The organism is Streptomyces sp. NPDC046215 (assembly GCF_040646215.1).
Lineage (GTDB): Bacteria > Actinomycetota > Actinomycetes > Streptomycetales > Streptomycetaceae > Streptomyces > Streptomyces stramineus.
Genome location: NZ_JBEYZW010000059.1, coordinates 1 through 46,160 on the forward strand (window position 1 = coordinate 1; position 46,160 = coordinate 46,160).

The 46,160-nt window shown below is 71.0% G+C and carries 41 protein-coding genes; 27 read left to right on the plus strand and 14 right to left on the minus strand.

Annotation, left to right across the window (positions count from 1 at the left end; all coding sequences use genetic code 11):
* Positions 1 to 409: 409 nt before the first annotated feature.
* Positions 410 to 676, minus strand: a complete 267-nt coding sequence (gene rpsT / locus ABZ951_RS23380) for a 30S ribosomal protein S20 (protein ID WP_344088922.1) — start codon at positions 674 to 676, stop codon at positions 410 to 412.
* Between the two features lie 232 nt (positions 677 to 908).
* Between rpsT and lepA the strand changes: the two genes are divergently transcribed.
* The 3 genes from lepA (at position 909) to hemW (ending at position 6,185) form a co-directional block, all read left to right on the plus strand.
* Entirely contained in the window at positions 909 to 2,774 is a 1,866-nt protein-coding gene (lepA, locus tag ABZ951_RS23385; RefSeq protein WP_344088919.1) for a translation elongation factor 4, read from the plus strand.
* A 241-nt stretch (positions 2,775 to 3,015) separates the two neighbouring features.
* A complete protein-coding gene (locus ABZ951_RS23390) occupies positions 3,016 to 4,905 on the plus strand; it encodes a long-chain fatty acid--CoA ligase (RefSeq protein ID WP_344088916.1) in 1,890 nt (629 codons plus the stop codon).
* A gap of 47 nt (positions 4,906 to 4,952) precedes the next feature.
* Positions 4,953 to 6,185 carry a radical SAM family heme chaperone HemW gene (gene hemW, locus ABZ951_RS23395; RefSeq protein ID WP_344088914.1) on the plus strand — a complete coding sequence of 411 codons (1,233 nt, stop codon included), beginning with the start codon at positions 4,953 to 4,955 and terminating at the stop codon, positions 6,183 to 6,185.
* A 137-nt stretch (positions 6,186 to 6,322) separates the two neighbouring features.
* On the opposite strand, the gene ABZ951_RS23400 is transcribed toward hemW, so the two are convergent.
* Both ABZ951_RS23400 and ABZ951_RS23405 read right to left on the minus strand, forming a co-directional pair.
* A complete protein-coding gene (locus tag ABZ951_RS23400; protein WP_344088912.1) occupies positions 6,323 to 7,150 on the minus strand; it encodes a DUF3097 domain-containing protein in 828 nt (275 codons plus the stop codon).
* Between the two features lie 168 nt (positions 7,151 to 7,318).
* Positions 7,319 to 8,050, minus strand: a complete 732-nt coding sequence (locus ABZ951_RS23405; RefSeq protein ID WP_344088910.1) for an MBL fold metallo-hydrolase — start codon at positions 8,048 to 8,050, stop codon at positions 7,319 to 7,321.
* A gap of 184 nt (positions 8,051 to 8,234) precedes the next feature.
* Between ABZ951_RS23405 and hrcA the strand changes: the two genes are divergently transcribed.
* From hrcA to ABZ951_RS23445, 8 genes are all read left to right on the plus strand, one after another.
* Positions 8,235 to 9,251: a heat-inducible transcriptional repressor HrcA gene (gene hrcA, locus ABZ951_RS23410; RefSeq protein WP_344088907.1), complete on the plus strand. Its 1,017-nt coding sequence runs from the start codon at positions 8,235 to 8,237 to the stop codon at positions 9,249 to 9,251.
* Positions 9,252 to 10,391 (plus strand): molecular chaperone DnaJ, encoded by a 1,140-nt coding sequence (gene dnaJ, locus ABZ951_RS23415; protein WP_344088905.1) that lies wholly within the window; start codon positions 9,252 to 9,254, stop codon positions 10,389 to 10,391.
* Positions 10,392 to 10,556: 165 nt separating this feature from the next.
* Positions 10,557 to 11,738 carry a nitronate monooxygenase gene (locus ABZ951_RS23420; RefSeq protein WP_344088903.1) on the plus strand — a complete coding sequence of 394 codons (1,182 nt, stop codon included), beginning with the start codon at positions 10,557 to 10,559 and terminating at the stop codon, positions 11,736 to 11,738.
* On the plus strand, positions 11,735 to 12,487 hold the full coding sequence (locus ABZ951_RS23425) for a 16S rRNA (uracil(1498)-N(3))-methyltransferase (protein WP_344088901.1): 753 nt from the start codon (positions 11,735 to 11,737) through the stop codon (positions 12,485 to 12,487). The genes ABZ951_RS23420 and ABZ951_RS23425 overlap by 4 nt, the downstream gene beginning before the upstream one ends.
* Before the next feature lie 61 nt (positions 12,488 to 12,548).
* Positions 12,549 to 13,307: a LuxR C-terminal-related transcriptional regulator gene (locus ABZ951_RS23430; RefSeq protein ID WP_344088898.1), complete on the plus strand. Its 759-nt coding sequence runs from the start codon at positions 12,549 to 12,551 to the stop codon at positions 13,305 to 13,307.
* 288 nt (positions 13,308 to 13,595) lie between these two features.
* On the plus strand, positions 13,596 to 13,958 hold the full coding sequence (locus tag ABZ951_RS23435) for a hypothetical protein (protein ID WP_344088895.1): 363 nt from the start codon (positions 13,596 to 13,598) through the stop codon (positions 13,956 to 13,958).
* Positions 13,955 to 18,271: a DUF6531 domain-containing protein gene (locus ABZ951_RS23440; protein ID WP_344088892.1), complete on the plus strand. Its 4,317-nt coding sequence runs from the start codon at positions 13,955 to 13,957 to the stop codon at positions 18,269 to 18,271. Before ABZ951_RS23435 ends, ABZ951_RS23440 begins: the two co-directional genes overlap by 4 nt.
* 4 nt (positions 18,272 to 18,275) lie before the next feature.
* Positions 18,276 to 18,620 carry a hypothetical protein gene (locus ABZ951_RS23445; protein ID WP_344088889.1) on the plus strand — a complete coding sequence of 115 codons (345 nt, stop codon included), beginning with the start codon at positions 18,276 to 18,278 and terminating at the stop codon, positions 18,618 to 18,620.
* A gap of 8 nt (positions 18,621 to 18,628) precedes the next feature.
* On the opposite strand, the gene ABZ951_RS23450 is transcribed toward ABZ951_RS23445, so the two are convergent.
* From ABZ951_RS23450 to ABZ951_RS23460, 3 genes are read right to left on the minus strand one after another with little or no spacing between them, the layout of a single operon-like run.
* Positions 18,629 to 18,844: a DUF397 domain-containing protein gene (locus tag ABZ951_RS23450; protein WP_361280608.1), complete on the minus strand. Its 216-nt coding sequence runs from the start codon at positions 18,842 to 18,844 to the stop codon at positions 18,629 to 18,631.
* Positions 18,841 to 19,098 (minus strand): DUF397 domain-containing protein, encoded by a 258-nt coding sequence (locus ABZ951_RS23455; RefSeq protein WP_344088883.1) that lies wholly within the window; start codon positions 19,096 to 19,098, stop codon positions 18,841 to 18,843. The genes ABZ951_RS23450 and ABZ951_RS23455 overlap by 4 nt, the downstream gene beginning before the upstream one ends.
* A complete protein-coding gene (locus ABZ951_RS23460; RefSeq protein ID WP_344088880.1) occupies positions 19,049 to 19,903 on the minus strand; it encodes a helix-turn-helix transcriptional regulator in 855 nt (284 codons plus the stop codon). The genes ABZ951_RS23455 and ABZ951_RS23460 overlap by 50 nt, the downstream gene beginning before the upstream one ends.
* Positions 19,904 to 20,063: 160 nt before the next feature.
* Between ABZ951_RS23460 and ABZ951_RS23465 the strand changes: the two genes are divergently transcribed.
* The gene (locus ABZ951_RS23465) at positions 20,064 to 20,669 is read left to right on the plus strand and encodes an ATP-binding protein (protein WP_344088877.1); all 606 of its coding nucleotides are present in this window, start codon (positions 20,064 to 20,066) and stop codon (positions 20,667 to 20,669) included.
* 84 nt (positions 20,670 to 20,753) lie between these two features.
* The gene (locus ABZ951_RS23470) at positions 20,754 to 21,263 is read left to right on the plus strand and encodes an N-acetyltransferase (protein WP_344088874.1); all 510 of its coding nucleotides are present in this window, start codon (positions 20,754 to 20,756) and stop codon (positions 21,261 to 21,263) included.
* Between the two features lie 19 nt (positions 21,264 to 21,282).
* Here ABZ951_RS23470 and ABZ951_RS23475 read toward each other — a convergent pair whose 3' ends face one another.
* From ABZ951_RS23475 to ABZ951_RS23495, 5 genes are all read right to left on the minus strand, one after another.
* On the minus strand, positions 21,283 to 21,558 hold the full coding sequence (locus tag ABZ951_RS23475; RefSeq protein WP_344088871.1) for a hypothetical protein: 276 nt from the start codon (positions 21,556 to 21,558) through the stop codon (positions 21,283 to 21,285).
* A gap of 43 nt (positions 21,559 to 21,601) precedes the next feature.
* Positions 21,602 to 24,025 (minus strand): galactose oxidase early set domain-containing protein, encoded by a 2,424-nt coding sequence (locus ABZ951_RS23480; RefSeq protein WP_344088868.1) that lies wholly within the window; start codon positions 24,023 to 24,025, stop codon positions 21,602 to 21,604.
* Between the two features lie 78 nt (positions 24,026 to 24,103).
* Positions 24,104 to 25,297 carry a glycosyltransferase gene (locus ABZ951_RS23485; RefSeq protein WP_344088865.1) on the minus strand — a complete coding sequence of 398 codons (1,194 nt, stop codon included), beginning with the start codon at positions 25,295 to 25,297 and terminating at the stop codon, positions 24,104 to 24,106.
* Complete coding sequence (locus ABZ951_RS23490; protein ID WP_344088955.1) at positions 25,294 to 26,868, minus strand: glycosyltransferase family 39 protein; 1,575 nt, start codon at positions 26,866 to 26,868, stop codon at positions 25,294 to 25,296. Before ABZ951_RS23490 ends, ABZ951_RS23485 begins: the two co-directional genes overlap by 4 nt.
* Positions 26,869 to 26,924: 56 nt before the next feature.
* Complete coding sequence (locus tag ABZ951_RS23495; RefSeq protein ID WP_344088862.1) at positions 26,925 to 28,181, minus strand: glycosyltransferase; 1,257 nt, start codon at positions 28,179 to 28,181, stop codon at positions 26,925 to 26,927.
* A 338-nt stretch (positions 28,182 to 28,519) separates the two neighbouring features.
* On the opposite strand from ABZ951_RS23495, the gene ABZ951_RS23500 reads away from it, so the two are divergent.
* The 5 genes from ABZ951_RS23500 to ABZ951_RS23520 all read left to right on the plus strand — a co-directional run bounded on the left by ABZ951_RS23500 (position 28,520) and on the right by ABZ951_RS23520 (position 33,077).
* Entirely contained in the window at positions 28,520 to 29,116 is a 597-nt protein-coding gene (locus tag ABZ951_RS23500) for a hypothetical protein (RefSeq protein ID WP_344088859.1), read from the plus strand.
* A 35-nt stretch (positions 29,117 to 29,151) separates the two neighbouring features.
* Positions 29,152 to 30,642 (plus strand): AAA family ATPase, encoded by a 1,491-nt coding sequence (locus ABZ951_RS23505; protein WP_344088856.1) that lies wholly within the window; start codon positions 29,152 to 29,154, stop codon positions 30,640 to 30,642.
* Positions 30,639 to 31,712, plus strand: a complete 1,074-nt coding sequence (locus tag ABZ951_RS23510; protein ID WP_344088853.1) for a tetratricopeptide repeat protein — start codon at positions 30,639 to 30,641, stop codon at positions 31,710 to 31,712. Before ABZ951_RS23505 ends, ABZ951_RS23510 begins: the two co-directional genes overlap by 4 nt.
* Positions 31,713 to 31,781: 69 nt before the next feature.
* Positions 31,782 to 32,141: a histidine triad nucleotide-binding protein gene (locus ABZ951_RS23515; RefSeq protein WP_344088850.1), complete on the plus strand. Its 360-nt coding sequence runs from the start codon at positions 31,782 to 31,784 to the stop codon at positions 32,139 to 32,141.
* Between the two features lie 27 nt (positions 32,142 to 32,168).
* Complete coding sequence (locus ABZ951_RS23520; protein WP_344088846.1) at positions 32,169 to 33,077, plus strand: ribonuclease Z; 909 nt, start codon at positions 32,169 to 32,171, stop codon at positions 33,075 to 33,077.
* Between the two features lie 346 nt (positions 33,078 to 33,423).
* Here the strand turns inward: ABZ951_RS23520 and ABZ951_RS23525 are convergent, their stop codons facing one another.
* Positions 33,424 to 34,749, minus strand: a complete 1,326-nt coding sequence (locus tag ABZ951_RS23525; RefSeq protein WP_344088843.1) for a 6-phospho-beta-glucosidase — start codon at positions 34,747 to 34,749, stop codon at positions 33,424 to 33,426.
* 262 nt (positions 34,750 to 35,011) lie between these two features.
* On the opposite strand from ABZ951_RS23525, the gene ABZ951_RS23530 reads away from it, so the two are divergent.
* The 7 genes from ABZ951_RS23530 (at position 35,012) to era (ending at position 41,433) form a co-directional block, all read left to right on the plus strand.
* Positions 35,012 to 36,061 carry a PfkB family carbohydrate kinase gene (locus ABZ951_RS23530; RefSeq protein ID WP_344088952.1) on the plus strand — a complete coding sequence of 350 codons (1,050 nt, stop codon included), beginning with the start codon at positions 35,012 to 35,014 and terminating at the stop codon, positions 36,059 to 36,061.
* A gap of 102 nt (positions 36,062 to 36,163) precedes the next feature.
* Positions 36,164 to 37,165, plus strand: a complete 1,002-nt coding sequence (locus tag ABZ951_RS23535; protein ID WP_344088840.1) for a PhoH family protein — start codon at positions 36,164 to 36,166, stop codon at positions 37,163 to 37,165.
* Positions 37,166 to 37,178: 13 nt separating this feature from the next.
* Positions 37,179 to 37,676: an rRNA maturation RNase YbeY gene (ybeY, locus tag ABZ951_RS23540; RefSeq protein ID WP_344088837.1), complete on the plus strand. Its 498-nt coding sequence runs from the start codon at positions 37,179 to 37,181 to the stop codon at positions 37,674 to 37,676.
* A complete protein-coding gene (locus tag ABZ951_RS23545) occupies positions 37,673 to 38,986 on the plus strand; it encodes a hemolysin family protein (RefSeq protein WP_344088834.1) in 1,314 nt (437 codons plus the stop codon). The genes ybeY and ABZ951_RS23545 overlap by 4 nt, the downstream gene beginning before the upstream one ends.
* Before the next feature lie 240 nt (positions 38,987 to 39,226).
* Positions 39,227 to 40,048 carry a helix-turn-helix transcriptional regulator gene (locus tag ABZ951_RS23550; protein ID WP_344088949.1) on the plus strand — a complete coding sequence of 274 codons (822 nt, stop codon included), beginning with the start codon at positions 39,227 to 39,229 and terminating at the stop codon, positions 40,046 to 40,048.
* Positions 40,049 to 40,097: 49 nt separating this feature from the next.
* The gene (locus ABZ951_RS23555; RefSeq protein WP_344088831.1) at positions 40,098 to 40,445 is read left to right on the plus strand and encodes a cytidine deaminase; all 348 of its coding nucleotides are present in this window, start codon (positions 40,098 to 40,100) and stop codon (positions 40,443 to 40,445) included.
* 46 nt (positions 40,446 to 40,491) lie between these two features.
* The gene (gene era, locus ABZ951_RS23560; protein ID WP_215080830.1) at positions 40,492 to 41,433 is read left to right on the plus strand and encodes a GTPase Era; all 942 of its coding nucleotides are present in this window, start codon (positions 40,492 to 40,494) and stop codon (positions 41,431 to 41,433) included.
* Positions 41,434 to 41,601: 168 nt separating this feature from the next.
* On the opposite strand, the gene ABZ951_RS23565 is transcribed toward era, so the two are convergent.
* Positions 41,602 to 41,874 (minus strand): protealysin inhibitor emfourin, encoded by a 273-nt coding sequence (locus ABZ951_RS23565; protein WP_344088824.1) that lies wholly within the window; start codon positions 41,872 to 41,874, stop codon positions 41,602 to 41,604.
* A 29-nt stretch (positions 41,875 to 41,903) separates the two neighbouring features.
* Positions 41,904 to 42,980 carry a M4 family metallopeptidase gene (locus ABZ951_RS23570; protein WP_344088821.1) on the minus strand — a complete coding sequence of 359 codons (1,077 nt, stop codon included), beginning with the start codon at positions 42,978 to 42,980 and terminating at the stop codon, positions 41,904 to 41,906.
* Positions 42,981 to 43,289: 309 nt separating this feature from the next.
* Here ABZ951_RS23570 and leuA point away from each other — a divergent pair, with 309 nt between their 5' ends.
* Both leuA and ABZ951_RS23580 read left to right on the plus strand, forming a co-directional pair.
* On the plus strand, positions 43,290 to 45,053 hold the full coding sequence (leuA, locus tag ABZ951_RS23575) for a 2-isopropylmalate synthase (RefSeq protein WP_344088818.1): 1,764 nt from the start codon (positions 43,290 to 43,292) through the stop codon (positions 45,051 to 45,053).
* 185 nt (positions 45,054 to 45,238) lie between these two features.
* On the plus strand, positions 45,239 to 45,973 hold the full coding sequence (locus ABZ951_RS23580) for a TerB family tellurite resistance protein (RefSeq protein WP_344088946.1): 735 nt from the start codon (positions 45,239 to 45,241) through the stop codon (positions 45,971 to 45,973).
* Positions 45,974 to 46,160 lie beyond the last annotated feature (187 nt).

Consider the following 46,160-nt stretch of genomic DNA (forward strand, 5'->3'; position numbering starts at 1 on the left):
GCCCGCTGGGTGAAGTCGGCCGGCTTCTCGGCCGCGTAGGAGGCCATCTCGTCGAAGCCGATGCCCACCGGCAGGTAGGAGAGCGGGTCGTGGGCAGCCACTACCAGCCCGTCCGGGGGCACCTCCTGGGGGCACCCCCAGCGGTAGCTGGGGGAGATTGAGGACACCGCCGCGCAGCGGTGGTGCACCCACAAGCCCGGCCGGAAGGCCAAAGGCCCCGCGCCGCCCTTGGGGAAAGGGCAGGCGCGGGGCCTTCGGTGTGACGCTCGGTTGCACCGCACCCCGTGGCGAACGGCCGCGTGCGGTGCGTCTCGCAGTCTTCACAACTTCGAGAGTGCCGGGACGGCGCGGTAGAGAGGGTCCGCGGAGTCCGTACCGACGGGTTGGGGCACTAGGCCCCGGAAAGGCTTCAGCCCTTGAGGGCGGCAGCCTGCTTGGCCAGCGCCGACTTCTTGTTGGCGGCGGCGTTCTTGTGCAGGACACCCTTGCTGGCGGCCTTGTCGAGCTTCTTGCCGGCCGCGGCGACGGCGGCGGTGGCCTTCTCGACGTCACCGGCGAGGAGCGCCTCGCGGGCCGCGCGGACAGCGGTCTTGACCGAGGACTTGACGGCCTTGTTGCGCAGGCGCGCCTTCTCGTTGGTCTTGTTCCGCTTGATCTGGGACTTGATGTTCGCCACGAAAGAGCCTTTTCAGGTTCGTCGGATTTCTGAGTGCGTCCGCACCCCGGAGGGAATCTTCCGAGAGGGAGGACCCGAGAGGGCACGAGACACAGTTGTCCAGGCTACCAGGAGGCACTCCGGCCTCCCAAACCGGACCGATGCCGCCACTCATGGGACGATGGGGTGACGTATCACCCGCGACTCCCGACGAGACCGCGTTCAAACGCCGAAGTCACCGAATGGACCTTGCGTGCCCGCGACCCCTACCCATGTGCCGGAGCCGAGCCGTACCGACCCGGCTCTCATCCGTAACTTCTGCATCATCGCGCACATCGACCATGGCAAGTCGACGCTCGCCGACCGGATGCTCCAGCTGACCGGTGTGGTCGACTCGCGGCAGATGCGTGCGCAGTACCTCGACCGGATGGACATCGAGCGTGAGCGCGGCATCACGATCAAGTCCCAGGCGGTCCGGCTGCCCTGGGCGCCCACCGAGGACAAGGGCAACACCCACATCCTCAACATGATCGACACCCCGGGCCACGTCGACTTCACCTACGAGGTCTCGCGTTCCCTCGCCGCGTGCGAGGGCTGCATCCTCCTGGTGGACGCCGCCCAGGGCATCGAGGCCCAGACCCTCGCCAACCTCTACCTGGCGATGGAGAACGACCTCACGATCATCCCGGTCCTCAACAAGATCGACCTGCCGGCCGCGCAGCCGGAGAAGTTCGCCGCCGAGCTGGCGCACCTGATCGGCTGCGACCCCTCCGAGGTCCTCAAGGTCTCCGCGAAGACCGGCGTCGGCGTGGACGCGCTGCTGGATAAGGTCGTCGCCGAGGTCCCGCCGCCCGTCGGCGTCAAGGACGCCCCCGCCCGCGCGATGATCTTCGACTCGGTCTATGACTCCTACCGCGGCGTGGTCACCTACGTCAGGGTCGTGGACGGCGAGCTGAAGAAGCGCGAGCGCATCAAGATGATGTCGACCGGCGCCACCCACGAGCTGCTGGAGATCGGTGTCTCCGCGCCGGAGATGACGCCCTCCGACGGCCTGGGCGTCGGCGAGGTGGGCTACATCATCACCGGCGTGAAGGACGTCCGTCAGTCCAAGGTCGGTGACACGATCACCTCCTTCGCCAACGGCGCCACCGAGGCCCTGGGCGGCTACAAGGACCCCAAGCCGATGGTGTTCTCGGGCCTGTACCCGCTGGACGGCTCGGACTACCCCGAGCTCCGCGAGGCCCTCGACAAGCTCCAGCTCAACGACGCCGCGCTCGTCTACGAGCCGGAGACCTCGGCCGCCCTCGGCTTCGGCTTCCGTGTCGGCTTCCTCGGCCTGCTCCACCTGGACGTGATCCGCGAGCGGCTGGAGCGGGAGTTCGGCCTGGACCTCATCGCGACCGCGCCCAACGTGGTCTACCGGGTCAACATGGAGGACGGCACCGAGCACATCGTCACCAACCCGAGCGAGTTCCCCGAGGGGAAGATCGCCGAGGTGCACGAGCCGGTGGTGAAGTCCACGATCCTGGCGCCCAACGAGTTCGTCGGCGCGATCATGGAGCTCTGCCAGTCCCGCCGCGGCTCGCTGCTGGGCATGGACTACCTCTCCGAGGACCGGGTCGAGCTGCGCTACACCCTGCCGCTCGCCGAGATCGTCTTCGACTTCTTCGACCAGCTGAAGTCCAAGACCCGCGGCTACGCCTCCCTCGACTACGAGCCCACCGGCGAGCAGCAGGCCAGCCTGGTCAAGGTCGACATCCTGCTGCACGGCGACAAGGTGGACGCGTTCTCCGCGATCACGCACAAGGACAAGGCGTACGCGTACGGCGTGCGGCTCGTCGCCAAGCTGCGCGAGCTCATCCCGCGGCAGAACTTCGAGGTGCCGATCCAGGCCGCCATCGGCTCGCGGGTCATCGCCCGTGAGACGGTCCGCGCGATCCGCAAGGACGTCCTCGCCAAGTGCTACGGCGGCGACATCTCCCGTAAGCGCAAGCTGCTGGAGAAGCAGAAGGAAGGCAAGAAGCGGATGAAGATGGTCGGCAGCGTGGAGGTCCCGCAGGAGGCCTTCATCGCGGTGCTGTCCTCGGACTCCGACGGCGGCGAGAAGGGTAAGAAGTAGTCGCGGCGCTCCGCACCGTCACGGCCCGGATGCCCGTCCCCCACGAGGGGGCGGGCATCCGTCGTCCGGCGGGAAGCCACAGCTCGGACGGGATACGTGTGCAGGGCAAGCAGTGTGCCGGTCACAGCTTCGACAAGGCGGTCGCAGACCCTTACGTCCTGGCCCCGTGCGCTCTAGTCTGATCAATGCTTGAAGGTTACTCGTGAGTCACCAGCAAAAGAATCGGGCCCCGGAGGACGCCGTGACCGAGACACAGGCTTTGATCGAGAACCGGCCGCCCTCCGTGGCGACGATCCTCCTCGAACGCGTGGCGGAGACACCCGACGCCGAGGCGTACCGCTACCCGGTGCCCGACCCCTCCGGGCAGGGGCCCGACAGCTGGGCCTCGCTCACCTGGCGCCAGGCGGGCGAGCGCATACTCGCCGTCGCCGCCGGTCTCGTCGACCTGGGCGTGCGCCCCGAGGAGCGGGTCTCCCTCGCCTCCTCCACCCGGGTGGAGTGGATCTTCTCGGACTACGGAGTCCTGTGTTCCGGGGCCGCGACCACCACGATCTACCCCAGCACCAACGCGGAGGAGACGGCCTTCATCCTCGCCGACTCCGAGAGCCGGGTGCTGATCGCCGAGGACGCGGCCCAGCTCGCCAAGGCCCGTGAGCACCGCGCCGAGCTGCCCGGGCTCGCCCACGTCGTCGTCATCGAGGCCGCGGACGCCGTGCCCGCCGAGGGCGACCCGGAGGGCTGGGTGCTCTCCCTGGCGGAGCTGGAGCGGCGCGGCGCCGCGCGCCTGGCGGCCGAGCCCGAGCTCGTCCTGGACCGGATCAAGGCCCTGCGCGCCGACCAGCTCGCCAGCCTGATCTACACCTCAGGCACCACCGGGCGGCCCAAGGGCGTACGGCTGCCCCACGACGCCTGGTCCTACATGGCGCGCGCCATCCAGGCCACCGGCCTGGTGGTCACGAGCGACGTGCAGTACCTGTGGCTGCCGCTCGCCCACGTTTTCGGCAAGGTGCTGACCGTCAGCCAGATCAGCACGGGCCACGTCTCCGCCGTGGACGGCCGGGTCGACAAGATCGTCGAAAACCTCCGGGTCGTCCGGCCCACCTACATGTGCTCCGTGCCCCGCATCTTCGAGAAGGTCTACAACGGCGTCGCGGCCAAGGCCCGCGAGGGCGGCGCCGCCAAGTACAAGATCTTCCACTGGGCCGCCGACGTCGCCCGGGAGTACGCAAAGGTCTCGCAGGACAACTTCCAGCGCACCGGCAGCCGGACCGTCCCCTTCGGGCTGGCCACCAAGCACAAGGTCGCCGACGCGCTCGTCTACGCCAAGATCCGCGAGGCGTTCGGCGGGCGGCTGCGCGCCTGTGTCTCCGGCGCCTCCGCCCTCTCCCCGGAGATCGGCTACTTCTTCTCCGGCGCCGGCATCCACATCCTGGAGGGCTACGGCCTCACCGAGACCAGCGCCGCCAGCTTCGTCAACCCCGGCGAGGCCTACCGCACCGGCACGGTCGGCAAGCCGCTGCCCGGCACCGAGGTCCGGATCGCCGACGACGGCGAGGTCCTGCTGCGCGGCCCCGCCGTCATGGCCGGCTACCACGGGCTGCCCGAGAAGACCGCCGAGGTCCTGGAGTCCGACGGCTGGTTCCACACCGGTGACATCGGCGAGCTGTCGCCCGACGGCTACCTGCGCATCACCGACCGCAAGAAGGACCTGATCAAGACCTCGGGCGGCAAGTACGTGGCCCCCGCCGAGATCGAGGGCCAGTTCAAGGCCGTCTGCCCGTTCGTCTCCAACGTCCTGGTGCACGGCGCGGACCGGAACTTCTGCACCGCCCTCATCGCGCTCGACGAGCCGACGCTCATGGTCTGGGCCGGGGAGCACGGCATGGGCGGCAAGCCGTACGCCGAGGTGGTCGCCGCCAAGGAGACCGTCGAGCTCATCGACGGCTATGTGCAGCGGGTCAACGAGGGCCTCCAGCGCTGGCAGACGATCAAGAAGTTCCGGCTGCTGCCCCGCGACCTGGACGTCGAGCACGGCGAGCTCACCCCGAGCCTGAAGCTCAAGCGGCCGGTCGTCGAGCGCGAGTACAAGGACCTGATCGAGGAGATGTACTCGGGCTCCCGGGAGCGCTGAGGCGGCCGTCGGCCGGGAACCCCCGGCCGATGCCGGACAATGGACCCATGCCTTCCGTACTGCCTGACGGCGAACCCGTGCCCGAGGACGGGGCCCTGCCCCCGCACGCCCTGACGGGCGCCGGGCAGCGGCCGCTCGGGTTCTACCTGCACGTGCCGTACTGCGCGACACGCTGCGGATACTGCGACTTCAACACCTACACCGCGACCGAGCTGCGCGGTTCCGGCGGGGCCCTGGCCTCCCGGGACAACTACGCGCAGACGCTCGTGGAGGAGATCCGCCTCGCGCGCAAGGTGCTGGGGGAGGACCCGCGACCCGTGGAGACCGTCTTCGTCGGCGGCGGCACCCCCACGCTGCTGCCCGCCGCCGACCTCGTGCGGATGCTGGGCGCCATCCGGGACGAGTTCGGCTTCGCCGAGGGCGCGGAGATCACCACCGAGGCCAACCCGGAGTCCGTGGACCCCCGCTACCTCGCCGAGCTGCGCGAGGGCGGCTTCAACCGCGTCTCCTTCGGGATGCAGAGCGCCCGGCAGCACGTCCTGAAGATCCTCGACCGCACCCACACCCCCGGCCGCCCCGAGGCATGCGTCGCGGAGGCGCGGGCCGCCGGCTTCGAGCACGTCAACCTGGACCTGATCTACGGCACCCCGGGCGAGTCGGACGACGACTGGCGGGCCTCCCTGGACGCCGCGATCGGCGCGGGCCCCGACCACGTCTCGGCGTACGCGCTGATCGTCGAGGAGGGCACCCAGCTCGCCCGCCGCATCCGGCGCGGTGAGGTGCCCATGACCGACGACGACGTCCACGCCGACCGCTACCTCATCGCGGAGGACATGCTCACGGCCGCGGGCTTCCACTGGTACGAGGTCTCCAACTGGGCCACCGGTGAAGCGGGCCGCTGCCGACACAACGAGCTCTACTGGCGCGGCGCCGACTGGTGGGGCGCGGGACCGGGGGCGCACTCGCACGTGGGGGGCGTGCGGTGGTGGAACGTCAAGCACCCGGGCGCGTACGCGCAGGCGCTCGGCGAGGGCCGCTCCCCGGGCGCGGGGCGCGAGATCCTGCCGGAGGAGGACCAGCGGGTCGAGCGGATCCTGCTGGAGCTGCGGCTGCTGGACGGGTGCCCGCTGTCCTTGCTGAAGCCGGCGGGGGCGAAGGCCGCCGAGCGGGCGCTGTCCGACGGCCTGCTCCAGGCGGGCCCGTACGAGGAGGGCCGCGCGGTGCTGACGCTGCGGGGGCGACTGCTGGCGGACGCGGTGGTGCGGGATCTGGTGGACTGATTACCTGTTCGGGTGAACTGACGCGCAATGGCTGTGTACCCGCTGCATCAGCAAGTTCGGTGAGCCCGTGCCCCTCGACATGCTGGGCGTGGCCCTGGACACGTCCGCATTCCAGACCCAGCCCGGCGCCCCCCCCGCTAGCCCGTCGGCCCCGTCACAAAATCGATCAGTTCCTCCACCCGCCCCAAAAGCTCCGGCTCAAGATCCTTGTAAGACCGCACCGACCCCAGGATCCGCTGCCAAGCGGCCCCCGTGTTCTCCGGCCAGCCCAGCGCCCGGCAGACGCCCGTCTTCCAGTCCTGGCCGCGCGGGACGCGCGGCCACGCCGCGATGCCCACCGACGACGGCTTCACCGCCTCCCACACGTCGATGTACGGGTGGCCCACCACCAGCACGTCCTCGCCCGTCACCGCCGCCGCGATCCGGGACTCCTTCGAGCCCGGTACGAGGTGGTCCACCAGGACGCCCAGCCGCGCGTCCGGCCCCGGGGCGAAGGAGCGCACGACGGCCGGCAGGTCGTCGACGCCCTCCAGGTACTCCACGACGACGCCCTCGACGCGCAGGTCGTCACCCCAGACCCGCTCCACGAGCTCCGCGTCATGGCGCCCTTCCACATAGATGCGCCCGGCGCGCGCCACCCGCGCCCGCGCCCCGGGGAGCGCGATGGAGCCCGAGGCGGTCCGCCGCGGCGCACCGGGGGCCTGGGCGCTCGGCCGGACGAGCGTGACCACCCGCCCCTCCAGCAGGAAGCCCCGCGGCTCCATCGGGAACACGCGGTGCTTGCCGAAGCGGTCCTCCAAGGTGACCGTGGGCCCCTGTGCCGTCTTCTCGCACCTGATCACCGCCCCGCAGAAGCCCGTGGTGACCTCCTCGACGACGAGGTCGGGTTCGGCCGCGACCTCGGGGGCCGGGGTGCTCTTCTTCCAGGGCGGGGTGAGATCAGGTCCGTAGTTTCTGCTGCGCATGTCGGCCATTCTGTGAGGGCAGCGTGTGTGTCGCGGCTGGGGGGCCGGGGGTCATCCCCCGGGGAGGCACAGCCAGGGCGGGGTGAGATCAGGTCCGAACTCTCTGCTGCGCATGCGGGACATTGTGGATCACGTCGGGGCCTCCGAGGAGAGCATCACGGCACCGGCTCACGACACGCCGGAGCGCGCCGCCAGCTCCGCGCGCTGCGCCCGGACGAAGGCGGCGTCGACCGCCGCGCCGTGCCCCGGCACGTACACCGCGTCCTCCCCGCCGAGCTCCAGCAACCGGTCCAGCGCCGCCGGCCACTGCCGGGGCACGGCGTCCGGGCCCGCCTGGGGCTCACCCGACTCCTCGACCAGGTCGCCGCAGAAGACCACCTCGGGCGCCCCGCCGGAGCCGGCGACGAGGACGGCCAGGTCGTGGGCGGTGTGGCCCGGGCCGACGTTGGCCAGCAGCGCCTGCCGGCCGCCGCCGAGGTCGAGGGTGAGCTCGCCGGAGACCGGGTGGTGGGGCCGGACGAGCAGCTCGGCCGCGTTGGCGGCGGCCTCCGGGTCGAGGCCGTGGCGCACCGCGTCCCGGCACAGCGCCTCGCCCTCGCGCAGCAGCAGTTCGCCGAGGCCCACGGCCCCGTACACCTGCACGCCGGAGAAGACGGCCGTCCCGAAGACGTGGTCGAAGTGCGGGTGGGTGAGAGCGATATGCGTCACGTCCCGGCCGAAGAGCTCCCGCACCTCGCGCCGGACCTCCGCGCCCTCCCGCAGGCTCGATCCGGTGTCCACGAGCAGGAGCTCCGTCCCCCCGGCGATCACCCCGATCGTCGCGTCCCACACCGGCATTCTGCGGCGCGCGACCCCTGGCGCGAGCCGTTCCCAACGTGCTGCCGCCTCATGGCTGTCCATACCCGGACGCTAGCCGGAGCGCGGTACGGTTGCCCGCCCGGCCGCCGTGCGGAGGGCACGGCGGGGGGACGGCTCTTGCCCTGTCCGTGGTGCCCGGCCGTACACTGGCTGGAGGGATCTGGCACTCGTGACCATGGAGTGCCAGGGCCCGGGAACCGTAAGACGGCTGGACTGGAGGTGCGCGGTGCTGAGCGAACGCAGGCTCGAAGTGTTGCGCGCCATCGTCCAGGACTACGTGGGCACCGAGGAGCCGGTCGGCTCCAAGGCCCTCACCGAACGGCACCGGCTGGGCGTCTCCCCGGCCACCGTGCGCAACGACATGGCCGCGCTGGAGGACGAGGGCTTCATCGCCCAGCCCCACACGAGCGCCGGCCGCATCCCGACCGACAAGGGCTACCGCCTCTTCGTCGACAAGCTGGCGGGCGTCAAGCCCCTGTCGACGCCGGAGCGGCGCGCCATCCACAACTTCCTCGACGGCGCCGTCGACCTCGACGACGTCGTGGGCCGCACGGTCCGGCTGCTCGCGCAGCTGACCCGGCAGGTCGCGGTGGTGCAGTACCCGTCGCTGACCCGTTCGACCGTGCGCCACGTGGAGCTGCTCTCGCTCGCTCCCGCCCGCGTCATGCTCGTACTGATCACGGACACCGGACGGGTCGAGCAGCGCATGGTCGACTGCCCGGCGCCGATCGGGGAGACCTCGCTCGCGGATCTGCGGGCGCGGCTCAACAGCCGGGTCGTCGGGCGCCGCTTCGCGGATGTGCCGCAGCTGGTGCAGGACCTCGCCGAGTCCTTCGAGCAGGAGGACCGCGGAACCGTCACGACGGTCCTCGCGACCCTGCTGGAGACCCTGGTCGAGGAGACGGAGGAGCGGCTGATGATCGGCGGCACCGCCAATCTCACCCGCTTCGGGCACGACTTCCCCCTGATGATCCGGCCGGTGCTGGAGGCGTTGGAGGAGCAGGTCGTGCTGCTCAAGCTGCTCGGCGAAGCCAAGGATTCGGGCATGACGGTGCGAATCGGCCATGAGAATGCTCACGAGGGCCTGAACTCCACATCGGTCGTCGCCGTCGGCTACGGTTCGGGCGACGAGGCAGTCGCCAAACTCGGCGTGGTCGGACCGACCCGCATGGACTACCCCGGAACGATGGGAGCGGTACGCGCAGTGGCACGTTACGTCGGACAGATCCTGGCGGAGTCGTAAGTGGCCACGGACTACTACGCGGTCCTGGGCGTACGGCGTGACGCCTCGCAGGACGAGATCAAGAAGGCATTCCGCCGTCTCGCCCGCGAGCTGCACCCGGATGTGAACCCGGACCCGAAGACGCAGGAGCGGTTCAAGGAGATCAACGCCGCTTACGAGGTGCTCTCGGACCCGCAGAAGAAGCAGGTCTACGACCTCGGTGGCGACCCGCTCTCCGCGTCCGGCGGCGGTGGCGGCGGCGCGGGCGGCTTCGGTGCCGGCTTCGGCAATTTCTCCGACATCATGGACGCGTTCTTCGGCCAGTCCTCGCAGCGCGGCCCGCGCTCGCGGACGCGCCGCGGCCAGGACGCCATGATCCGTCTCGAAGTGACCCTGGACGAGGCCGCCTTCGGCACGACCAAGGAGATCCAGGTCGACACCGCCGTCGTCTGCACCACGTGCAGCGGCGAGGGCGCGGCCCCCGGCACCTCCGCGCAGACCTGTGACATGTGCCGCGGCCGCGGTGAGGTCTCCCAGGTCACCCGCTCCTTCCTCGGCCAGGTCATGACCTCCCGGCCGTGCCCGCAGTGCCAGGGCTTCGGCACCGTGGTGCCGACCCCGTGCCCGGAGTGCGCCGGCGACGGCCGCGTCCGCTCGCGCCGCACCCTGACGGTCAAGATCCCGGCCGGTGTCGACAACGGCACCCGCATCCAGCTGGCGGGCGAGGGCGAGGTCGGCCCCGGCGGCGGCCCCGCCGGCGATCTGTACGTGGAGATCCACGAGACCCCGCACTCGACGTTCCAGCGCCGGGGCGACGACCTGCACTGCACGGTCACCATCCCGATGACGGCCGCGGCCCTGGGCACGAAGGTGCCGCTGGAGACCCTGGACGGCATCGAGGAGATCGACATCAGGCCGGGCACCCAGTCCGGGCAGTCGATCCCGCTGCACCAGCGCGGCGTGACGCACCTGCGGGGCGGCGGCCGCGGCGATCTGGTCGTCCACGTCGAGGTGATCACCCCGAACAAGCTCGACCCGCAGCAGGAGGACCTCCTGCGCCAGCTCGCGAAGCTGCGCGGCGAGGAGCGACCGATGGGCGAGTTCAAGCCGGGTCAGCAGGGGCTGTTCTCGCGACTGAAGGACGCGTTCAACGGACGGTAGGCGCCTGACTCCTCCGGAGTGACCGCATGTCGGCGCAACGGCCGCTGATGCCAGACGTGATGAAGCCCGGCCGGGGCACACCCCGGCCGGGCTTCCGCATGTCGGGGCCCGTGCGGCCTTCGCGTTCGATTCGGCCGCGTGCCCGGGGCGTGACACGATGTGGTCATGGCTTTTGAATCCAGGGGGGCCTCCGCGCTGACCGGCCTGTCCCGGTATCCGATCGTGCAGGCCCCCATGGCCGGCGGCGGCTCCGGGCCGGCGCTGGCCGCGGCGGTCTGCGAGGCGGGTGGCCTGGGGTTTCTCGCCGCCGGGTACAAGACGCCGGCCGCGATGTACGAGGAGATCAAGCAGCTCCGCGCCCGTACGGCCAAGCCCTTCGGCGTGAACCTCTTCATGCCGCAGCCCCCCGCCGCCGACCCGGCCGCCGTCGCGGTCTACGCCGAGCAGCTCGCCGGTGAGGCCACCTGGTACGACACGCCGCTCGGCGACCCGCACCAGGCGTGCGACGACGCCTACGACGCCAAGCTGGCGATCCTCCTCGACGACCCGGTCCCCCTGGTCTCCTTCACGTTCGGCTGCCCGTCCCCGAAGGCGCTGGAGTCGCTCGCCCGGGCCGGCACGGTGACGGTCGTGACCGTCACCTCGGTCGCCGAGGCGGAGGCCGCCCGGGACGCGGGCGCGGACGCGCTGTGCGTCCAGGGCGTCGAGGCCGGCGGCCACCAGGGCACCCACCGCGACGACCCGCACGCGGACGGCGCGGGCGTGGGCCTGCTGTCCCTGCTGACCCAGGTCCGTGCGGCCGTGGACCTGCCGGTGATCGCCTCGGGCGGTCTGATGCGCGGTGCGCAGATAGCGGCCGTGCTCGCCGCCGGCGCCGGCGCCGCGCAGCTCGGCACCGCGTTCCTCGTCTGCCCGGAGTCCGGCGCCCACCCGCTGCACAAGCAGGCGCTGACCGATCCGCTGTACGGGGGTACGGAGTTGACCCGCGCCTTCTCCGGCCGCCCGGCCCGCGGCCTGGTGAACCGTTTCATCCGAGAGCACGGCCCGTACGCCCCCGCCGCGTACCCCCAGGTCCATCACCTGACGGCCGGTCTGCGCAAGGCGGCCGCGGCGGCGGGCGACCCGCAGGCCATGAGCCTGTGGGCGGGGCAGGGGCACCGCCTGGCGCGCGAGCTTCCGGCGGGCCGGCTCGTCGAGCTGCTGGCCGCCGAACTCGACGCCGCGCGCAGGACATTGACGCAGGACGGCGCGGAGCGGGACGGCGCCGCGCCGCAGGGCGAGCCGCTGACCGGCGAGGCGCCGGGCGACGGGTCGCGAGGAGTTGAGTTGCGAGGGAGCGAGTCATGACAGCGCCGGTCTTCCTGGTCGAGGAGGGGGCCCTCACGGGTGTCTTCCCCGGTACCGTCTTCCCGCTCTCCGGCCCCGAGGGGCGGCACGCGGTCTCGGTCCGCCGGCTCACCGTCGGCGAGGACATCGTCCTGACGGACGGCGAGGGCACCGGCGCGTCCGGCACCGTCGCCGCCGTCGAGGGCAAGGACCGCCTCGACGTCGCCGTCACCTCCGTCCGCTCCGAGCCGCTGCCGGAGCCCCACATCACCGTGGTCCAGGCCCTGCCCAAGGGCGACCGCGGGGAGCTGGCCGTGGAGACGATGACCGAGACGGGCGTCGACGCGATCGTCCCGTGGTCGGCGGCGCGCTGCATCACCCAGTGGAAGGGCGAGCGCGGCGCGAAGTCGCTGAGCAAGTGGCGCGCGACGGCCCGCGAGGCCGGCAAGCAGTCCCGGCGGCTGAGATTCCCGCAGGTGGCCGACCTGATGACGACCAAGCAGGTCGCCACGCTGCTGGCCGACGCCGCGTTCGCGGCCGTCCTCCACGAGGAGGGCTCCAGCGCGCCGCTCGCCACGGCGGAGCTGCCCGCGACGGGCACCATCGTGCTCATCGTCGGCCCCGAGGGCGGCGTCTCGCCCCAGGAGCTCACCGCGTTCGCCGAGGCGGGCGCGCGGCCGTACCGGCTGGGCCCGAGCGTCCTGCGCACGTCCACGGCGGGCACGGCGGCGACGGCGCTGCTGCTGGGACGGACGGGCCGCTGGTCCTGAGGTATCCGGCCGGGGGGCGGGGCGTCGGCTCAAGGTAGGCCGTTTTGGGGATGCATTGCTCATGTCGCAGCTTCACACCCGGGATTACGAGCGCATGCTCGACCTCGTCGTCGCGGTACTCGAGAACAACGACCCGGAGTCGCTGGGTCATCTGATCGCGGCGCACCTGCTCGACGCGTTCGGCTGCAGCACCGTGATCTTCGCGAGGATGCAGGTGCCGAGGCGGCTGGGGCAGGCGGAGGGCTGGGCGCCGGAGTCGCTGGACGGGGTGGACGCCCTGGTCCGGCGCCGGGTGGGCCAGCAGCACCCGCTGGTCGGCTACCTCGCCGACGGGCACCGCAGCCCGGTGTCCATGAACCAGCTCTGCGACCTCTGGCGCCACCTGGAGTGCTCCAGCGAGGCGCGCCGGGACTACGGCACCAACCAGCAACTGGGCCTGCCCCTGCCGTCCGACGGCGGTGCGCTGCGCGCGGTGTCCCTGGGCCGGAAGGGGTCGGACTTCAGTGCGCGCGAGCTCGCGTTCGCCACGCGGATACAGCCGCTGCTCATCAGCGCGGACAGCCATGTGCGCGAGCTGCGGCGGCTGCGGGCGCTGTCCACCGGCCTGGTGCTCCCCACCGAGGGGCACGGCCTGACGCCGCGTGAGCAGACGGTCCTGGGGCTGCTCGCGGAGGGGCTGACGGCCGATGTGATCGGCCGCCGCCTCACGATCTCGCCCCATACGGTCAACCGCCACCTGGAGAAGATCTACCGCAAACTGGGCACCAACAACCGGGTCTCGACGGTGTCGCTGGCCCGGCAGGCGGGCCTGGTGCCATGAGTAGGGAGTTCTTCCTATGGCGGCGCGTGGACGGCCGTCGGATGCTGTGACCAGCACAAAGCGCCGACGCCGACCACGGGGGAGTGGGCGTCGGCGCGCTCGTTCCCCAGCGGCGGGCCCCGGGTCCCGCCCGCGGCGGGTGCAAGGCCGGACCGCCCGCGGCGTGTCCAAGGCCACAGGCCCTGCGCCCGACTTTGTTCGCGACTCGCCTGGCTGCGACCGATCGGTGATCGACAATCCACTATTTTTGACGGTGGATAGTCGGGACCTCGGTGGGGGAGGCGAGCCGTGGGCGACGGCCGTGACAGTGGCAAAGTGTTGGACATCAAGACGGCGGACCTGAAGGCGTCCGCGCCGGTCTTCCACACGCAGAGCGTCAAACTGAGCGAAGCGCTCACCAAGCTCATCACTACCCTGGACGGCCTGGGCAAGCCGTGGGGCGAGGACGACTCCGTCAAAAAGTTCGCCACCGAGTACCCCAAGCGGCAGAAGGAGATCGAGCAGGCGACCGGCACCCTCGTGCTGGGCCTGGTCAGCATCCACGAGGCGATGCTCGACATGGCGGACGGCCACGTCGACAACGACGCCCTGATCGCGGGCATGTTCAACAAGAAGGCCCCCCAGGGAGCCGACGGCAAGGGCGCCAAGTGAGCATCGAGGACGAGGCCAAGAACATCCTCGAAAAGCTCGGCCTCAAATGGCCGGACGGCGACCCGGGGAAGCTGCGGAAGGCCGCCACCGCCTGGAACACCTTCGCCGACAGCGTGGAGAAGATCCGCACGCCGGTGAACAACACGGCGACCTCCCTCATCCACAACAACAAGGGTGAGGCGATCGACGCCTTCGAAATCTTCTGGGCCCGCTACGCCGCCAAGGGGGAGAAGGGCTGGCTCTACGACATCCCGAAGGCCGCCCGCGAGATGGCCGATGCGCTGGAAAAGCTCGCCGCCGCCATCGACGACGCGACCGACAAGCTGTGGACCCAGATCAGCATCCAGGCCGCTGTCATCGTGGCCGGTGTCGGCCTGGCCTGGCTCACCGCCGGCCTCTCGACGGCCGCGTCCGCCAGCGCGGCGGCGGCGATCATCGAGCTGGGCGCCGCGGTGGGCGTCAGCATCTCCACCGTCGTGGCCGAAGTCGTCGCCGCGACCGTCATCTCGGCGGCGTTCGGCGGCGTGGAGTCCGTCACCGTCAACCTGGCCGTCGCCCAGACCCTCAAGATCAGCACCGGCCTTCAGGACGGCGTGAGCCTGGACGACATCAACCACGCCGCCAAGGAAGGCATGATCGTCGGCGGTGCGTTCGGGGGCTTCGGCGGCCTGGCGAAGAACAGCGTCAGACTCGGCGGGCAGATGTCACCCCTGATGCGGGGCGCCCGCCCCAACCTCCTCGAACAAGGCGCCGCCGGCCGGCCCACCGCGAACATCAAGGGCTGCCGCGACCCGATCGACGTCGCCACCGGCGCCATGATGCTGCCCCAGACCGACGTCACCCTGCCGGGCGCCCTGCCGCTCGTCCTCGAACGGACACACCTGTCGTCGTACCGGGCGGGCGGCTGGTTCGGCCCGACGTGGGCCTCCACGCTCGACGAGCGCGTCCAGCTCGACGCCGAGGGCGTGGTGTTCGTCGCCGCCGACGGCATGCGCCTCGTCTACCCCGTCCCGAAGCCGGGGGAGCCGGTCCTGCCCGTCAAGGGCCCCCGCATGCCCATGGAGTGGGACGGCAGGCCCGACGGCGTCTTCACGGTCACCGACCCGTTCGCCGGCGTCGTCCGCACCTTCAGCCGCCCGGCCCCCACGGACGCTCCCGGCGCCGTCCAGCTGCCCCTGGACAGCGTCCACGACCGCAACGGCGCGCGCATCGACATCGAGCGCGCGGCGAACGGCACGCCCACCGCCGTCCGGCACTCCGGCGGCTACTACGTCGCCGTCGACACGGACGGCCCGCGGATCACCGGCCTGCGCCTGCTGGACGAGGCCCCGTCGCCGTACGAGCCGATGCAGGCACTCGGCCGGGGCACCGTCCTGGTCCGCTACGGCTACGACGAGGCGGGCAACCTCACGGAGGTCGTCAACTCCACCGGCAAGCCGCTGCGGTTCACCTACGACGCCGAGGGCCGGATCACCTCTTGGACCGACCGCAACGGCACGTCGTACGGCTACGTCTACGACGAGCGGGGCCGCGTCGTCCGCACGGAAGGCAGCGACGGCTTCCTCTCCGGCAGCCTGGTCTACGACGACGACACCCGCAGCATGACCGTCACCGACTCCCTGGGCGCGCGGGCCACGTACCGGCACAACGCCGACTGCCAGGTGATCGAGGAGACGGACGCGCTGGGGCACACCACCCTCACGGAGTGGGACGAGCGGGGCGAATCCCCCGTGGCCGTCACGGACCCGCTGGGCCGCACCACCCGCTACACCTACGACGAGACGGGCAACCTCACCGGCGTCACCCTGCCGGACGGCATGGCGGGGACGGCGGTCCACGACGCCCTCTGCCGCCCGACCGAGGTCACCGAGCCCGGCGGCGCGGTCTGGCGGCACACGTACGACGAGCGTGGCAACGTCCTCGCCACGGTCGACCCGGCCGGGGCCGTGACCCGCTACGGCTACGACGAGTCGGGCCACGTCGCATCCGTCACCGACGCCCTCGGGCACACCACCCGCGTCACCTGTGACGCCGCGGGCCTGCCGGTCGCCGTCACCGATCCCCTCGGTCACACGACGACCGTCCGCCGTGACACCTTCGGCCGCGTCGTCGAGACGACCGACCCGCTGGGCCGCACGACACGCATGACCTGGACCGTCGAGGGCAAGCCGAGCCGGCGGGAGGACGCGGACGGTCGGCGCGAGACCTGGACGTGGGACGGCGAAGGCAACCTCCTCACCTACACGGACGCCGCGGGGAACGTCACCCGCCACACCTCGACCCACTTCGACGTTCCCGCCACCCGCACCGAGGCGGACGGCACGGAGTACGCCTTCGCGTACGACACGGAACTGCGGCTGACCGGCGTCACGAACCCGCAGGGCCTGACCTGGTCCTACGTGTACGACGAGGCCGGCCGCCTGACGGCCGAGACGGACTTCAACGGCCGGACGCTCACGTACACGCACGACGCGGCGGGCGGGCTCACCTCCCGGACCAACGGCGCCGGAGAAACGATCCGCTTCACGCGGGACGCGCTGGGGCGGGTGATCGAGCAGGACGCCGGTACGGGCGGGACGTCCTCCTTCGCCTACGACGCGGCGGGCAGTCTGCTCCGGGCGGCCGGCCCGGACGCCGAGATCGAGTGGGAACGGGACGTCTTCGGCCGCCCGCTGTCGGAGACGGTCAACGGCCGGGCGACCACCTACGCCTATGACGCGCTGGGCCGCCGGACCGAGCGGGTCACCCCGTCGGGCCTGCGCTCGGAGTGGACGTACGACGCGGCCGGGCACCCCACGGAACTGCGCTCCGAAGCCGGGTCGCTGACCTTCGCCCACGACGCGGCGGGCCGGGAGACCGCGCGCGGCCTCGGCGGCGGGGCGACGCTCACCCAGAGCTGGGACGCGTCCGACCGGCTGACGACCCAGGTGGTCACGGGCGCGGAACGACTCCTCCAGCACCGCTCGTACGCGTACCGCGAGGACGGCTACCTCACGGAAATTCGCGAACTGACGTCCGGCACACGCCGTTTCGACCTGGACCGCTCCGGTCGCGTGACCGGGGTGCGGGCGCACGGCTGGACGGAGCGGTACGCGTACGACGCGACGGGCAACCTCACCCATGCGTCGGCGCCGGCGCACGAGTCGCCCGGCGACCGCGAGTTCGACGGCACGCTGATCCGCCGGGCGGGCCGCGTGACATACGAACACGACGCGCAGGGCCGCCTGATCCGCAAGTCCCACAAGCTGCTGAGCGGCGGGTCACGGACGTGGCTGTTCGAATGGGACGCCGAGGACCGCCTGACGGGCGCGGTGACGCCGGAGGGGGAGAGCTGGGCGTACGCGTATGACCCGCTGGGCCGCCGAATATCGAAGCGGCGGCTGACGGACGAGGGCGGGGTGGCCGAGGAGGTCACCTTCGCGTGGGACGGCACGAGGCTGTCGGAACAGACGACGGTGGACGGCGCGGTCACGACGTGGGACTACGCGCCGGGCACGCACCGGCCGGTGACGCAGACGGACCACCGGCAGCTGGTGCGCGCCGCGGGCGAATCGCTGATCGAGCAATTCACCGGCGACCAGGCCGATGCGGATCACAGCACGCGCTTCCATGCGATCGTGACGGACCTGGTCGGTACTCCGACGGAGTTGGTGACGCCGGACGGCGAACTGGCGTGGCAGCGCCGCACGACGCTCTGGGGGACGAGGCTTCCGGCGCCGCGGGACGCGGGGGTGGATTGCCTTCTTCGGTTCCCGGGGCAGTACCACGACGCGGAAACGGGGCTGAATTACAACTACTTCCGGTATTACGACGCGGAGACGGCGCGGTACATCACGGCGGATCCGCTGGGTCTTCAGCCTGCCCCCAACCACCACGCGTATGTGGCGAACTCGCACACGCTCGGTGACCCGCTGGGATTGGCCCCGTGCCCGGTAACGGAACTGTCACCCACCACGGTGCGTTTTAGTCAGAACTCTGTAACCGAAGCTGAGGAAATCATCGGGAGTATGCGCGCAAAGGGCTGGAAGGGAGATCCGATTGACGTCGTTCGTATGCCGGATGGTCGGCTGACATCGATTGACAATACGCGTGTGCTCGCAGCCCGTTCCACTGACACACCCATTCAAGCGCGAGTGCGGAACTTCGATGACCCTCTACCAGCGGATGTAATTGAGAGTGGGCGGTTCAACACGAAGAAGGCGACTCCTGTCACCTGGGGTGAAGCCGTCACGGCTAGAATCGGTAAGCAGAGCGCAGGCTATCGCAACACCTACCCAATGGGCTCGGACATCACGGGCTGGCGAGGAGACTAAGCAGATGGATCTTCTTCCTGTTGAAGAGCTCCCCGGAGGATTTACTTACCCGGAGGAGTTCCTCCGGGCTGTGGAGTCCGGTTTGGTCGGACTCGATCCCTGGTGGCTTTTGGAAGGCACGAACCTTCGTGCACGGGTGACGGGGCTCCGAGAGCGGTTTCCGGAGCGTCGTCTCATGCCATTCGCGCGACGCGAGGACAACGATGACGTCGCATGTTGGGATCTTGAAGCCGACGTAGTGCGCGTTATTCACGACTTCTCCTCGCCTGGGCGGGAGAATCGGCGTGAGTTCGCCACGTTCTACGACTGGTTGCGGGCAGCCCTGGAAGATTTCATCGAGTTTGAGTGACTTCGCCTTCAGTGGTCGAGGTCTCCTCCTTTTATTCGGGCTAGGAGGCGGTGGAGTCTGGTGACTGTCGTGATGACTGTCGCGTAGGGTGTGGCGCTCTCGCGAAGATGGATCTCTCGGGCCGGAGCAGAAGCCAGATGGATACATGTGGACCCTGCCTCGCAGTATGACGACTTCTGCCAGTGCAGTTCAGTCATAACTCTCTGCCTTCGGGTCGAATTCATGTTGCTATGTTGAGAGTGTCGGCCTTGATGTGGGATATGAGGGGGCGCAGTCTGGCGGGCACCGTGCTGAGTACTGCTTTTGGGGCGTCGCTCTCATGGAGAAGGATTGTGCCGGTAGGGGTTGCGGTCAAGTAGACGCAAGCGGATGCCTCCTCGCTGTACGTGGACTTCTGCCAGCTCAGCTCGGTCACGTTCGTTCTCCCCTCAGAGGATCTGCGCGATGTGGTGTATGAGGTCGCGGGACGCGGCCTCATCGCTGGCGACCGTCTCCATGCGGTCCAACATCAAGCGGTACTTCTCCAACTGCGCCGGTGCGTCGACCAGGGCGCCGCCGTGAGCGACATCAAGCGTCGCGGCGTCGAGTTGGGGAACCGGGCCGTGGAAGTAATCCACCCCATGTCCCGTCGTCGGGAAGGATGTACCTCCGAACGGGATCACCCGAATGGTGATGTTGTGCCGCTCACTCATGCCGATCAGGTGGTTGAGCTGAGCCTTGGCAGTCGCGGGTCCGCCGAACTGCATGCGCAGAACAGCCTCGTGAATGATGGCCGTATAGTGCGGCGGATCATCCCGATAGAGGACCGCCTGCCGCTTGATCCGGTGAGAGACCCGATGTTCGATCTCATGAGCCAGCAGCGGTGGCACTGCCTCACGGAAGATCGCCCGAGCTTGGTCCGTGGTCTGTAGCAAGCCGGGTACGTTGATGACTTGGGCGACCCGCAATCTGGTGGCGTGATGCTCCAGTTCGGCGAGATCGGTCAACCCTGCGGGGAGGAACTCCCGGTACTCCTCCCACCACCCGCGCCTTCGCTCGCCTGTCATCCCCGCCAGGGCCTCGATCAACGCCGGTTCCGAACAGTCGTAGGCCAGGGCCAGCGCCCGCACCCTCTCCGCGCTGACCCCGTACCGGCCGGCCTCGATGTTGCTGATGCGCGACTGAGTGATGCCGAGCCGCATACCGGCCTCCGTGGCGGACAGGTCGGCGCGCTCTCTGAGTCTTCGTAGCTCAGTGCCAAGTCGCCGTCGCCGGACGGTCGGTAGAGGTGTGCTCGGCGGCATTGCGCTCCTCTTTTTTCGCACATGCGTGTGCTGCTGTCACTCGTTCAGGTCTCATGGGCTACGGCTCACGGATTACATGGAATGTAGTCCGTGAAGAAAGCTACGGTGTGGCGCACGCCACTCCGAATGGCTCAACTTCGCCCCCTGTCAGGAGACTTCCATGGCCACCGTAGCCAACCCACAGCCCTGGACGTACACCCTCGAACTGCCGCGCGACCCCCGTGCCGCCGGTGTCGCCCGCGTCGCCGTCCGGACCGTGCTCGGCGCGCACGGCATGGCCGAATTCGTCGACACCGCCGAACTGTTGGCCTTCGAGCTCGTCACCAACGCCTACGTGCACACCGACGGCCCCTCCTCCGTGCGGCTGCGTGGCGCGGAGGGGCAGCCGCTGCGGGTCAGCGTCTGGGACACCAGCCCCGAGATCCCCCCGTTCTTCGGCAATCACGCCGTCGGCGGCGGGCGCGGGCTGACGCTCGTGCAGCGGTGTGCCGCCGCCTGGGGCAGCTACGCCTTCGAGCCGGACAGTCTCGGCTCCACCCGCGGCAAGATGCTCTGGTTCGAACTGGCCCCACCCGAGCGCCCGGCGTTCGTCTCCCCCTTGGGGTGCGCTCAGTGCGCCGAGCTGGAGACCGCTCGGCGGCGGGCCGCCCTCGGTGACGACCGAGAAGCGGCCGTCGACGCCACCATCGCCGTGCGGCAGCACTTCCGCAGCGCCCACCTGCTCCCCGTCCGTCCGAAGTCGGAAGCGGTACGTTTGCGACGCTGAAGCTCGCCACGACCCCCGCCCCGCGTCCCCAACCCACCCCAAAACCCAGCAGCCCCCCGCCCGGCCCCCGTGTTAGCGTCCCGCGTGAGCCAGATCCACAACACCCGCCCCGAGACCCGCGCCGACCTCCCCGCCGTCCGCGCCATCCACCTCGCCGCGTTCGACACCCCCCTCGAAGCCGACCTCGTCGACGCTCTGCGCACCGACCCCGCCTGGATCGACGGCCTGTCCGTCGTCGCCGAAACCCCGGACGGCACGCTCGCCGGGCACGCGCTGCTCACCCGCTGCCACATCGGTGACACCCCGGCCTTGTGCCTGGCCCCCGTCGCCGTGCTCCCCGACCACCAGCGGAGCGGGCTCGGTTCCGCCGCCGTCCGTGCGGTTCTCGAAGCCGCCCGCGGTATGGGCGAGCGCTTCGTCGTCGTCCTCGGGCACCCGGACTACTACCCGCGGTTCGGTTTCCGCCGGGCCTCCGCCGCAGGGATCGGGCTCACCATCGACGTTCCGGACGAGGCCCTGATGGCCCTCGCTCTCGACGACGGTCACCCGCTGCCGAGCGGCACTGTCCACTACGCCGCACCCTTCGGCATCTGACCCGAGGTCCGGGCCGTCGTCAGGCGCGGGTCAGCAGGATGTACCCCCCGAGGGTCATGAGCAGCGCGAACGGGATCATCACCGCCCCCAGGGTCCGGGCGTACCACGCGGTGCCCATGTAGGGCGACGGGGGCGGGCCGAGGCGGCCGGTCGCCTGGTGGATGAGTTCGACCCGCTTGCGGGTGCGCTCCACCTTGCGGGTCACCGTGCCCCGCACGTTGAACGCCAGGACGAGGCCGAAGACCACGCCGGCTATGCCGAACAGGAGGAAGAGGAGAGGGAGGAAGATCGACATCGTGCGAGCTTAATCCGCCCTCTCCGTCCTCAAACGCGCACGCTCACCCGCAAGCGCGCCCGTTCCTGTCCGGGTCGAGCCTCAGCGGGTCCTCCTTGCCGTTGACCTTCAGGTTCTTGTAGCCGTGGGACTTCAGCCACTGGCAGCGGGCCTGCGGCGTCGCGGCGACCTTCTTCGGGAACTTCGTCGGGACGCACACGTTCGCCGCCCCGTAGTGCCGGTCGCAGCCCGAGATCTGCGCGTCGACCTGTGCCGACGCCCGCTTGGGCTGGGACTTCTTCGCCGTCTGCGCCATGTCGCCCGCGAAGTGGTGCACCATCGGTGCCGCCATGGCCTCCGGGCCGCCGAGGTGGACCCAGGAGGCGACCGAGGGGACGCCGGCCGCGTCGACCGCGTACAGCATGTACCAGCCGGGCGGCGCCAGGTTGGGGTTGCTGGTGACGTTGAGGTCGATGGTCTTACCGTCGGAGCCGACGGTCAACGGCAGGTCGACGAAGCGCTGGTTGGGGTCGGAGGAGTGGGTGACGGCCGCCGGACGGATCAGCTCGGCCTTCACGATCGGCCGGTCCACCGTGATCCGCTGGGTGCTGGCGTACTGCCACTTGTCCGACGCGACCGACGTGATCTGCGGGCGCGCGCCCTTGTACAGGTACGGCGGGGTGTAGATCGAGACATGGTCGTCGAACGTGCCGTTGCCGGGGTTGTCACCGACCGCCATCACCCGGCCGTCGGGCAGCAGGAACGCCGAGGAGTGGTACGTCCGCGGGATCGGGTCCGTGGCCAGGCCCGGCTGGAACGTGTCCGTCGCCGGGTTGAAGAAGCTGGCCTCGTACACCGGATCGGCCCGGTCGTGCAGCCCGCCGCCGGTCTCCAGGACCTTGCCGTCGGGCATCAGCACCGCGGAGACGTACATCTTGCCCTGCGCGCCCGTCTGCGGCTTGGGGCCCTGGCCCTGGTCGACGGTGCCCTGCGGGAGGAGCGGGCCCGGCGTGTACCGCGGGTCGGGCTTCTTGAGGTCGATGATGTCCGTGCGGCGGTTGGCCTCGGGGTTGGTGTTGACGTTGCCGCCGCCCATGGTCAGGACCCGCTGGTCCTGGGCGGGGGGCAGCAGGACGCTCGCGGACTGGTCGCGGTTGTCCTTGTCCTGGAGGCCCGGGACGTCCTTGATGGTGTTGGCGCCGTAGTCGTAGACGGACGCGCCCGTGCCGGGGGTGCCGTTGCCGAAGACGTGGCTGCCGGAGTAGAAGAGCCGGCCGTCCTGCATCAGCACCATCGACGGGTACAGGCCCCAGTACGACCAGGTCTGGTTGACCTCGTTCAGCGGCAGCCACTTCTGCTGCGCCTGGCTGAACTTCTCGGCCGTGACGCTGCCGGTCGAGTCCTCGCGCAGGCCGCCGAAGGTGATGACGTCGCCGTTGCCGAGGATCGTGGCGGAGGGGTACCAGTGGCCGTCGTTCATGTCGTTGGTCTTGATGTACGACTCACTGGCCGGGTCGAAGAGGTAGCTGTCCTTCAGGCCCTTGTAGCCGTGGCTGCCGTCCGCGGCGGGGTAGTCCTTGTTGCCGCTCATGATGAGGACCCGGCCGTCGGAGAGCTGGACGTGGCCGCCGCAGAACATGTCCACCGGTGTCGGGATGGTCTTCATCTTGCCGGTCTTCGGGTCGTAGACCGCCGAGGTGAACGTCCCCGCCTTGAACATCGCCGGGTCGTTGCCCGAGCCGGCGACGAGCAGCACCTTGCCGTTGTGGAGTACGACCGAGTGCATGCTGCGGACCGGGTTCTTGAACGGCATCACCGCCCAGCTGCCCTTGGTGCAGGCGGCACCGGCGGTGCACACGTCGCCGGGGGCCGGCTGGGTGGCGTCCTCCATCGCGTAGTCGTCGGTGGTCACCGTGCCCGTGCCGTAGACCGAGACGCCCCACGTGATCTGGTCGGTGCCCGGGGGCACGACGGGGGTGCGGACCTCGGTGCGGGTGTACGCCCCGGCGACCGGGAGCGTCTTGAGGTCGGTCCAGTACTGCCAGCCGTCCTTCACGTCATGGCGGAAGACGGTGATGGACGCGTCCGGGGTGGTGCTCTTGTACCAGAGCGACAGGTCGTACTGGTGGGACGGTGTCACATTGGGGGCGCAGGAGGTGTCCTCGACCATTAACGCCTTGCGGTCCCCGTCGACCCGCCGGGTGATCGACACGGCCATCGCCTTGGCACCGCCGTGGGCGTCCGGTGTGGAGGTGACGGTGAAGTCGTTGTCGCCCCAGCCGGACTTCTGCCAGCACGTCGGCAAGCCGTCGGGCCGCACGGACTCCAGGCCCGGGTTGACGAGGAGATTGGAGCCGGCCTCGGCGGGCCCCGGTGCGGAGAGCAGCAGGCCGAAGGAGGCGGAGGAGGCGAGGAGCAGCGCGGCGGCGGCGCGGGTGCGTCTGGCGCGTTTCTTGAGGGCGGTGCGTCGGGGGGCGGTCAGTGGCATGGACTGGTCCCTTCTCCGCGGCGGGGCGTGGCCGGCCCCGGGGCTCGCCCGGGGCCGGTGCCGTGGTCGCGGCTGGTGCTAGCGGTGCTTGCGGCTCTTGCGGGGCAGGTAGACCAGGGCCTCCGTGGCGGCGAAGCGCAGGACGAAGGTGGTGAGCAGGGCGAGCGCCGTGGCGGGGAGCACGCCGAAGTGGAGGGCGCCGACGAGGACGGCGATCAGCGGGATGCGCAGCAGCAGATCGGCGTTGGCCAGCAGCGCGAAGCGGGCCACGCGGTCCGCCCAGTGGCGGTGTCGCCGGTCGCGGAAGAGCAGCACCTCGATGAGGAGGAAGTTCCACACGACGCCGAACTGGTTGGCGACGATCTCCGCCGGCAGGTAATGCAGGCCGGTACCCGTCAGCAGGTGCAGCCCCAGGAGGTTCGGCAGGAAGCCGGTGAGCCCGATGAGGCCGAAGAGGAGCATGCGGGCGACGGGGGCCGCCGTGCGCAGTGCGGTGAGGTGGCCCAGGAAGCGGAAGCCCTCGCGGGCCGTGGACTTGGACGCGCCCGCGAAGCGGTCCTGGAAGGCGAAGGGCAGCTCGGTGACGGTGGCGGGGCGGCAGCGCACCGCGAGTTCGAGCAGGATCTTGTAGCCGAGCGGCCGCAGCCCCTCCTCGGCCAGCGCGGCCGCGACCGTCTCGCGCCGGATGGCGAAGAAGCCGCTCATCGGGTCGCTGATGCCCCGCAGCAGCCGGGGGAACGTCCCCTTGGCCAGCCAGGTCGCCGAGCGGGACACGGCGACGCGGTAGCCGCCCGCCAGCCCGGCCCGGCTGCCGCCGGGGCGGTAGCGGCTGGCGACGACCAGCTCGGCGCCCTCGCGGATGCCCGCGTCCACCAGGTCGGGCACGAGGTCGGGCGGGTGCTGGAGATCGGCGTCCATGACGACGAACCAGCCGCGGCCCATCGGGTCCACGACCCGCATCCCCTCCACGACCGCCCCGCCGAGCCCGCCGACGGGCTCGTCGCGGTGGATGACGGTCACGGGGAACGGGCACGAGCGCGCCGCCCGCCGGATGACGTCCGCGGTGTCGTCCGTGCTGTCGTCGACGAAGACGACCTCGCACGGGAACCGGGAGGGCAGCGCCTCGGTGAGCCGGCGCAGCAGCTCGCCGACGTTCCCGGCCTCGTTGAAGGTGGGGACGACGACGGTGACCGTCCGCGTCCCGGCTCCGGAGCCGGACGGGCGCAGCGGCGCGGTGTCCAGCTCCTCGGCTCCGGTGCCGAAGCGTGTCATCGGGCGGCTCCCACGATCCGGCGGATCTCGATGCGGTCCTCGCCGCGGCCGAAGGCGGCGACGGGCTCGGAGTTCTCCAGGGCGGCCTTGACCACCGGCAGGTTGACGGCGTCGCGCCGGACGGTCGGCGAGGCGACCACGTAGTCCAGGTCCCGCCAGCCGTTCGGCAGGGTTTCGGCGACGGCCGGGTCGAGATCGGCCTTGTAGAACCAGATGGCGCCGGTGCCGGGTGCGTAGCCGGCGTGCACGAGGTCCAGCCAGATCGCGTCGTCGGCGAGCACGCGCGTGCGCGAGGGGTCGCCGGCCTTGTCCCGCATCCAGGCGGTGGCGCCCCGGTAGGGGGCGTTGACGTCGCTGGTCAGAGCGGTGCGGGTACCGTCGTACCAGCGCGGCCCGGCGTAGGCCACGGCCGCGGCGGCCAGCAGGACCACCGCGGTCCAGCGGGCCGGGTACCAGCGCCGGCGGAAGCCGGGGCGGGTGCGCAGCAGCGCCCCCGCGACGGACGCGGCGGCCCCGGCGAGGGCCAGGGAGACGAACGGCAGCGCCTGGATGACGTACATGGCCGGCAGGTAGCCCGAGGGGCGCATCGCGACCAGGGCGAGGATCAGCACGGCGAGTGCGGGCCCGGCCAGGGCCCGGCCCGTGAGCGACCGGCGGGCGCACACCAGCAGCACGAGGGCGGCGGCGAGCCCGCCGACCGGCAGGACCGTGTCGTAGTACAGCCAGGAGTCCAGCACCTCGTGGGCCGCGGAGCCGCTGTCCAGGATGAAGCCGGAGCCCGCCCGGCTCATCTGGTACGTGACGCCGTCGTAGAGCGAGACGTGACCGGGGCCGGGGAGCAGCTCGTGGTTGAGCAGCGCGAACAGCGGATACGACAGCCCGATCAGCACGCACGCCGTGATCGCGCCCGTGACGGCGAACTTGCGGGTGTCGCGGTGGCTGTGGCGCCACATCGTCACCAGCAGCGCCGGCAGGACGACCAGCATGGTCTCCTTCGACAGCACGGCGACGGCGGCGGCCACCCCCGCGCCGAAGTGGTGCCACAGGTGCCGGCGCGGGGAGGCGGCCAGGCAGAAGGCCAGCAGCATCCACATCACGGCGATGTTGTCGAGGAAGATCTCCCGCTGGAGGACGACCGAGAGCGGGGACAGCCCGAACAGGGCCATGCCCAGCCCCGCCGCCCAGTGCTGCAGCCCCAGCCGCCGCCCCAGCGCGTACACCAGCACCGAGCTCACCGCGGTCACCACCAGCATCGCGCAGCGCATCGGGGCGACGGTGAGGGTCTCGGGCGCGACGAGCGAGGGAAGCCAGGTCAGGGCTGCGATCTGCACCCAGCCCACGGGCGGGTGGTCGTACCAGTACGTGTAGTGGGCCAGGCCCTTGCCCTGCTGGACGGCCCACGCCTGGGCAAGATAAGTGCCCTCGTCGTCACTGAGGTTGGGGTAGCCGGTGGTGTTCCAGCCCTGGACGAGCAGGATCGCGACCAGCAGCAGCCCGCACAGCAGCAGATCGGGCCGGGACCGGCGCAGCCGCAGCACCGGCCTGAGCGTCACCGGTGTCGTCCGGGGCAGGGCGGCCGTGCGGGCCTGGGCGTCGGGAAGGGAGGGGACCAGTGGTGTCAGCGGGCTCACGAGGCGACGTCCTCTCGGGTGAGGTGCGCGCCGACGTGCTGCGTCAGCTCCCACTCGTTGCGGCCCCGGTGCTCCCGCCACACCGCGCGGATCGCGGCCCCGGCCAGCATGAGCTGGTAGAAGGGCCCGCCGGCGATGAGCTTGAGGTAGTGCGCCAGCCGCACCCGGAAGCCGTACTGCTTGCCGAAGTCGTGCAGCCCGACGATCTCGAAGACGAAGGTGAGGAAGGCGGCGACGGCCGGCAGGAACGTCACCACGGCGACGTAGACGGGCACGTGGAGCAGCAGCGTCACCAGGATGTTCACCGGGATGATCAACCCGGTGAACGCCTGGAAGAACGGGGTCATCAGGGTGTAGCGGGCGAGCATCCGCTGCCCGAAGCTTGGCAGTTGCTTCCAGTCCTTCTTGCGGTAGACCTGGAGGAATCCCTGGTTCCAGCGGGTGCGCTGCTTGAGCAGGCTCATCAGGGAGCCCGGGGTCTCCTCGCGGGTGACCATCTCCGAGTCGTACGCGACGACGACGCGCTTGCCCTTGCTGGACAGCCGTACGCCCAGGTCGCAGTCCTCGGCGAGGCACTCGGGGTCCCAGCCGCCGGCCTCGCGCAGCACGTCGGTGCGGACGAAGACGGTGTTGCCGCCGAGCGGGATGAAGCCCTTGAGCGCGTGCAGGTGGAGGCGGCTGCGGAACCAGAAGAAGTACTCCAGGCAGTTGCGCAGGCTGTACCAGCTGGAGTGGAAGTTGATCAGCTGGACACCACCCTGCACCACGTCGGCGCCCGTCGAGCGGAACGCGTGGTCGACGTGGGTGAGGAGCGCCGGGTGCACCTGGTCCTCGGCGTCGAAGACGCCCACCACGTCGCCCAGGCAGTGCGGGAGGGCGGTGTTGAGGGCCTTGGGCTTGTTCTTCGCCAGGTGGGTGTCGACGACGACCCGCACCCGGTTGGGCGCGGCGGCCGCGGCCCGCTCGGCGACCTCGGCGGTCTCGGGGTCGTCGTGGCCGACGATGACGAGGATTTCGAACCGGCCGTGGGTGGACTCCAGCAGCCGGTTGACCGTATGTTCGAGGACGGCTTGTTCGTGTCTGGCCGGGACGAGCAGGGAGAAGGACAGCTCGCCGCTGCCGGTGGGCGGCTCGAAGCGGGTCGCTGCGAGCGTCTCGGGCGTACGCCAGGCGTGCATCTGCCACCAGAGCGTGAAGGCCGCCATCCAGAACAGCGTCAGTGACACAGCACAGACGAATACGGACGTGAGCAAAGAAGTCCCCCCTATGAGCTGCCGCCGGGGTGCGCCGCGGCACCGCTGAGTCAGCCGTCAGCGGTGCGACTGCCAAGACCCCCCGGCGCCCGCTGCTGCGCGGCATGCCCCCGCACGCGACTCCCCAGTGCGCGTGCGTGCTCCCCTTCGCAGGAGAGCGTACGGGGGAGAAGTGAAACCTTGATGCGTAAATGATAAAACCCGTGTTTCCGAACTCACGGGCGATAGCGAGTAGTTGACATTTTAACGGCCTTCGCGCGGCGCGAAGCTCTCAACTCCGCTTCAACCAACCGGAGTTGGGCTTCCGTCGGAGCCGTGATGGTGGGAAGCTGTCCTCTATGGGGGCATTGAGGCACCTACGGGACCGGCGGGTGCTGTCCGTGGCCGCGGTGGTGGCTCTCCTGGGCCCGGCCGCGCTCGCGCTCAGCGGCTGCGAACCGGCGTCGGCCGACGGGCTCGACGCGGTGACCGCCGCCGTCACCACCGACAAGCGGGCCACCGGACTGCTGAAGGACAAGGGCTACCCCGTGCAGTGGATGACGTGCACGGGCCGGGTGGAGGACCCGGGCGCCAACGACAAGGGCTCGCCGCACCCTGTCTCGGCCATCGGCGTCGAGTGCGAGGGTCGGACGGGCGGCGGACAGAAGATCATCGTCTACGGCCGGGTCACTGGGATGCACGGTGAGACGTGCGTGCGGGGCAGGCTCACCGCCAAGGTCGACGGGAAGACCGCCTTCTCCGTCGCCGTGCTCGGCGAGTGCTCCGGCAGCGGCGTCACCACGGGCGGCTCCGGGGGCAAGCCGGATGACAGCAACGACGGCAAACACGACGGCAAGAACGGTGACAAAAGCGGTGACAAGCACGATGGCAAGGGCCATGAGCCCGGGCCGGACTGCACCGACAAGCACCCGCACGACCAGCACCGGGGGAAGTAGAAGGGCACCCGGCGGGCCCGCTTAGGCTGGGCCCCATGCCCGACGAGTCCTCTCTCTCCCCGCTCTCCCCGCTCATCAAGAGCCTGCGCACGGCGGTGGACGCCGCCCCCGACGACGTGCCCCTGCGCCTGCACCTCGCCCAGCTCATGCTCGACGCGGGACGGGCCCAGGAGGCCATCGCCCAGGTCGCCGCCGCCCTGCAGCGCGAACCGGGCAACACCGAGGCGCAGGCCCTGATAGCCCGCGCCGTCGCGCCCCCCGTCGCGCCGGCGGCGCCCGTCGCGCCTGCCCCGGTGCACGCCCCCATGCCCGCCGCGCCGCCCGAAGCCGCCGTCGAAGCGGAAGCGGAAGCGGAGGCCGAAGCGGAAGCCGGAGCGGAGGCCGAAGCCGCCGTCGAGACCGCAGTCACCGTCGAGACCACAGCCGCTGTCGAAGCCGTAGACGCCGCAGAAGCCGCCGCTCCGGGGTCCGGGGCGGCGTACGACTGGCGCAGTGCCGAGAGCGAGCTGTCCGAAGTCGTCCCGCCCCGCTTCGTCCAGACACCCCCCGAGCAGCAGGCGCCGCATCAGCCGCAGGAGACCCGGCAGACGCCGGTCCGGCACCTCCCGCTCGCCGCCGACGGGCAGGACACGGGCGACGACGGCTCCCTCTGGGAGGTCGAGACCGGCACCCTCACCCTCGCCGACGTCGGCGGCATGCACGAGGTCAAGGAGCGCCTGGAGGCCGCCTTCCTCGCCCCCATGCGCAACCCCGAACTGCGCAGGCTCTACGGCAAGAGCCTGCGCGGCGGCCTGCTGATGTACGGGCCGCCCGGCTGCGGCAAGACCTACATCGCCCGCGCCGTGGCCGGTGAGCTCGGCGCCCGCTTCATGTCCGTCAGCATCAGCGACGTCCTCGACATGTGGATCGGCAACTCCGAGCGAAACCTGCGCCAGCTCTTCGAGACCGCCCGCCGCAACGCCCCCTGCGTCCTCTTCCTCGACGAGATCGACGCCCTCGGCGCCAAGCGCAGCCAGGTCCGCCACAGCGGCATGCGCAACACCGTCAACCAGCTCCTGACCGAGCTGGACGGCGTCCACGCCGGGAACGACGGCGTCTTCGTCCTCGCGGCCACCAACCACCCCTGGGACGTCGACACCGCGCTGCGCCGTCCCGGCCGTCTCGACCGGATGCTGCTCGTCCTGCCGCCCGACCAGAGCGCGCGCGAGGGCATCATCCACCACCACCTCAAGGAGCGGCCCGTCGCCGGCATCGACCTCGGCAAGCTGGCCAAGCGCACCGACGGATACTCCGGCGCGGACCTCCAGCACCTGTGCGAGTCCGCGGCCGAGCGGGCGCTGATGGACTCCGTCCGCTCCGGCCAGGCCCGGATGATCAACATGGCCGACCTGCTCGGCGCGCTCGACCAGGTGCGGCCCTCCACCGGCCCGTGGTTCGCCTCGGCCCGCAACGTCGCCCAGTTCGCCAACGAAGGGGGCGCCTACGACGAGCTGCTGGCGTACCTGAAGCGGCGGAAGATGCTGTGAGCACCACCAGTCCCACTCTGGCCCGGGCCCTCGCGCTGATGGAGGTGGGCCGCTACGAGCAGGCGCGGGAACAGCTGGGCCGCCACCTCGCCGAGGAGCCCGACGACTCCTACGCCTGGGAGCGCCTGGCCGGCTGCTGCAACGACCTGGGGGACTTCATGGGCGCCCGGGAGGCGGCCCGGGAGGCCCTGCGCGCCGACCCCGACAACGCCGACGCCCACCTCCAGCGCAGCGAGGCGCTGCGGTCCGGGGGCCTGCCCTACGACGCCGCCGACGCCGCCCGCGAGGCCGTGCGGCTGCGCCCCGAGAACGCGCGCTGCCGGTTCATGCTGTCGATGGCGATACGCAGCTACCCGGGCGGGGGAAGCCTCCAGGAGGCGTACGACGTCGCACTGGAAGCGGTCCGGCTCGACCCGGATTACGTCGGCGGGCACTTCGCCCTCTACCTCGTGGCCCGCGACACCGACCGCGAGGACATCGCGGAACAGGCCCTGTTGCAGGCCCTGCGCATCGACCCCGGCAACGTCTACGCGCGCGGGGAGCTGGCCAAGCTCAAGGAGCGGACGAAGGGGGCGAAGCTGCCGGAGCTGGCCAAGGAGTACAGCGAGACCCTCAGCCTGCGGCCCGACAACGACGACATCGCGCGCCGGCTGTACTCGGTCGTCTACCGGCTGATCCAGCGCACCCGCTGGTTCGCCCTGCTCTGCCTGCTCATCGCCGCCCTCTTCGCCCGGGTCTTCCCCACGGGCGACGATCCGACCGCGCTGCCCGTCCCCCTGGGCACCCGGCTGTACGCGATCTCCCTGATGGGCCTCGTGTGGGTGGTGGGCGCCTGGCGCATCTACCGCAAGCTGCCGCAGGGCGCCCGGACGGGCATGCGGGCCGTGCTCCGGCGGATCGGCTGGTCGCGGCTCGCCGTCGCGCAGGCGCTCTGGGGAACGTCCCTCGCGGTCCTCGTCACCGCCCCGCCGTGGACCGAACGGGGCTGGCTGCAGGCGCTGGTGCTCGTGGGCGCCGTGCCCCTGGTGCTGACCATGTGGGTCCAGCGCGCGTTCATCAGCGCGGACTGACCGCCGCCGCGCCGAAGCGTGCGGGTAGCATCCGGACGGTACGAGCCGACGACCCGTAAGGAGCCACCGGTGGCGGGAGAACCGCAGGCCGACTGCCTGTTCTGCAAGATCGTCGCGGGGGAGGTGCCGGCGACCGTCGTACGGGAGACCCCGACGACCGTCGCCTTCCGTGACATCAACCCCCAGGCGCCCACCCACGTCCTGGTGATCCCCAAGGTGCACTACCCCGACGCCGCCTCCCTGGCCGCCGCTGAGCCCGCCGTCGCGGCGGACGTGCTGCGCGAGGCGGGCGAGGTCGCCGCGCAGGAGAGCGTCGACGGCTCGGGCTACCGGATAGTGCTGAACACCGGCGCGGGCGCCGGGCAGACCGTCTTCCACGCCCACGCCCACGTCCTGGGCGGCCGCGGCCTCAACTGGCCTCCCGGCTAGCACCGGCCGGAAAACGGAGCGCTCCCCTTGTCCGTACGCGAACTCGTCGTCCTCGGCACGGCCAGCCAGGTCCCCACGCGGCACCGCAACCACAACGGCTACGTCCTGCTCTGGGACGGCGAGGGCCTGCTCTTCGACCCCGGCGAGGGCACCCAGCGGCAGATGCTGCGCGCCGGGGTGGCGGCCCACGACCTGAACCGGCTGTGCGTCACGCACTTCCACGGCGACCACTCCCTGGGGCTCGCCGGGGTCGTCCAGCGCATCAACCTGGACCGGGTGCCGCACCCGGTGGCCGCCCACTACCCGGCGAGCGGGCAGCGCTTCTTTGACCGGCTGCGGTACGCCACCGCCTACCGCGAGACGGTGAAGCTGAGCGAGGAGCCGGTCTCCGGCCGGGGCGGGGTGCTCGCGAGGACCCCCTCGTACACGCTGGAGGCCCGCAAGCTCTCGCACCCCGTCGAGTCCTACGGCTACCGCCTGACCGAGCCCGACGGGCGGCGGATGCTGCCCGGCCTGCTGGCCGAGCACGGCATCACCGGCCCGGACGTGGGGCGCCTGGTGCGCGAGGGCCGGGCGGGTGACGTCACGCTCGACGAGGTGAGCGAGGTGCGGCGCGGGCAGCGGTTCGCGTTCGTCATGGACACCCGGCTGTGCGACGGGGTGTACGCCCTGGCCGAGGGGTGCGACATGCTCGTCATCGAGTCCACTTTCCTCGAAGCGGACGAAAAGCTGGCCGTCGAACACGGGCACCTGACGGCCGCCCAGGCGGCCCGGGTGGCGAGGGACGCGGGTGTGCGGCACCTGGTGCTGACGCACTTCTCGCAGCGCTACGACGACCCGGCGCTCTTCGCCGAGCAGGCCCGGGCGGCGGGATTCGAGGGCGAACTGACCGTGGCCCGTGACCTGATGCGCGTCCCACTGCCGAAGCGGCGCTGACGCGCCGCCCGTCGCGCACCGGCGAGGTCCTGTGCGGCTCGGCCGCCCCCGTAGGGGCGCGGGGAACTGCGCGCCTGGCCGTCGAGTACCCGCTGGTGACGTTCAGGCCGTCAGGTCCTGCGGTCCGTGTCGCGGTGCGCTGGCGGGAGGGGTGCGCCCGTAGGGGCGCGGGGAACTGCGCGCCCGGCCACCGCGCACCCGCTGGTGACGTTCAGGCCGTCAGGGTGGTCCCGCGGTCCGTGTCGCGGGCGTGCCGACAGGACGGCAGCGCCCGAAGGGGCGCGGGGAACTGCGCGCCCAGCTACCGCGCGTCCGCAGGTGACGCGCCCGACGTCCAGCGGGTCGCTCAAACCCGCTGCGCCCGCTCCAGGATGCGGGCCGCCACCGCCGGTGAGTCCACCAGAGGGTGCAGCGCCAAGGCCCGCAGCGCGGCCCCGCGGTCCGCGAGGACGGCCGCGTCGATCGTGGCCAGCTCGACCGCCTTCAGCTGGAGCATCAACCCCAGCTGATCCTCCCGCACCGGCGCGCACGGCAGCGGCCGGGCGCCCTTCGCGCTCACCTCGCACACCGTCTCGATGACGGCGTCGGCGCTCAGCGCCGGCACCGTCGAGCCGTTGGGCACATTCAGCACGAGCCGGGTCCGCTCGTCCCCGGCGATCGCCCGCATCAGGGCCAGCGCCACCCGGTCGTAGCCCCCGCCGTCCAGATCGCACGTGTCGCGCTGCCAGCCGCCGCTGGCGGCCCGGCTCGCGGCCCCGTAGGTCTGCTCGCGGTGCAGCCGGGTGTGCTCCCACAGCTCGTGCGCCTTGTGGAGCGCGGCGGCCGCCGCCGTAAAGAAGCCGACCTGCTGGTGATCGAGGAACTCACCGCGCGTCTCCACCGAGTCCAGCACCGAGCGCAGCGTCTCGCGGCGGAAGTAGTAGTAGTGCAGGTACTCGTTCGGCAGGGACCCCAGGGCGCGGAGCCACTCGGCCCCGAAGAGCTTGCCCTCCTCGAAGGACGTCAGCGCCCGCTCGTCGGCCAGCAGACCCGGCAGCAGCTCCCGGCCGTCCAAGGTCAACGAGCGCAGCCACCCGAGGTGGTTGAGACCCACGTAGTCGAACTCGACCCGCTCGGGGTCCGCGCCCGCGGCCCGCGCGGCCCGGCGGACCAGTCCAACGGGTGAATCGCAGATGCCGATCACCCGCTCGCCCAGCACCCTCGACATGGCCTGGGTCACCATGCCCGCCGGGTTGGTGAAGTTGATGACCCAGGCGTCCGGGGCGAGCGCCGCCACCCGCTCGGCGATCTCCAGCGCCACCGGGATCGTCCGCAGCCCGTACAGGACACCGCCCGCGCCGACGGTCTCCTGGCCCAGCACCCGCTCCGCGAGCGGAATCCTTTCATCGCGCACCCGTCCGGCCGTGCCGCCCACCCGGATCGCGGAGAAGACGAAGTCCGTCCCCCGCAGGGCGTCGTCCAGGCTGTCCGAGATCCGTACGTCCGGCGCGTCCGGTACGCCGGCCGCCTGGGCCGACAGCACGGACGCGATCACTCTCATCCGCATCGAATCGGTGTCGTACAGCACGAGTTCCGTACAGCGGCCGGGGAGACCGCGCCGCGCATCGTCCAGCAGAGCCCGGTGCACCATGGGCACGCGGAATCCGCCACCGCCGAGAATCGTCAGCCTCATACCACGGAACGTATCGCAGCATCGGGCACACTGTCCGGACCCGCACCCGTGAGAGGAGCAGCGAGGAAGCATGACGATCCATTCGCCTCATGCCGCACCGCAGTCGGCTTTCCATGGTCAGCGCTTCGAAGGGGACGAGGGAGGCCAGGGAGGCCCAAGGGGCCGGGTGAATCGGGGAGTAGACGGCACAGCGGGGCCCGAGTGGTGTGAGGGAGGCGAGGGCCTCGCCGGTGCCGCGCCCGTCCTCGACCCCCTCGCCGAGATCCGCGCCGAGGGCGACCCCGAGACCGACGTCTATCTGACCGGCACCGTTTTCCTCGACGTCATCTTCACCGGCCTGGACTCCGCCCCCGTGCGCGGCACCGAGTCCTGGGCCCGCGGCATGGGCTCCAGCCCCGGCGGCGTCGCCAACATGGCGACCGCCCTGGCCCGGCTGGGCCTGCGCACCTCCCTCGCCGCCGCCTTCGGCGACGACATGTACGGCGAGTACTGCTGGGAAGCCCTCTCCCGCGGCGAGGGCATCGACCTCGGCCTCTCGCGCACCGTGCCCGGCTGGCACTCCCCGGTGACCGTCTCCATGGCCTACGAGGGCGAGCGCACCATGGTCTCGCACGGGCACGAGGCGCCGCCGCCGGAAGAGCCCGCCCCCGAGTGTCCGCCCCCGGCCCGCGCCTGCGTCGCCCTGCTCGTCCCCGGCCGCCAGGAGGAGTGGATCGCGACCGCGGCCCGCCGCGGCAGCCGCGTCTTCGCGGACGTCGGCTGGGACGAGACGGGCCGCTGGGACCCGTCCGACCTCGCGGACCTCGAACATTGCGAGGCGTTCCTGCCCAACGCCGAGGAGGCCATGCGCTACACCCGGACCGACTGCCCGCGCGCCGCCGCCCGCGCGCTGGCCGAAAAGGTGCCGCTCGCCGTCGTCACCATGGGGGAGAAGGGCGCCTACGCGGTCGACAGCCGCACGGGCGAGAGCGCCGAGGTCCCCGCCATCGGCGTCGAGGCGCTGGACCCGACCGGCGCCGGGGACGTCTTCGTCGCCGGCTTCGTCACCGGCACCCTCGCCGGCTGGCCGCTCGCCGACCGGCTGGCCTTCGCCGGGCTCACCGCCGCCCTGTCCGTGCAGGAGTTCGGCGGGTCGCTCTCCGCGCCCGGCTGGGTGGAGGTCGCCGCCTGGTGGAAGCACCTGCGGTCCTACGACGACCAGTCCCCGGACGCCCTGCGCCGCTACGCCTTCCTCGACGGCCTGCTCCCCGCCGCCGCCCGGCCCTGGCCGCTGCGCCGCGCCGTCCCCACGCTCGGATTCCGCCAGGCGTAAAACCTCTCGGGGCTCGCGGGTGCGCCGTCGTACCCTGGATACCCAGGTTGTCGGACACAAACGGACGCGAAAAGAGGGATGAGCAGGCCCCAGAGCCGGCCCATGACTCAGACACCCACACAGCCGCAGGCAACAGCCCGGTTCGCGGTCCCGGCCAAGCACCCCATGGTGACGGTCCTGGGATCCGGGGACACGCTCCTGCGCGTGATCGAGGAAGCCTTCCCCGCCGTGGACATACACGTACGGGGCAACGAGGTCAGCGCCACCGGGGAGCGGCGGGAAGTCGCCCTGGTGCAGCGCTTGTTCGACGAGATGATGCTGGTGCTCCGCACCGGACAGCCGATGACGGAGGACGCGGTGGAACGGTCGATCGCGATGTTGCGCAACGAGGGCGGCGAGGGCGACGGCGGGGAGACGCCCGCCGAGGTCCTCACCCAGAACATCCTCTCCAACCGCGGTCGCACGATCCGCCCCAAGACGCTCAACCAGAAGCGCTACGTCGACGCGATCGACAAGCACACCATCGTCTTCGGCATCGGCCCGGCCGGCACCGGCAAGACCTACCTGGCCATGGCCAAGGCCGTGCAGGCCCTGCAGTCCAAGCAGGTCAACCGCATCATCCTGACCCGCCCGGCCGTCGAGGCCGGCGAGCGGCTCGGCTTCCTGCCCGGCACGCTCTACGAGAAGATCGACCCCTACCTGCGGCCGCTCTACGACGCCCTGCACGACATGCTCGACCCGGACTCGATCCCCCGCCTGATGGCGGCGGGCACGATCGAGGTCGCGCCCCTGGCCTACATGCGGGGCCGCACCTTGAACGACGCGTTCATCATCCTCGACGAGGCGCAGAACACCAGCGCCGAGCAGATGAAGATGTTCCTCACCCGCCTCGGCTTCGACTCGAAGATCGTCATCACCGGTGACGTCACCCAGATCGACCTCCCCGGCGGCACCAAGAGCGGTCTGCGCCAGGTCCAGGAGATCCTGGAGGGGGTGGAGGACGTCCACTTCTCCCGGCTCACCAGCAGCGACGTCGTCCGGCACAAGCTCGTCGGCCGTATTGTCGACGCGTACGAGCAGTTCGACGAGCGCAACGGAAAGTAAGTAACCGAAAACGATGGCTATCGACGTCAACAACGAATCCGGCACCGACCTCGACGAGCAGGCGATCCTCGACGTCGCCCGCTACGCCCTCGCCCGGATGCGCATCCACCCGCTCTCCGAACTCTCGGTCATCGTTGTCGACGCCGACGCCATGGAGCAGCTCCACATCCAGTGGATGGACCTCCCCGGCCCCACCGACGTCATGTCCTTCCCGATGGACGAGCTGCGCCCGCCGGCCAAGGACGACGACGAGCCGCCGCAGGGCCTGCTCGGTGACATCGTGCTCTGCCCGGAGGTCGCCAAGCGGCAGGGCGAGGAGGCGCCGACGAACCACTCCATGGACGAGGAGCTCCAGCTCCTGACCGTCCACGGCGTCCTCCACCTCCTGGGCTACGACCACGAGGAGCCCGACGAGAAGGCCGAGATGTTCGGCCTCCAGGCCGCCATCATCGACGGCTGGCGTGCCGAGCGCGGGATCGAAGGGGCCTCCCCGGCCCCCACGATCACGTGACCGGTCAGCTGATCGCCGCCGCGGTCCTGCTGCTGGTCGTGGCCTGGCTGGCCGCCTGCGCCGAGGCCGGCCTCGCCCGGACCACCCGGTTCCGGGCGGAGGAATCCGTCCGGTCGGGCCGGCGCGGCAGCGCCAAGCTGATGGCCGTCGCCGCCGACCCCACCCGCTACCTCAATGTGGCGCTGCTCGTGCGCGTCGCCTGCGAGATGGCGGCGGGCGTCGTCGTCACCTACGTGTGCCTGCGGGAGATCGACACCACCTGGAAGGCGCTGACCCTCGCCATCGGCGTGATGGTCCTCGTCAGCTATGTGGCCGTCGGGGTCTCCCCGCGCACCATCGGCCGCCAGCACCCGCTCAACACCGCCACGGCCGCCGCCTACGTGCTGCTGCCCCTCGCCCGGATCATGGGCCCGGTGCCCCAGCTGCTGATCCTCATCGGCAACGCCCTCACTCCCGGCAAGGGCTTCCGCAAGGGCCCCTTCGCCTCCGAGGCGGAGCTGCGGGCGATGGTCGACCTGGCGGAGAAGGAATCCCTCATCGAGGACGACGAGCGCCGCATGGTGCACTCCGTCTTCGAGCTCGGCGACACCCTCGTCCGCGAGGTCATGGTGCCCCGCACCGACCTGGTGGTCATCGAGCGCGGCAAGACCATCCGCCAGGCCCTGACCCTGGCGCTGCGCTCGGGCTTCTCCCGGATACCGGTCACGGGCGAGAGCGAGGACGACATCGTCGGCGTCGTCTACCTCAAGGACCTCGTCCGCAAGACGCACATCAACCGGGAGGCCGAGTCCGAGCTGGTCTCCACCGCGATGCGGCCCGCGGTGTTCGTCCCGGACACCAAGAACGCCGGTGACCTGCTGCGCGAGATGCAGCAGCAGCGCAACCACTGCGCGGTCGCCGTCGACGAGTACGGCGGCACCGCCGGCATCGTCACCATCGAGGACATCCTGGAAGAGATCGTCGGCGAGATCACCGACGAGTACGACCGCGAGCTGCCGCCCGTCGAGGAGCTGGGCGAGGACCGCTACCGCGTCACCGCCCGCCTCGACATCGGCGACCTCGGCGAGCTGTACGGCCTGCAGCTGGACGACGAGGACGTGGAGACCGTCGGCGGCCTCCTGGCCAAGTGCCTGGGCCGCGTCCCCATCGCCGGCGCGACGGCGGAGGTCGACCTGGCCGCGTACGGCCTCGGCGAACCGGGGGGCCTGCGCGGCCTGCGCCTGACGGCGGAGTCGGCGGCGGGACGGCGGAACCGGATCGTGACGGTCCTGGTGGAGCCGGTGCCCGCGGACGCGGGCGAGACGAGCTGACCCTTCAGGTGTCATCGAACGCCGGGCAGGCTGAAAACAGCCTGCCCGGCGTTCGATGACCGGGCCCGGGGCGCAGCCCCGGTCACGCGCACCCGGAATAGCCCCGGCGAGGCAGCGCTTATGGTGATGGCCGCACGACCAGGGGGGAAACTGTTGTCTGCCAGCCCGACCGAAGTGAGCACCGCCCCGGACACCCGGGGTGCGAAGTCCCGCCGCCGCCAGGAACTGCGCGAATTCCTGATGAGCCGCCGGGCGCGGGTGAGCCCGGCCGACGCGGGCCTCCCGGACGGCGGGGGCCGCCGCCGCACCCCCGGCCTGCGCCGCGAGGAGGTCGCCGTCCTCGCCGGGGTGGGCGCCTCCTGGTACCAGTGGCTGGAGCAGGGGCGCGACATCACCGTCTCGCCGCAGGTCGTCGACGCCGTCGCCCGGGTGCTGAGGCTCACCGACGCCGAGCGCCGCCACCTGTACGTCCTGGCCGGGCTGAACCCGCCGCTGCCGCGGACCGAGCACGACGGGGAGTACCTCCGCGAGGGGCTGCACCGGCTGATCGACGCCTGGATGCCCAATCCGGCGGAGATCCTGGACGCCTACTGGAACATCGTCGCCTACAACGAGTCGGCCGCCCTCGTCCTGGGGTTCCGCCCGGACACCACGCAGAACTGCCTGGTCACCTTCTTCACCGACCCCGTCTACCGGGCCCGGCTGGCGAACTGGGAGGAGAACGCCCGGTGCGTCGTCGCCCAGTTCCGGGCCGCGTGGTCGGAGCGCCCGGACGACGAGGGCTTCCAGGAGATCGTCACGGACCTGAGCGGGCGGAGCCCGGAGTTCGCCGAGCTGTGGGCGCGCGCCGACGTGTGCCGGGGCGGGCAGATGGTCAAGGAGATGGAGCACCCCCTGATCGGCGCGCTGCGCTTCGAGAGCACCCAGCTGCGTGTACCGGCCCGCCCGGACCTGACGATCATCATGCACAACCCCGTGGCGGACTCGGGCACGGCCTCCAAGGTCGAGTGGCTGAATTCACCGGAGGGGCGGCGCGGCGGCATGACCTCCCTCGCCGGCTGACGACGGGCCGCGCCCCGGGCCCGCCGGGGCGCTGCATATGCTCGCCCGTATGACGGAGACGCTGGACCCCGAAGACCGCAAGCTCATCACGCTCGCCCGCTCCGCGCGGGCCCGTAACGCCGTCCCCGAGGGCGCCGCCGTGCGCGACGAGACGGGCCGGACCTACGTCGCCGGTACCGTCGCGCTGGACTCGCTCGCGCTGAGTGCCCTGCAGACGGCCGTCGCGATGGCCGTGGCCAGCGGCGCGAAGTCGCTGGAGGCCGCCGCCGTCGTCTCCGGCGCGGGCTCCGCGGCCGCCGCGGACCGGGCCGCGGTACGGGACCTGGGCGGGCCCGCCACCCCCGTCCTGCTCGCGGCCCCGGACGGCTCCGTCGTCGCCGTGGTGACGGCCGGCTGAGCCCTGCTGGTCGGCGAGGTCCGGGGGATCGGGGAGAATACCGGGTATGGACAGTGCTGCCTCCCCCTCCCAGGCCCCTCACCGCGCGGGCTTCGCGTGCTTCGTCGGCCGGCCCAACGCGGGCAAGTCGACCCTGACCAACGCGCTGGTGGGGACGAAGGTGGCGATCACCTCCAACCGCCCGCAGACCACCCGCCACACCGTGCGCGGCATCGTGCACCGGCCGGACGCCCAGCTCGTGCTGGTGGACACGCCCGGCCTGCACAAGCCGCGCACGCTGCTGGGCGAGCGCCTCAACGACGTCGTGCGCACCACGTGGGCCGAGGTCGACGTGATCGGCTTCTGCCTGCCCGCCGACCAGAAGCTCGGGCCCGGTGACAAGTTCATCGCCAAGGAGCTCGCGGGCATCAAGAAGACCCCGAAGATCGCGATCGTCACCAAGACGGACCTGGTCGACTCCAAGCAGCTCGCCGAGCAGCTCATCGCGATCGATCAGCTCGCCGTGGAGCTGGGCTTCGAGTGGCAGACGATCGTCCCCGTCTCGGCGGTCGGCGACAAGCAGGTCTCGCTCCTCGCCGACCTGATCGCCCCGCTGCTGCCGGAGAGCCCGCCGCTGTACCCCGAGGGCGACCTCACCGACGAGCCCGAGCAGGTCATGGTCGCCGAGCTGATCCGCGAGGCCGCCCTGGAGGGCGTCCGGGACGAGCTGCCGCACTCGATCGCCGTCGTGGTCGAGGAGATGCTGCCCCGCGAGGACCGCCCGGCGAACAAGCCGCTGCTGGACATCCACGCCAACGTTTACATCGAGCGCCCCAGCCAGAAGGGCATCATCATCGGCCCCAAGGGCGCCCGGCTGAAGGAGGTCGGGATGAAGTCGCGCAAGCACATCGAGGCGCTCCTCGGTACCCCGGTCTATCTCGACCTCCACGTGAAGGTCGCCAAGGACTGGCAGCGCGATCCGAAGCAGTTGCGCAAGCTCGGCTTCTGAGGCGGAGGCCACCGGCGGCCGGAGGCCGGCGCAGCGGCCCGAAGCCCGTGAGGCCCCCAGGGGCCGAGCGGTGCGAGGGCGGCGGTCGGGAGGGGCCCCGAAGCAGCTGCGCAAGCTCGGCTTCTGATCAAGCCGTAGCCGTAGCCGTAGCCGTAGCCGGGCGGGGCCTTACGCGCCTTCCTTCAGGACGTATCTGATCAGCTCCCGCTGCTCGTGGGTGACGTGCGGGTCGGCGCAGTGCACCGTCCGTCCGTCGACGGTGATGTCGTAGTGGAAGCCGTCCGGCACGCCGGGCGGCGCCGTGACGGCTCCGGCGCACGGGGCGAGTGCCCGGTGCGCCAGAGCCTCCAGGTGTGTCGCGTCGGGCCGGCCGGTGGTCTCCAGCTCGGCCCGCCGCTCGATGCCGGCAAAACCGCCGGTACGGGTGATGGCAATCCGCATAACGCCATCCTTACCCCGTAACCCGCTCCCTACGGGGTGGGAACCCCGACCCGCTGCCACGCTTTCAGGACGGCCTCGGTCTCGGCCCCGTCGCCGTACAGCCCCCGCGCCGCGGCCACGGTCAGCCCCGCGAAGCCCGCGAAATCGGCGTCGGAGGCCAGCTCCCCGCCGGTCAGCGTCGCGTACCAGATCTTGCCCGCCCGCTCCCACGCGTTGCCGCCGAGCTCGGTGGCCAGCAGGTAGAAGGCGTGGTTGGGGATGCCGGAATTGATGTGCACCCCGCCGTTGTCCCGCGAGGTCTTGACGTAGTCGTCCATCGTGGCGGGCTGGGGGTCCTCGCCCAGCACGTCGTCGTGGTAGGCGGTGCCCGGTGCCTTCATCGACCGCAGGGCCTGTCCGCTGTCGACGTTGGGGCCCAGCAGCCCCGCCCCGATCAGCCAGTCGGCCTGGTCGGCGGACTGCCCGAGCGCGTACTGCTTGATCAGTGAGCCGAAGACGTCCGCGACGGACTCGTTCAGCGCCCCCGACTGGCCGTAGTACTCCAGGTTCGCCGTGTACTGGACGACGCCGTGGGTCAGCTCGTGGCCGATGACGTCCACGGGGATGGTGAAGTCGAGGAAGAGGTCGTTGTCCCCGTCGCCGAAGACCATCTGCTCGCCGTCCCAGAAGGCGTTGCCGTAGTTCTCGCCGTAGTGGACGGTGGCGTTCAGCGGCAGTCCGGCGCCGTCGATGGAGCGCCGCCCGTAGACCTTCATGAACAGGTCGAACGTGGCCCCGAGCCCCGCGTACGCGCGGTTGACGGTGGCGTCCTGGCCCGGGTCGGCGCCCTCGGCGCGCACCTTCTTCCCCGGCAGGACCTCCCTGCGCTCGGCGTCGAAGATCGTGCGCCGCGGAGTGTCGCCCGGCGTGCCGGCGGGCGCGGCCGCCGCGCGGACGGTGGTGATGCGGCGGCGGGTGCGCTGCAGCGAGTCGTGTTCCAGGGTGCGCCGCGCGGGCCCGGAGAACCGGGCGTCATCGGCCTGGGCGAGCTTGTCGAGCAGATGAGGAGGGACGATGGTGCAGAAAACTTTTTCGGCAGCGTTCGCAGAACTGTTCTTGGCGTCCATGGCGTGCAATGTGGCACCGGGCAGGGGGCTTGTCACTGCTCGCGGTCATGATTAATGAAATCGAGTGGTTGAGCTCCATATGGGTGGCATCGATTCCGCATCTTGCATGCTGATACGGGGCCTGTGATTCCCGTCGGACTCGATTAGGGTGCTGTGCATCATGCGTGACGAGCTGCTTCTTCTTAGCTGCCGCGGCGAGGGCCTGTAGTCGAGAGGCCGACCCCCTCCCCGCGGAGTCCGTGGTGTGGTCATCGGCCCGATGACCAGCCCGTCGGCCGTACCGGTGGACATACGAGGAGCCCCACGCAGATGACCGAGATTTCCGTCGGCCGCCCCACGCCCGTCACCGCGGCGACCGTCACCCAGCGGCCCTCCGGGATGCCCGTCCACAAATACGGCCGTTACGAGGCCGTGGACATCCCCGACCGCACCTGGCCGGACAACCGCATCACCGTCGCCCCCCGCTGGCTCTCCACCGATCTGCGCGACGGCAATCAGGCGCTGATCGACCCGATGTCGCCCGCACGTAAGCGCGAGATGTTCGATCTGCTCGTGCGCATGGGCTACAAGGAGATCGAAGTCGGCTTTCCCTCCTCCGGGGCCACCGACTTCGCGTTCGTCCGGTCGATCATCGAGGACGGGGCCGTCCCCGAGGACGTGACGATCTCCGTCCTGACCCAGGCCCGCGAAGAGCTCATCGAGCGGACGGTCGCGTCCCTGCGCGGCGCCCACCGCGCCACCGTGCACCTCTACAACGCCACCGCGCCCGTCTTCCGCCGCGTCGTCTTCCGCGGCTCCCGCGAGCAGGTCAAGCAGATCGCCGTCGACGGCACCCGGCTGGTCATGGAGTACGCCGACAAGATCCTCGGCGACGACACCGTCTTCGGCTACCAGTACTCGCCGGAGATCTTCACCGACACCGAGCTGGACTTCGCCCTGGAGGTCTGCGAGGGCGTGATGGACGTCTGGCAGCCCGAGGCCGGCCGCGAGATCATCCTGAACCTGCCGGCCACGGTCGAGCGCTCCACCCCCGCCACCCACGCCGACCGCTTCGAGTGGATGTCGCGGCACCTGTCGCGCCGCGAGCACATCTGCCTGTCCGCCCACCCGCACAACGACCGCGGCACCGCCGTCGCCGCCGCCGAGCTGGCCGTCATGGCCGGCGCGGACCGCGTCGAGGGCTGTCTGTTCGGCCAGGGCGAGCGCACCGGCAACGTCGACCTGGTCACCCTGGGCATGAACCTCTTCTCCCAGGGCGTCGACCCGCAGATCGACTTCTCCAAGATCGACGAGGTCCGGCGCACCGCCGAGTACTGCAACCAGATGGAGGTCCACCCGCGCCACCCCTACGCGGGCGACCTCGTCTACACCGCCTTCTCCGGCTCCCACCAGGACGCCATCAAGAAGGGCTTCGAGGCGATGGAGGCCACCGCCGCCGCGGCCGGGAAGACCGTGGACGACATCGAGTGGGCGGTGCCCTACCTGCCCATCGACCCCAAGGACGTCGGCCGCTCCTACGAGGCCGTCATCCGCGTCAACTCCCAGTCCGGCAAGGGCGGCATCGCCTACGTCCTGAAGAACGACCACAAGCTGGACCTGCCGCGCCGGATGCAGATCGAGTTCTCCCGGATCATCCAGGCCCGGACCGACGCCCAGGGCGGCGAGATCACCCCGCAGGCCATCTGGGACGTCTTCCAGGACGAGTACCTGCCCACCGACGGCAACCCCTGGGGCCGGATCGCCCTGCGCTCCCACCAGACCTCGACCACCAGCGAGGGCACCGACGCCCTGACCGTCGAGGCCGTCGTCGACGGCGCCGACACCGTCCTGACGGGCACCGGCAACGGCCCGATCTCCGCGTTCTTCGACGCCCTCGCGGCCGTCGGCGTCGACGCGAGGCTGCTGGACTACACCGAGCACACCATGAGCGAGGGCGCCAGCGCCCGCGCCGCCTCGTACATCGAGTGCGTGATCGACGGCAAGGTCCTGTGGGGCATCGGCACCGACCCCAACACCACCCGCGCCTCCATCAAGGCGGTCGTGTCGGCGGTCAACCGGGCCTACCGGGACTGAAACCCCGGGATCCGGGGCAGACGTCAAGGGGACGCCACCGAATCCACCGTATCCGGTGGCCCGGTGGCGTGATCCTTCAACGGAAGCCCGAACTCTGCGCACGGGGTACTGACGCCACATCACCGATGTGGCTAACATCACGTCAACGCGGCGACGAGGCCGTGGCGTTATGGAGGTGCGCCGTGATGCACGCGCAAGGCCGATCCGAACCGGACCGGAGTGTGGTGGGTGTACGCACGGTATGGCGCACCGTCGGCGACGGCGAGTTCTACTGCCCCGGCTGCGGAGGCGACCGCAACTACCGCCGCCGCACCGGCCGTCGCCGCCTCGTCGCGTTCGGCGTGCCGCTGCTGCCGCGCGGCCCCGTCGGCCCGGTCGTCGAATGCACGGCCTGCCGTACCCGCTACACCATGGACATTCTCGACCACCCCACCACCACGCGCTTCTCGGCGATGCTCCGCGACGCGGTGCACACCGTCGCCCTCGCCGTCCTCGCCGCGGGCGGCACCGAGGCCCGTACGGTCCGCCGCGCCGCCGTCGGCGCGGTCCGCGCGGCCGGCTTCGCCGACTGCAGCGAGGAGCAGCTGATCACTCTGATCGAGGCCCTCGCCGCCGACACGGGCCGCCTTCCCGGCATGTACGCGGGCGGCACCGGCCTGGGCGGCTGCGGCCGCGAGGGCTTCGACCCGCGCGGGACGGCGCTCGCCATCGAACTCCACGAGGCCCTGGAGCCGCTCGCGCCCCACCTGGCTCCGGCGGGGCGCGAATCGATCCTGCTGCAGGGCGCCAGGATCGCCCTGGCCGACGGCCCCTACCGGCCGGCCGAGCGGGAGGTGCTGGCCACGGTGGGACGGGCGCTGCTGCTCTGTCCGGAGGACACGGATCGCCTGCTGGCGGCGGCTGCCCGGATGCCGTCTTAGACGGCGGGTCTTTTCGGCTGCGGGCCGTCGTTGGTTGCCGCCTGCGGCGGCGGGCGCCCTGCGCCTGCGGCGAGGCCGTTGCTCTGCCGCCTGCGGCGGCGAGCGCCCTGCGGGCGCGTCCTCAAGCGCCGGACGGGCTGGTTTTGGGGGGGGGAACGACCAAACACCCGGCCGGGGGGGCGCCCGG

Excerpts from the sequence above, each read along its gene's own strand:
- era (WP_215080830.1), top strand. The coding sequence starts at position 40,492 with ATGGACAGTGCTGCCTCCCCCTCCCAGGCCCCTCACCGCGCGGGCTTC.
- ABZ951_RS23505 (WP_344088856.1), top strand. The coding sequence starts at position 29,152 with ATGCCCGACGAGTCCTCTCTCTCCCCGCTCTCCCCGCTCATCAAGAGC.
- leuA (WP_344088818.1), top strand. The coding sequence starts at position 43,290 with ATGACCGAGATTTCCGTCGGCCGCCCCACGCCCGTCACCGCGGCGACC.
- ABZ951_RS23580 (WP_344088946.1), top strand. The coding sequence starts at position 45,239 with ATGCACGCGCAAGGCCGATCCGAACCGGACCGGAGTGTGGTGGGTGTA.
- ABZ951_RS23430 (WP_344088898.1), top strand. The coding sequence starts at position 12,549 with ATGTCGCAGCTTCACACCCGGGATTACGAGCGCATGCTCGACCTCGTC.
- ABZ951_RS23420 (WP_344088903.1), top strand. The coding sequence starts at position 10,557 with ATGGCTTTTGAATCCAGGGGGGCCTCCGCGCTGACCGGCCTGTCCCGG.
- ABZ951_RS23500 (WP_344088859.1), top strand. The coding sequence starts at position 28,520 with ATGGGGGCATTGAGGCACCTACGGGACCGGCGGGTGCTGTCCGTGGCC.
- ABZ951_RS23525 (WP_344088843.1), bottom strand. The coding sequence starts at position 34,749 with ATGAGGCTGACGATTCTCGGCGGTGGCGGATTCCGCGTGCCCATGGTG.
- ABZ951_RS23475 (WP_344088871.1), bottom strand. The coding sequence starts at position 21,558 with ATGTCGATCTTCCTCCCTCTCCTCTTCCTCCTGTTCGGCATAGCCGGC.
- ABZ951_RS23465 (WP_344088877.1), top strand. The coding sequence starts at position 20,064 with ATGGCCACCGTAGCCAACCCACAGCCCTGGACGTACACCCTCGAACTG.
- ABZ951_RS23535 (WP_344088840.1), top strand. The coding sequence starts at position 36,164 with ATGACTCAGACACCCACACAGCCGCAGGCAACAGCCCGGTTCGCGGTC.
- ABZ951_RS23460 (WP_344088880.1), bottom strand. The coding sequence starts at position 19,903 with ATGCCGCCGAGCACACCTCTACCGACCGTCCGGCGACGGCGACTTGGC.
- ABZ951_RS23485 (WP_344088865.1), bottom strand. The coding sequence starts at position 25,297 with ATGACACGCTTCGGCACCGGAGCCGAGGAGCTGGACACCGCGCCGCTG.
- hemW (WP_344088914.1), top strand. The coding sequence starts at position 4,953 with ATGCCTTCCGTACTGCCTGACGGCGAACCCGTGCCCGAGGACGGGGCC.
- ABZ951_RS23565 (WP_344088824.1), bottom strand. The coding sequence starts at position 41,874 with ATGCGGATTGCCATCACCCGTACCGGCGGTTTTGCCGGCATCGAGCGG.
- ABZ951_RS23445 (WP_344088889.1), top strand. The coding sequence starts at position 18,276 with ATGGATCTTCTTCCTGTTGAAGAGCTCCCCGGAGGATTTACTTACCCG.
- ABZ951_RS23455 (WP_344088883.1), bottom strand. The coding sequence starts at position 19,098 with ATGAGGCCGCGTCCCGCGACCTCATACACCACATCGCGCAGATCCTCT.
- ABZ951_RS23450 (WP_361280608.1), bottom strand. The coding sequence starts at position 18,844 with ATGAATTCGACCCGAAGGCAGAGAGTTATGACTGAACTGCACTGGCAG.
- ABZ951_RS23425 (WP_344088901.1), top strand. The coding sequence starts at position 11,735 with ATGACAGCGCCGGTCTTCCTGGTCGAGGAGGGGGCCCTCACGGGTGTC.
- ABZ951_RS23480 (WP_344088868.1), bottom strand. The coding sequence starts at position 24,025 with ATGCCACTGACCGCCCCCCGACGCACCGCCCTCAAGAAACGCGCCAGA.
- ABZ951_RS23400 (WP_344088912.1), bottom strand. The coding sequence starts at position 7,150 with ATGCGCAGCAGAAACTACGGACCTGATCTCACCCCGCCCTGGAAGAAG.
- ABZ951_RS23550 (WP_344088949.1), top strand. The coding sequence starts at position 39,227 with ATGAGCCGCCGGGCGCGGGTGAGCCCGGCCGACGCGGGCCTCCCGGAC.
- ybeY (WP_344088837.1), top strand. The coding sequence starts at position 37,179 with ATGGCTATCGACGTCAACAACGAATCCGGCACCGACCTCGACGAGCAG.
- ABZ951_RS23570 (WP_344088821.1), bottom strand. The coding sequence starts at position 42,980 with ATGGACGCCAAGAACAGTTCTGCGAACGCTGCCGAAAAAGTTTTCTGC.
- ABZ951_RS23405 (WP_344088910.1), bottom strand. The coding sequence starts at position 8,050 with ATGGACAGCCATGAGGCGGCAGCACGTTGGGAACGGCTCGCGCCAGGG.
- ABZ951_RS23555 (WP_344088831.1), top strand. The coding sequence starts at position 40,098 with ATGACGGAGACGCTGGACCCCGAAGACCGCAAGCTCATCACGCTCGCC.